At 39.2% G+C, this 57,166-nt stretch carries 35 protein-coding genes, 1 tRNA gene and 1 pseudogene (1 of these 37 running past the window's edge); 30 read left to right on the forward strand and 7 right to left on the reverse strand.

Annotated elements, in window-relative coordinates; translation table 11 throughout:
* Positions 1-871, forward strand: partial view of a Fic family protein gene (locus BUC21_RS03215; protein ID WP_073399090.1) — the 3' portion only. The gene continues 242 nt to the left of window position 1, outside the view; only the last 871 of its 1,113 coding nucleotides appear in the window; its start codon lies off the left edge, out of view; it ends in the stop codon at positions 869-871.
* A gap of 139 nt (positions 872-1,010) precedes the next feature.
* Here the strand turns inward: BUC21_RS03215 and BUC21_RS03220 are convergent, their stop codons facing one another.
* Positions 1,011-1,523, reverse strand: a complete 513-nt coding sequence (locus BUC21_RS03220) for a Fic family protein (protein WP_175550465.1) — start codon at positions 1,521-1,523, stop codon at positions 1,011-1,013.
* A 101-nt stretch (positions 1,524-1,624) separates the two neighbouring features.
* Here BUC21_RS03220 and BUC21_RS03225 point away from each other — a divergent pair, with 101 nt between their 5' ends.
* The 4 genes and pseudogenes from BUC21_RS03225 (at position 1,625) to BUC21_RS03235 (ending at position 9,007) form a co-directional block, all read left to right on the forward strand.
* Positions 1,625-3,037, forward strand: a complete 1,413-nt coding sequence (locus BUC21_RS03225; RefSeq protein ID WP_073399094.1) for a DUF1593 domain-containing protein — start codon at positions 1,625-1,627, stop codon at positions 3,035-3,037.
* A 127-nt stretch (positions 3,038-3,164) separates the two neighbouring features.
* Positions 3,165-5,255, forward strand: a complete 2,091-nt coding sequence (locus BUC21_RS03230) for a helix-turn-helix domain-containing protein (RefSeq protein WP_073399096.1) — start codon at positions 3,165-3,167, stop codon at positions 5,253-5,255.
* A gap of 224 nt (positions 5,256-5,479) precedes the next feature.
* A pseudogene (locus BUC21_RS16575) lies at positions 5,480-6,526 on the forward strand (glycoside hydrolase family 43 protein); the annotation flags it as partial.
* Positions 6,527-6,574: 48 nt separating this feature from the next.
* Positions 6,575-9,007 (forward strand): family 43 glycosylhydrolase, encoded by a 2,433-nt coding sequence (locus BUC21_RS03235; protein ID WP_262483228.1) that lies wholly within the window; start codon positions 6,575-6,577, stop codon positions 9,005-9,007.
* A 348-nt stretch (positions 9,008-9,355) separates the two neighbouring features.
* Here BUC21_RS03235 and BUC21_RS03240 read toward each other — a convergent pair whose 3' ends face one another.
* Both BUC21_RS03240 and BUC21_RS03245 read right to left on the reverse strand, forming a co-directional pair.
* Complete coding sequence (locus BUC21_RS03240) at positions 9,356-11,110, reverse strand: ABC transporter ATP-binding protein (protein ID WP_073399100.1); 1,755 nt, start codon at positions 11,108-11,110, stop codon at positions 9,356-9,358.
* Positions 11,100-12,827 (reverse strand): ABC transporter ATP-binding protein, encoded by a 1,728-nt coding sequence (locus BUC21_RS03245; protein WP_073399102.1) that lies wholly within the window; start codon positions 12,825-12,827, stop codon positions 11,100-11,102. The genes BUC21_RS03240 and BUC21_RS03245 overlap by 11 nt, the downstream gene beginning before the upstream one ends.
* A gap of 153 nt (positions 12,828-12,980) precedes the next feature.
* On the opposite strand from BUC21_RS03245, the gene BUC21_RS03250 reads away from it, so the two are divergent.
* Both BUC21_RS03250 and BUC21_RS03255 read left to right on the forward strand, forming a co-directional pair.
* A complete protein-coding gene (locus BUC21_RS03250) occupies positions 12,981-13,502 on the forward strand; it encodes a GNAT family N-acetyltransferase (protein WP_245797051.1) in 522 nt (173 codons plus the stop codon).
* A 12-nt stretch (positions 13,503-13,514) separates the two neighbouring features.
* The gene (locus BUC21_RS03255; protein ID WP_073399106.1) at positions 13,515-15,605 is read left to right on the forward strand and encodes a six-hairpin glycosidase; all 2,091 of its coding nucleotides are present in this window, start codon (positions 13,515-13,517) and stop codon (positions 15,603-15,605) included.
* A 25-nt stretch (positions 15,606-15,630) separates the two neighbouring features.
* On the opposite strand, the gene BUC21_RS03260 is transcribed toward BUC21_RS03255, so the two are convergent.
* Positions 15,631-19,677 (reverse strand): hybrid sensor histidine kinase/response regulator transcription factor, encoded by a 4,047-nt coding sequence (locus BUC21_RS03260; protein ID WP_073399108.1) that lies wholly within the window; start codon positions 19,675-19,677, stop codon positions 15,631-15,633.
* A 409-nt stretch (positions 19,678-20,086) separates the two neighbouring features.
* Between BUC21_RS03260 and BUC21_RS03265 the strand changes: the two genes are divergently transcribed.
* The 20 genes from BUC21_RS03265 to BUC21_RS03360 all read left to right on the forward strand — a co-directional run bounded on the left by BUC21_RS03265 (position 20,087) and on the right by BUC21_RS03360 (position 49,230).
* Positions 20,087-21,406: a DUF6055 domain-containing protein gene (locus tag BUC21_RS03265; RefSeq protein ID WP_073399110.1), complete on the forward strand. Its 1,320-nt coding sequence runs from the start codon at positions 20,087-20,089 to the stop codon at positions 21,404-21,406.
* On the forward strand, positions 21,403-24,144 hold the full coding sequence (locus BUC21_RS03270; RefSeq protein WP_073399113.1) for a glycoside hydrolase family 97 catalytic domain-containing protein: 2,742 nt from the start codon (positions 21,403-21,405) through the stop codon (positions 24,142-24,144). Before BUC21_RS03265 ends, BUC21_RS03270 begins: the two co-directional genes overlap by 4 nt.
* Positions 24,144-26,795, forward strand: a complete 2,652-nt coding sequence (locus BUC21_RS16285; RefSeq protein ID WP_073399115.1) for a family 43 glycosylhydrolase — start codon at positions 24,144-24,146, stop codon at positions 26,793-26,795. Before BUC21_RS03270 ends, BUC21_RS16285 begins: the two co-directional genes overlap by 1 nt.
* Positions 26,796-27,199: 404 nt before the next feature.
* Complete coding sequence (locus BUC21_RS03280) at positions 27,200-29,599, forward strand: glycoside hydrolase family 127 protein (protein WP_073399118.1); 2,400 nt, start codon at positions 27,200-27,202, stop codon at positions 29,597-29,599.
* Positions 29,600-29,603: 4 nt separating this feature from the next.
* A complete protein-coding gene (locus BUC21_RS03285; RefSeq protein ID WP_073399211.1) occupies positions 29,604-31,844 on the forward strand; it encodes a S9 family peptidase in 2,241 nt (746 codons plus the stop codon).
* Positions 31,845-32,129: 285 nt separating this feature from the next.
* Positions 32,130-32,657: a GNAT family N-acetyltransferase gene (locus BUC21_RS03290; protein ID WP_073399120.1), complete on the forward strand. Its 528-nt coding sequence runs from the start codon at positions 32,130-32,132 to the stop codon at positions 32,655-32,657.
* A 395-nt stretch (positions 32,658-33,052) separates the two neighbouring features.
* Positions 33,053-34,423, forward strand: coding sequence for a site-specific integrase (locus BUC21_RS03295; protein WP_073399125.1), 1,371 nt, complete (start codon positions 33,053-33,055; stop codon positions 34,421-34,423).
* Positions 34,424-34,426: 3 nt separating this feature from the next.
* Positions 34,427-35,149, forward strand: coding sequence for a hypothetical protein (locus BUC21_RS03300; protein WP_073399127.1), 723 nt, complete (start codon positions 34,427-34,429; stop codon positions 35,147-35,149).
* Positions 35,150-35,277: 128 nt separating this feature from the next.
* A complete protein-coding gene (locus BUC21_RS03305) occupies positions 35,278-35,571 on the forward strand; it encodes a helix-turn-helix domain-containing protein (RefSeq protein WP_073399138.1) in 294 nt (97 codons plus the stop codon).
* Between the two features lie 4 nt (positions 35,572-35,575).
* Positions 35,576-35,848 carry a helix-turn-helix domain-containing protein gene (locus BUC21_RS03310; protein ID WP_073399139.1) on the forward strand — a complete coding sequence of 91 codons (273 nt, stop codon included), beginning with the start codon at positions 35,576-35,578 and terminating at the stop codon, positions 35,846-35,848.
* A 76-nt stretch (positions 35,849-35,924) separates the two neighbouring features.
* The gene (locus BUC21_RS03315) at positions 35,925-36,869 is read left to right on the forward strand and encodes a hypothetical protein (protein ID WP_073399140.1); all 945 of its coding nucleotides are present in this window, start codon (positions 35,925-35,927) and stop codon (positions 36,867-36,869) included.
* Positions 36,870-37,437: 568 nt separating this feature from the next.
* On the forward strand, positions 37,438-37,653 hold the full coding sequence (locus BUC21_RS03320) for a hypothetical protein (protein ID WP_073399141.1): 216 nt from the start codon (positions 37,438-37,440) through the stop codon (positions 37,651-37,653).
* Positions 37,654-37,770: 117 nt separating this feature from the next.
* Entirely contained in the window at positions 37,771-38,028 is a 258-nt protein-coding gene (locus BUC21_RS03325) for a hypothetical protein (RefSeq protein ID WP_073399142.1), read from the forward strand.
* Between the two features lie 10 nt (positions 38,029-38,038).
* Positions 38,039-42,139, forward strand: coding sequence for a tape measure protein (locus BUC21_RS03330; protein ID WP_073399143.1), 4,101 nt, complete (start codon positions 38,039-38,041; stop codon positions 42,137-42,139).
* Positions 42,140-42,256: 117 nt separating this feature from the next.
* Positions 42,257-46,303 carry a phage tail protein gene (locus BUC21_RS03335; RefSeq protein WP_073399144.1) on the forward strand — a complete coding sequence of 1,349 codons (4,047 nt, stop codon included), beginning with the start codon at positions 42,257-42,259 and terminating at the stop codon, positions 46,301-46,303.
* 119 nt (positions 46,304-46,422) lie between these two features.
* Positions 46,423-47,037: a hypothetical protein gene (locus tag BUC21_RS03340; protein WP_073399145.1), complete on the forward strand. Its 615-nt coding sequence runs from the start codon at positions 46,423-46,425 to the stop codon at positions 47,035-47,037.
* Positions 47,038-47,258: 221 nt separating this feature from the next.
* Positions 47,259-47,546, forward strand: a complete 288-nt coding sequence (locus tag BUC21_RS03345; protein ID WP_073399146.1) for a hypothetical protein — start codon at positions 47,259-47,261, stop codon at positions 47,544-47,546.
* A 10-nt stretch (positions 47,547-47,556) separates the two neighbouring features.
* Positions 47,557-47,958, forward strand: a complete 402-nt coding sequence (locus tag BUC21_RS03350; protein WP_073399148.1) for a hypothetical protein — start codon at positions 47,557-47,559, stop codon at positions 47,956-47,958.
* A gap of 150 nt (positions 47,959-48,108) precedes the next feature.
* Complete coding sequence (locus tag BUC21_RS03355; RefSeq protein ID WP_139261213.1) at positions 48,109-48,945, forward strand: hypothetical protein; 837 nt, start codon at positions 48,109-48,111, stop codon at positions 48,943-48,945.
* 57 nt (positions 48,946-49,002) lie between these two features.
* On the forward strand, positions 49,003-49,230 hold the full coding sequence (locus tag BUC21_RS03360; protein WP_073399152.1) for a hypothetical protein: 228 nt from the start codon (positions 49,003-49,005) through the stop codon (positions 49,228-49,230).
* On the opposite strand, the gene BUC21_RS03365 is transcribed toward BUC21_RS03360, so the two are convergent.
* Both BUC21_RS03365 and BUC21_RS03370 read right to left on the reverse strand, forming a co-directional pair.
* Positions 49,223-49,504, reverse strand: a complete 282-nt coding sequence (locus tag BUC21_RS03365; RefSeq protein WP_139261216.1) for a hypothetical protein — start codon at positions 49,502-49,504, stop codon at positions 49,223-49,225. The two genes, BUC21_RS03360 and BUC21_RS03365, sit on opposite strands and share 8 nt — an antisense overlap.
* A gap of 325 nt (positions 49,505-49,829) precedes the next feature.
* Positions 49,830-49,905 (reverse strand) — tRNA-Lys (locus BUC21_RS03370).
* 115 nt (positions 49,906-50,020) lie between these two features.
* Between BUC21_RS03370 and ettA the strand changes: the two genes are divergently transcribed.
* From ettA to BUC21_RS03385, 3 genes are all read left to right on the forward strand, one after another.
* Positions 50,021-51,709 carry an energy-dependent translational throttle protein EttA gene (gene ettA, locus BUC21_RS03375; RefSeq protein ID WP_073399155.1) on the forward strand — a complete coding sequence of 563 codons (1,689 nt, stop codon included), beginning with the start codon at positions 50,021-50,023 and terminating at the stop codon, positions 51,707-51,709.
* Between the two features lie 201 nt (positions 51,710-51,910).
* Positions 51,911-54,637, forward strand: a complete 2,727-nt coding sequence (locus BUC21_RS03380; protein ID WP_073399157.1) for a TonB-dependent receptor — start codon at positions 51,911-51,913, stop codon at positions 54,635-54,637.
* 22 nt (positions 54,638-54,659) lie between these two features.
* The gene (locus BUC21_RS03385; RefSeq protein ID WP_073399159.1) at positions 54,660-56,588 is read left to right on the forward strand and encodes a choice-of-anchor J domain-containing protein; all 1,929 of its coding nucleotides are present in this window, start codon (positions 54,660-54,662) and stop codon (positions 56,586-56,588) included.
* Positions 56,589-56,910: 322 nt separating this feature from the next.
* On the opposite strand, the gene BUC21_RS16505 is transcribed toward BUC21_RS03385, so the two are convergent.
* On the reverse strand, positions 56,911-57,166 hold a 256-nt coding region (locus BUC21_RS16505), incomplete at its 5' end, for a hypothetical protein (protein ID WP_217653501.1).

Genomic DNA, 57,166 nt, shown 5'->3' on the forward strand with positions numbered 1-57,166 from the left:
GGCGGACAAGGTATCTGCCAGCATTGCAAGAATATTGAATGAACAGTCGTTTGCTTTCTCTGTTGCCGGTTTCATTTCCATTCATCGTAGATTGTTTGAAGGTATCTTTAAATTTGCTGGAAAAATTGGTGATTACGATATTACGAAAAAGGAATGGGTACTTCGTGGCGACACGGTGCTGTATGTTAATGCAGAAGACTTAAAAGAGGCCTTGGAATATGATTTGGAACAGGAAAAAAACTTTTCGTACAAAGGGCTTTCCATGGACGAAGTAGTCAACCACATTGCTAAGTTTGTCTCTGGCATTTGGCAAATCCATCCCTTTGGTGAAGGTAACACTCGCACCACGGCCGTTTTTACCATCAAGTACTTACGCAGCATTGGATTTGATGTGAACAATGATTTGTTTGCCAACAATTCTTGGTATTTCCGAAATGCGCTGGTTCGTGCCAATTACCGAAATGTACGCAAGGGCATTGAGCCGGATATGAGTTTCTTGATCAGTTTCTTCCGAAACTTAATGATGGGTGAACAGAATGAGCTAAAGAATCGTTATATGGTAATTGATGCTCCCAATGAATGGATTTCCGAACAACACCCGACAAGTACCCGACAAGTACCCGACAAGCTCCCGACAAGTTCACCTGCAATTCTAAGTCTGATTAAGACCTTAGGTAAACAGCAATTATCCATCAAAGAAATGCTGGCAGTTATGAACTTAAAGGACCGTGGAAATTTTATGGATAATTACTTATCGCCTGCCATGAATGAAGGATTTGTTGTGATGCTATATCCAAACAATCCAAAACACCCAAAACAAAAGTATTTGTTGACTGCAGAGGGATTAGCCATTTATAATTCTAAGTCATAACGATTCTGAACAATATGTTTTAGCTATCGTGCTTCTTGTAGCTTCAAGTCTAGAAAATCGTCATTGAAAACGAAAAGTACCTTCAAATTCTGTTCATGTTCAAAATAATTATATATTTATTTATGACTGTACTTATGCCTTATTTCTTTATTTTTTTACGATACTTTTGGTTGCTTGCATTCGGATTTTCCGGATTGGTCATTTCCAAGTAGCCGGCATTAACCAAAAAATTAATATATTTATCAATATTCTTAGTATGATAACTTACGCCAACTCTCTCTAATATTTCCTTACTACTACGAGGCACGCTACAGAAATTCACTACATCTTTTTGCTTATTGTTTAGTTTAATTCGTATTGAAGTGTCAGAGTCAGTGCCTAAGTCGCTGCTTTTAGTGTCAGAGTCTCTCGATAAAGTGTCAGAGTCAGTGTCTAAGTCGCTGCTTTTAGTGTCAGAGTTTCTCGATGAAGTGTCAGAGTCAGTGTCTAAGTCTGCCGAAAAAGTGTCGGAGCTAGTGTCTAAGTCGTGTACGCCATTCCTTGCAATAGTTATCACAAATTCACGCAATGACTCATTGTTAGAGAATGAAAGTCTTTTGTCTTCACTCAGTACATGCTTAATTCCGCCAATGGGTTGCAACAATATTAACAACTAAAAAATCATTCTGACAGTAAATATAATAAGTTTACAAAAATAACTTTATATCTTTGTCGCACTAACCCTACTGTATTGTATAAAATTAAATCTGTATTATGAAGAAACGAATCGTATTATCAATGCTTTCCTTTTTGTTTCTGCCGCTTATGGCGCAGCAAGCCAAGCAATGGAAGGAAAATCTGAAACCACGCCTTGTGGTTCTTACCGACATAGGAGATTGTAATGTTGAGCCTGATGATATGGAGTCCGTGGTAAGACTCTTGGCTTATGCTGATCGCTTCGAGATTGAGGCTATCATGACCACCATTGGCTGGAATTGTGATCCTTATCCGGAAGAGTGGGCGCAGAATCTCACGAAAGTGGTTGATGCTTATGCAAAGGATGTTCAAAATTTGAAGGCACGCTCATCGCAAACATCATTCCTTTCTATTGACAAGGAGAATAGCAAGCAGCAGTTAGGCTATTGGCCAAGTGTTGAGTATATTCGCAGTCGCGTAATGTCAGGAAGTCATCGTGCAGGTATCAAGGTAATTGGTAAGGACAATGATTCTCCTGGAAGCGAATTTCTTATAAAACTGGCTGATGAAGATGATGACCGGCCAATATGGGTTGCCACTTGGGGAGGTGGTAACACTCTTGCGCAAGCAATATGGCGAGTGCAGCAGACACGCACACCAGAACAACTGAAGGCATTCCTCCATAAGTTCCGCATTTACACAATTACCGATCAGGACATGAAATATGATATGCGCATGAACCGAGCCTACAGCTCCCACATGTGGATGCGTCGTGAATTTAAGGATGATCTAAAGTTTATTTGGGATGAAGGAACATGGCAACTGCAGTGCGACCTTGGGAAGAAGTATTGGGATAAGCATAAACAGTACATTCAAGGGCATGGTGCTATGGGCAGTATTTATCCTCATTATAAGTGGGGAGTGGAAGGTGATACACCATCTTTCCTCTATGTAATGCCTAACGGACTTTCTGATCCAGAAGATCCAACTCAGGCAGGGTGGGGTGGTTGTCATGCTTATGGCATTAGTCCCGACTCTATCACTTATGCATGGAACAGTTGGCAAGAGCCACAAAAGACAATCACCGAGAACTATAAATGCCGTTTCTATCCTGATGAGCTGAATGATTTCGCTGCTCGTATGCAGTGGGCGCATGAAGGCAAAGGAAATACCAATCCATATGTCATTATTAATGGAAAGAAGGGTATTACACCAATTCATATAAAGGCGAAGGCGGGTAAGACCATCCACCTTGATGCTTCAAAGTCAACAGACTCCGAGGGCGATAATCTTTCATTCCTTTGGTGGCAACAACCAGAAGCAGGCAGTTATAAATCTAATATAACAATCAGCAATAATAAATCCTCTTCAATCAATATTGCTATTCCTCAGGATGCTGCGGGAAAATCGATCCATTTCGTTTGCGAAGTGCATGATGATGGTGCCTTCAATCTTGTGTCTTATAGGAGAGTGATTTTTGATGTGAATTAATAAATTCAGGAAAATGTGAACATTCTTTGTATCTTCCTAGCTCTCTCTTTTATCTAATAACTCATTATGGATAGAGTTTTGTTATTTACTATTTTTTTTACCTTTGCAGCCAAAATGGTGACTAATCATGAAACGAATACTAATCCTTGCAATCTCAATTGTTATTGCCCTCGCAAGTATAGCACAGCACAATGCCATCAAATCATTACCAGGTTATGGACTTTTGCCAATGAAAGATGTATCCATGGTAATACGCGACTCTGAAGGCTACTTATGGTACGCTCTCTACGGAGGAGGACTCTGCCGCTACAACGGGTACCAAATGGACATGTTCCGCAGCGACTATAAAGGTGGCATGCTCATAGGAGAAAGTAACACTGTGGTGTGTGTGGTGGAGGACAAGAGTGGCAACATTATTTTCGGTACTCACCGTGGAGCGTATGTATTGAACAAAAGCGACTTTAGCGTCATTCCAATTGACACCGCCCTTGTACATAATCGTGTGCGAAACATACAGCTTGATAAATCTGGTGGCATAATCATAGAATCAGAACTTGGACTTTACTGTTATGATAAAAAATATCACCGTATTGCCATTAAGGACGGCAGTCTTCCTGCCGACACGACAAGGTTGAAGTTCACTCTTGCTGACTCCAATGTTGGCATAGTAAGGCATGATGCTGCGTACAATCCAACCACATTGACGTATCACGATGTGCCAGTGGATGTTGCCGACACTCTCAACCGCATATCCTGCGTGCTCGATGACGGCAAGGGACATCTCTATATTGGCGACCTCGATGGACTTGTGGTGTACAACAAGCTCAACGGCACAGCGCACCGCAATTCTCATATATACAATAATGTACGCATGATGGTTATCCGTCCGCAAGGAGGTGTGTACTTCATCTCCGGCAAGATGGGGCTCTGCGAGTGCGATGCCAAGGGAACAGTACGCGTACTGAATACGAATACAGGTTTCTATCAGCTTGCAATCAATAAGGATGGTAAACTATGGGTGAGTGACCTCTATGGCGGAGTATATTCATACGATCCTACTACAGCAGTACTCACCCTCGACTCTCACGTCAGTATAAAGGAAGGCGATATTGTAAAGGGAATAGTTTGCGACCATGATGGGCACATCTGGGTAGTGACAGAGAACTTCGTAAAGGAATATCTGCCAGAGACTGGCAAATATCGCATTCTCACTACCAACAACCATCACATCAAGTTGTCCAACTTTGATTATGCTTACATTAAAGGCGACAAGGTCTATCTCACCAGCGACAGTGCTTACATTGAGATTGGCAACTCCACGTCGCAAGGAAGGCGTCCAAGTGTCAGCAGCATCATTGTGGACGGTAAAAAGCATTACACGACAATGAACGTAAGCAAGTTCTCTATTCCTGCCAATACCTATAGCGTAGAGATGCAGTTCACCACCTTCGATTACCTCAATGCTGAAGATGTGCACTTCCGTTATAAGGTGAACGATGGGGAGTGGAACCTTCTTCCACGTGGAGTCAACATTCTCTCGTTTGTTAACCTAGCTAAAGGTACGTACCAACTTGAGGTTCAAGCTACAGATGAAGGTGGATGGATGGGGGAGTCGCTTTGTTTCACTCTGATAAAACAACCACACTGGTGGGAGACATGGTGGGCATACACCTTCTATGCGGTTTTTGTTATCACTATTGTTATCGCCATCCTTCGAAATCAGCGTCAAAAGGCAATGATGAGCCTGAAAATTCGTAACTTGATAGAGGAACTCAACAGCATCGACAGAATTGTCACACTTCCTACCAAATACGACTCTAATATAGAAGCCATTCAAGACACTTCTACTGACTCTCCGACAGAAATCACCCCATTTACGGCTGATGCGCCCCAATCATCTATTGCTCAGGATTTCCTTCAGAAAGCAACCTCACTTGTAGAACATAATCTCGACAACACAGGGTACGACATAGAACAATTTGCCAAAGATATGGGCACCAGCCGTGCAGGTCTTTATCGGAAGTTTGAAACAGCAGGTATTGACCTCCGACCTACCGAATTCATACGTTCAATCCGTCTCCATCATGCTTGTCAACTCCTTAAGACTCATGAGTACACCGTGGCCGAAATAGCATATAAGGTTGGTTTCTCCAGTGCCAGTTACTTCAATCGGCGATTCAAGGAAGTGTATGGCGTGCAACCATTGCAATACAAATAATAAGAAAACAATTAAGGGCAGGACTTAAAAATAAGAGTCCTGCTCTTTTTATGGTAATGTAGCATAATAATACTATTTCTGTGAGATAATAGTGTAATCCTGATAGTCGAAGTTCAATCATTTGATAAATATGTACAATACGTTGAGATAATAGTTCTATTTCTTAAATTAAAATATGTGTAATTTTGCAAACGAAAAAAAGGACTAATACCCAAACTAATAAAATGAATATCAAAAGAACATTATTATTGTTAGCGTTATCGCTATCGTTATCTTTATCGTTCGCTCAGAATCTGCAGAAGGGTGACTACGGTTATCTCTATTGCCACATGGCTGACAATGGCGAATGGACAGCTTACGCACTTAGTCGCGATGGCATTCACTATCATGACTTGCTTGATGGTAATGCTGTGATGGATCCCGCTGTTACGTCACCTATCGAGGGTGGTGCCCGCGATGCCTACATCTGTCGTAAGTCTGACGATGACAAGGGGTACCTGATGGTGACTACAGACATGTGTAATCGTATATCGAAGTGCTGGTGGAACTACGGCATCAATCTGATGAAGAGCGATGACCTGATTCACTGGACTACCACTACATTTGATTTTCGTAAGGGTCCGGAGATATTCTGCGACCCGGAAAGTCCGGATCCTGTTACTAAGTCCGGAGCGGCATGGGACTGGAAGAAGATCAACCGTGTGTGGGCTCCACAGGTTTTTTGGGACCCATCGTACAAGTGGAAGGATGGCACTAAGGGTGGATATTTTGTGTATTATTCCATTTGGAGCACAAATGAGGACGATGGGTATGACCGCATGGTGTATTCGTATGCTGATCGTTCGTTCACTAAACTTACCAAGCCCCGTGTACTCTTTGACTGGGGATATGCCACCATCGATGCTGACATCAACTATCTTGAGAGCGACCACAAGTATCATATGCTCATCAAGAAGGAAGGTGGTCATCCTGGTATCTTCCACACAAAGGCTAAGTCGTTGCTTGGTCCTTGGCCAGAGCCTGACGAAGGGGATTTTGTGAATTTCGAGGGCAACAAGAAGTGCGAGGGGGCAAGTGCCTTCCAGCTTATTGGCGATGACGAGTGGCGTGTGGCATACGTTCAGTATAGCGACCGTCCTCACAAGTATCGTATATGCAAGGCTGATAAATATCTAAAAAAATATTACGATACAGAGGACATCCAGGGTGTGAAGCATCCTCAGCACGGTTCGTTCATGCGACTGGCCAAGGAGGAGTACGACCGACTTGAGGCATGGGGCAATCGAAACCATCAGACATCTATTATCAACCATAATCCTGTGATCAACGGACTTTATGGTGATCCTTACATCATGTGGAGCGAGAAGAACCAGAAATATTATATTTATCCTACTACTGATGGCTTCAGAGGTTGGGACACACGAGATATGAATTGCTTCTCTTCAACCGATTTGCAGAATTGGAAGAGTGAAGGTAAGATCATTGAGAGCGGAAAGAACACTGCCAGTTTTGCAGAACATAATTTCTGGGCACCTACGTGTATTGAGAAAAAGATTGTGACAAAGAAGAAGGTTGGCAAGAAGACTGTTGAGGATGTTTCTTACAAATACTACTTTTATTATAGTGCTGACAAACAGATTGCTGTGGCTGTAGCAGACGATCCTGCAGGACCATTCATTACTATTGATACTCCAGTCGTTGGAGTTGAGCGCCCTTTGGGATTCAAGCGTGGTCAGAACATCGACCCTGATGTATTCCACGATCCTGTGAGTGGCAAGTATTACCTTTATTGGGGAAATTACTACATGGTTGGTGCAGAACTCTCAGACGACATGCTCTCTATTAAACCAGAGACTATGTTCACTCTGATCGACTCAAACGAATTCTACAGTGAAGGCACTCATGTGTTTTACCGCGATGGCAAATACTATTTTATGTGGTCGAAGAATGATGTGCGCACGCCTGACTATCAGGTGAGATATATTTCTTCCGATTCACCAACCAAAAAGCTTGATCCAAGCAAGTGTAAGATTATCCTGCAGAAGGATTCTGCACGTGGAATCTATTGCACAGGTCATCATAGCACTATATGCATTCCGGGTACAGATGAGTGGTACATCGTTTACCACCGTTTCCGCTATCCAGATGCAATAGAAAAAGGTAAGGATGCAGGTTGGACGCGTGAGGTATGCATCGACCGCATGCTCTTTGATGAGAATGGAGAGATATTACCTGTCCGTCCTACCCACGTCAATGAAGGTAGGGTACATAGAGTCAGTAATAATATTCCAAATTATTCACATTTCAACCTTCATTCCCCATTTCCTACGAAGGTAGCGATGGCGGGCGACTACGCCGATCCTTCAATCATGCGTGATGGCAAGGACTTCTACATGACTCACTCGCCAATGAACTATTCACCTGGATTGCTTATATGGCACTCTACCGACTTCGTAAACTGGGAGCCAATAGCTCGTCCTCTTATCCAGCCTAAGGATGCACTTTGGGCACCAGAGATACTGAAGCATGACGGCAAGTTCTATATCTATTATCCTTCCGCACGCAAGGAGAATTATGTGATTTGGGCCAATGATATTCGTGGCCCTTGGAGCGAGCCAATACTTACAGGTGTGAAAGGCATTGACCCGGGGCATGTGGTGACTGCTGATGGAACTCGCTACCTCTACACTGATAAGGGGGCTGTAACCAAACTTACAGATGATGGTTTTCATGCCGACGGTGTGGCTGACACTGTGTACGCTGGCTGGCAATTTCCTCGCACATGGAAGACTGAGGGCAGGAACATGTATCTTGAGTCTCCAAAGATTGTAAAACGAGGTGACTACTATTATTTGGTAAGTGCTGAGGGTGGTACTGCCGGTCCTGCAACCAGTCACATGGCTGTAGTGGCTCGCAGTAAGTCTGCTCTTGGTCCTTGGGAAAACTCACCATATAACCCTCTCGTACACACTTGGGACACTAACGACCAATGGTGGAGCCGTGGACATGGCACACTCATTGATGATGCAGAGAGCAACTGGTGGTTTGTCTATCATGCCTACCTGAAGGATATGCATACACTAGGACGCCACACGCTCGTTGATCCGATAGAATGGACAGAAGACGGATGGCCTGTCCTTGGGGAGTTAAGAGAGAAGGGTGAAAAGTCAAATGTTATGAATGCACCTAACCTGTCTTGCGATTTCACAACCTTTGATGTCAGCAAGAACGAAGCGTTCGGAGTGCTTCCATGGCAGTTTACTTTCTGGGCAGAATACACTCCTGATGCTATCGGCTATGGCAAACAAGGTATGACTGTTCTGGCAAAAGGAGATAGTATTCCTGCGGCTCGTCTCCTCCAGACTACAGCCATGGACAGTTGTTATGTGGTAGAAACTGAAATCACATCGGTGAAAAATGCTACTGCAGGATTGCTCCTCTACTACAAGCAAAACTCTTTTGCCGGTATCACCTTCGATGGCAAGCTACTCACCACTTACCGTTCTCCACCCGAATCTACCACAATAAAGGTTAAGCAAAAGAGTATCTGTCTCCGTATCACAAACCGCAAGAATATCTGCCTCTTGGAGTACAGCACCGATGGCAAAATATGGAACCAACTTGCCAGCAATGTTGATGTCTCATCCTTCAACCACAACAACTACCGTTCCTTCCTTGCTCTACGACCGACTCTTATTTCTTGGGGCAAAGGTGCAATAACCTATAAATATTTTAGGTATGAATCTAAATAATCAAAAGGGTTCACTTCGCATGTTAAGCGACTTTAAGTACAGCAGTTTTTACAAAGCCTTAAGGGCTTGTATATTTTCTATTAAGTGAAGTACGGCAACCTTCTACAGCAATCCAACCATATACACAGCAATCATCAGCGTCTGTTCGTCTTTGAGCAGATCCTTAGAGTACACAGGTAATGGTTATTGATGTGCTTGGAGAGTTTCTTGCAGAATTAGTCAAGTGAGTTGTGGGTGCTGTACCCTGCAGACTTCACTTCTATTGGACAGAGTTTGAATCCTCGTGATAGCAGGAAGCCAATCTTGTTTGGTGCTTTATACTCATTTATAATTCACTTATAGAGTATTTTAGCTCTCCCTCTTCCCATGCAGCAACAGATTAACAGCATCTTGCGGCGAACCGGCTTTGACTACAGTTCCCGAATTTACAAAGTAAATTTCATCAGCGTTTGCGATTGTATTCAATCGGTGAGCGATGATCACTTTTGTAGTGCTACTTGGTAACTGTTGCAGAATATCTTCAAGCAATTGTTCGCTTACAGTATCAATGTTAGCAGTGGCTTCGTCTAAAATAAGCAGTTTGGGCTTGCGAAGCACGGCTCTCATAAAGGCTATGAGTTGCTTTTGTCCTAAACTAATATCTTCGCTGTTCAGATTAATGGTTGTTTGTAGTCCGTTATCAAACTTATCTATTAATTCGTGCAGACCGGCTTCTTCTATTTTCTTAATTGATTCTTTTTCTGATAATTTGCTAAATTCGTCATTTCCATAGGTAATATTATCGAGTACTGTTCCTGAGAAGAGGAATGGATCTTGCAAGATGAATCCAATATTTCTGGCTCTTTCTTCCGATTTATAGCAACGTATATCTTTTCCTTCAAAGAAAATAGTTCCTTTTGTAGGGTCGTAAAGTCGGGCTATAAGTGAAGCTGTTGTTGTTTTTCCTCCACCGGTAGGTCCCACAAATGCATAAGTTTTACCTGCTTCCAGATTGAAACTGATATGCTTTAGCACTTCATTACCGTTGGGATAGGTGAATGTTACATCTTTGAATGATAGCAGATTGGACGGATCTTCAGTTTTTTTACACTCCATAACCGGAAGATTACTTTCCATGGAGAGTATATGTGATATACGATCCCAGGCTGCAAGAGCTATCTGGAAGCTTGTCCATAAAGTGGCTATACGTCTCAATGGATCATAAAAGTAATTGATATAAGTTAGAAAACTGATTAAGAACCCAACGGTGAAGCTTCCTTGCATGATAAGGTAAATACCAAAGGCCAGTACAATAAACTGTCCCACGTTTGAGCAAAAACTATATATTGGAAGGAAAACATTATTGGCCAGACCGGCTTTTACTGAAGCTTGATAATTCTTCTCATTACTTTCGTCGAATTTCTGTTTGAAATAATCGCGTCTGTTGAATGCTATGATAACTTTAAAGTTTGTCAGGTTCTCCTGAACTTCGGCACTGAGGTCGCCCATTGTTTTCATGCTTTTTTCATTCTTCTTTTTCACCCATCTGGAAGAAGCTTTGGTGAATCCCCAAAGGACGATGGCCGGAGCCAGAGCTGTGGCTCCAAGCCTGAAGTTTATACATAGTAAAGCGGTAGCTGCCCCTGCAATAAAGAACACACTATTCATAAACTGAATAAGTGATTGTGAGAAAAACAGATTCAGTTTATCGGTATCATTGTTTATCCTCGAAATTAGGTCGCCCGATTTATTCTGATAGAAGAAATCTACAGGCAATTCCTGAAGTTTCCAGAAAAGAAGATTGCGGATTTTAAAAAGCATTCTTTGTCCCACGCCACCCATCACTTTTCCCTGAATAGCTCCGGTTGCCAATACTCCCAGATAGATTAAAAGCAAGTAACAGGCAATAGTCAGCACACCACCGTACTGCTTGGTTTGCATGTACTGATTGACTGCAATACCAATCAGAAAAGGTGCTACCATATTAAGTACGGCATTAATAAGAATATTAATGGTACAGATAATGAGACTCTTTTTCTCATCTTTCAGTAATTCCCAGAACTTCTTGTAGTTAAGTTTTGTTATACTTTTCTGTTCTTCTGTATGTGATAATTTATAGTTCATAAAAATGGGTACTTTTCTGGGAGTTATATATTTGAATATACTCTGTGCAATTATTTATTAGTTCCTGGTGAGTGCCTTTCGCAATCATTTCACCTTCCATGATAAGCACTATCTGGTCGAAATTTTTAATGGACGAAACTTTCTGCGAGATAGATATAAGGGTAATTCCCGGATAATTTTCTTCGATGTTCTTTAATATTTTCTTCTCGGTTTTATTGTCTACTCTCGCAGTAAAATCATCGAGAAGAAGCACTTTGGGGTTAAGAGCCAAAGCACGAGCCAGCATAATTCGCTGCTTCTGTCCACCGGAAAGACTGGTCCCTCTTTCGCTAGCCATTGTATCAAGCTTGTTTGGGAGATTATTTACAAAGTCTCTCAGTTCGGCAGTATCAATGGCTTTCTCAAAAGATTCTTCTGTAACCTGATTGCTGAAAGCTATATTTTCTCGAATGCTCACATTAAAAATGATACTATCCTGAAAAACAAATCCTACCTGACTGTGAAATGTTTCCGCATTGTATTGGTTAACCTCGTTATCGTCGAACTTGATTGTTCCGAAATTAGGTGTAATTAGTCCGGTTAATGCATATAACAATTGACTTTTACCTGCAGCCGTAGGTCCGATAACTGCTATGCGACTACCAGCTTTGACAGAGAATGAAATATCTTTCAATGCTGGTTTACCATTATAGATAACAGAAACATTGTCTACTTCGATATTTCCGGTTATTTCTCCTGTGATTTTACCTTCTTCCACAGTTTCAGGAGCTTCGAGAACATCTTTAACTCTCTTATATGAAACACTGGCCTGAGAAATAATATTACTCATAAATCCTATCACCATAATCGGAAAAAACAGAATGGACAGGTAGCTGTTAAATGCTGCAAAATCTCCCAGAGTCATACTATCGCTTATTACAAAATGTCCTCCCAGCAATACTGTTATAAGTATGGATGCATCTGCAATGAATGATATTATCGGAATCAGGGTGGAGAAGAGTGCCACAATAGAAAGTCCTATATTCCGGGCTTCGATATTGGAATTGATAAACTTGTTGTATTCCTTTTGTTGAGCATTCATTATACGTATAAGCATTGACCCAAGAATACTTTCATTGATAACCAGATTCAGGTTGTCAATAGCTTCCCGGCTCTTTTTAAACTTAGGCTTAGCCTTTCGCATGGTGAAGTAAAATGCACCCGATATTGCTGGAATAATTATAAGAATGGCTGTAGTTAGCTGCCAGTTAATGCTGAACAGTAATATAATAACTCCGATAATTACAAATATGGACGAGATAATAGAAACTACTGCCTGTGAAACAAACTGCTTCACGGAATCTATGTCTGAAGTTAGATTCGTTAGTAGTTTTGACGGGTTGGCTTGCTGTATGTATGCAAAGCTTTGTCGCAAAATCTTGTCCGATAATTTATTGCGGGTATCTTTAGCAACCTTTTCTGCCGTGTAAGTCTGTACCACATTTTGTAATAATGTAAATACACTTATTAAGAATGAAGCTCCCAGAAAAAGAATGGCTATCAGCTTGAAATCTATTTCTCCTTTTGATAGTCCGTCTATTGTTTTTGATATGATTTTAGGGAGAATCAGATTGATTACATTACTCAATAATGCAAATGCCAGCATCATGCCGTTCATCTTTGCATAAGGTTTAAGTAAGGCAAACAAACTTGAATTACTATTTTTTCTTTCTTTCATTTTTTAAATTTTGCCCAAAATTAGGGTATTTGCAAGATATATATTGATTCGGAAGATATAAAAAATCTTTATTCATAGATAAATATATTGCAAACTTGGGGTTAATGTGGTTTTTTATAAACTTTCTTTTTTTATTTTTGTTCAAAAAAAGAAATGATGATAAGTTTAGAAACCAAACGTTTGCGTATTCAGCCTTTGACTCTCGACCAATTTGGGTTGCTAATTAAGGGGATCGATGAAATAGAGAGAGAACTGCTGTTAACTCCTTCACATGAACCACTTGATGAACATACTCAAAAGGCAATGGAGTGGCTATATAATGAAGCGCAAAAATATCCGGGAGAGTATTTGTGGTTAACCAACTGGCAGATTATTCTGAGATCGGAGAATAAATCTATAGGGAGTGCCGATTTTAAAAACTTGCCGGGAGATAATGGAGAGGTTGAAATAGGTTATGGTATAAATCACGATTACGAAGGAAAAGGATATATGACCGAAACTTTGGAAGCTATGTGTAAATGGGCTTTCGAACAGAAAGGAATTAAATGTGTGATAGCAGAAACTGAAAAAGATAATTATGCATCACAAAGAGTTTTACAGAAATGTGGAATGGAAAAATATAAGGAAACTGATACTGGATTATGGTGGAAACTGGAAAATAAATCTTGTTTTTAATAAATAGTACAAATGAACCTTAAATTGCTTGCTTTTGCATTAATCGCTACAGTCTCTTTATTTTCGTCGGCACAGAATATAGAATCGGTTATTGACGATGAAACGGGGGCTGTAAAACAACTATCTATAGCTAATGATGTGCGTAATATGAACTGGATTCTTTCAACGGATGGTTCTCAATACGCCTGGATTGGCAAACAGTATAGCTGGGGATTAGGTCGTTTTACTATAGAAACACCTGATAACATTTCTCTGTTTTCCTGGCAAAAGCCAATTGAGATTAAGAAAGAAGGTAATGTTACGGTTGTTATTTATATGGCCGGAAATATAAGAATCAGTGTTGAACGTAAACCGGTTAACGGTGATTTACTAGAAAAATATACTTTTACTAATATAGGGAAGAAGAAAGTTACATTGACGGATATCGCTATCAATACTCCTTTTAATGATAATTATCCTGATGCAAAGACCTGCTTTGATGCTCGCACCAATGCTCATATATGGACGGGTGGAAGTGCTGCTTATGTAAATGCTATGCACATGAGCGGACGTGCGCCTCACCTGGGATTAGTATTGACCTGTGGTTCTGTAACTGGTTATGAAATAAAGGAACGTCAGCGCGAGAAAGGAACGTCGAATACCAGAGGGGTGATTGTTCTTAATCCGGAATCAATAACTTTAAAACCTAAAAAAAGTTACGTACTTGCCTGGAGAATTTTTTCACATCAGGGAGAGGCTGATTTCTATGCAAAAGCTTTGAAACGTGGAATAGTATTAGGAAAAAGTAAACAATACATTTATCAGAAATATGAGATTCTTTCAGTTGAGTTCGAAAGTGAGGTAGCTTTGCAGCATCCTTATGTTACCATTAATGGAGATAAAATGGGAATTCAACGAAGTGGTAATAAGATTATCGCTCAAATACCTTCAATAAAGGAAGGGGAGATGAATTTTGAACTGAACTATAATAAAGGAAAACGAACACAGGTTTCTTGTCTTGTTATATCCGGCGAAGAAGAGCTTCTAAAAAAACGAGCTGATTTTATTATTAAGCATCAGCAGATGAATAATAAGAATGATGCCAGATATGGTGCCTATATGGTGTATGACAATGAAAAGAATGAGATATTTCTAAATAATGCTCCTTCTGTTAGTAGTAGTGACCGTGACGAAGGACGCGAACGCTTGGGAATGGGAGTGTTTCTTGCTTTGCAATATCAGCGGACTAAAGATCCGCAAATAAAGGAATCACTACTGAAATATGCCAGTTTTGTAAGGAAACTGCAGGATAAGGATGGGAATACCTGGTCGCGTATTGATCATTCAGGGCGTAATCGTGCATATAACTATCCGTGGGTAGCTAATTTTTATCTGGAAATGTTTAACATAACCGGAGAAAAGCAATTTCTTATGGATTCATATAAAACCATGCGGGCTATGTATCGTAACTTTGGTCATGGCTTTTATGCAATTGATATTCCGGTAAAAGCATATTCAATGCTAAAGAATAATCAGTTTACTTTGGAAGCGGATAGCCTGATGAATGATTACAGGCTTACTGCTGATAATTATCTGATGAATGGCTGCTTTTATCCGCGTAGTGAGGTTAATTATGAGCAGAGTATTGTTGCACCGGCAATAATTCATCTTCTTCGGATGTACGAAGTGACTAAAGAACTGAAATATCTGGATGGAGCCAAAGAACAGCTACCTTTACTGGAAGCTTTTGCCGGATTGCAGCCAAGCTATCATTTAAATGATATTGCGATACGGCACTGGGATGGTTACTGGTTTGGCAAACGTGAATTCTGGGGAGATGTATTTCCTCATTACTGGAGCACTTTGTCGGCTTTGGCATACAGTCTTTATGCTGAATGTACCGAAGATCTGTCTTATCAGAAACGTGCCGAAAATATTGTCCGTAATAATCTGTGCTTGTTTTTTGAAGATGGAAAGGCTTCATGCGCTTTTATCTATCCCAATAAAATAAACGGTAAAAAAGCGCACTTCTATGATCCTTTTGCTAATGATCAGGACTGGGCTTTGGTTTATTATTATCTTGTAAACAATAACAATTTAAATTTCAAACTTTCCCGACTATAAATTTATCAATAAGAAAAGAGATTGGTCAGCTCTCTTTCTTATTAATGAAATCTCCTGGACGAATACCGAATTGTTTCTGGAAACATTTGGAGAAATAGGATGGGTTATTGAATCCAACCATATAAGCAATTTCATTTATCCGGTATTTATTTTCAGTAAGTAACTCAGCAGCCTTCTTTAATCGAACAACCTGAATAAGCTCGTTAGGAGTGATTTCTGCCAACGTTTTTATTTTGGCGAAAAGTCCTGAACGGCTAATACATAACTGCTCTGCCAGTGAATCGATTGAGAAATCTACATTTGATATGTTCTTTTCAATAATAGTATTCATTCTGGTTAGAAATTCTTCGTCAGCATTATTCCCGGCAATACTTTTGAGTGGAACAAATGGCAGTTCTGAGAACTTTTGGCGCAGTTTCTTTCTGGATTCAATCAGGTTTTTAATCTGAGCTTTCAGGAAATTAATAGAGAATGGCTTTTCTATGTATGCATCCGCACCACAATTCATACCTTCAATCTTAGAACTAAGATCTGTTTTTGCTGTAAGCAATACCACAGGGATATGACTTAGTAGAATATTGTTTCTTAGGGCAGAACAGAATTGCAGACCATCCATACGCGGCATCATTAAGTCGCTGATAATAAGGCTCGCTTCACAGGTCTTAAGTTTCTCCAAACCATCTATACCATCTTCGGCAGTAATAATCTGATAATCTGCAGAGAAACTTTCTTGCAGGAAGTTGCGCATGTCGGCATTATCTTCAACAATTAGTAGTAATGGTTTTTCTTTATTGATAACTGGAGCTATTTCTATGTTTTGCTCAGAACTGTTAATGGTGCTTTTCAAATCGGGCATGGAAACAGGTTTTGCTGAACTGTTGTTATTTTCACCAGACAATGCGTTCTTAATTGGTAAATTAACAACAAACGAAACTCCTTTATCTTCAGCATCTTCAACAGAAATAGTTCCGTTATGGGCATCAACAAGAGTCTTTACCAATGAAAGACCGATTCCTGTTCCTGGCTTTGTATTGGATGATATCTGATAGAAAGGAAGGAAGATTTTCTCTTTCTCCTGATCGGAAATACCTGGTCCATTGTCGGTAACCTTTATTCTGAATGTATTGGCATCCGGATATGATACGCATGAAAGTTCAATTTGGCTTTCGGTGAATTTCATTGCGTTAGTAAGCAGATTGCTTACAATCTTAGTCAGTGCTTCCTGATCGATATCTGCTTCCAGCTTTTTATCAGGACAATTGAAGATAAATTCAACGCCTTTTTGTTCCAACATTGGTTTAAACCTATCGAATGTGTAAAGCAGCAGATCGTGAACATTCTGTTTGGTAAAAGAGATAGTAAGTGAACCTTGTTCAGCTTTACGGAAGTCGAGCAACTGATTTACCAATAACAGCAATCGCTGGCTGTTACGCTCTATTATATTCAGATCGTTAGAAATCTTTTCGGGAATATTAAAACCGGCATTCATTATTTTCTCAAGAGGTCCGATAATAAGCGAAACCGGGGTACGTATTTCGTGTGCTATCATTGTAAAGAAACTAATCTTGGCATCATATAGTTCCTTTTCTTTTTCCTGATTTAATTCTTTAATCTTCTCTTTGTGTTTCCTTTCGCTACGCTGATTAATGCTTCTTAATAAAAAGACAATACCTCCGGCTATAAGAATAATATATAGAATTTTAAAGCCGATAGTAAGCCAGAATGGAGGGTGGATTACGATTTTTACAGACGTTCCTTCATTATTCCAAAGTCCATCATTGTTGGAAGCTCTTACACGGAAAATGTATTCGCCTGCAGGTAAGTTTGTGTAAGTTGCTTTGTGTTGTCTGTTTACATGGTTCCATTCTTTGTCGAATCCTTCTAACTTATAGGCGTACATATTCTTCTCTGGAGTGCTGTAACTTAATGCCACGTAACTAAGGCTGAATACATTATCTTTATAGGATAAATCAATCTGATCCATTGAACTGATTGCTTTAGTCAGCGGTCCGTCTTCTCCTATTTCAACATCTTTGTTATATATCTCCAGGTTGGTAATAGCAACGGGAGGCAGACATTTATTAGCTACTACTTTTTTGGGACAAAAAGCATTAAAGCCATTGGCTGTTCCAATATAAATTTTACCTTTTGAACTTTTAAATCCTGAATTAAACATGAAAAGATCACTTAATAATCCATCGCTTTGAGTAAAAACCTGATAGACTCCGCTAATTGTATTATACCGGACTAGTCCTTTGGAAGTTGTCAACCAAAGATTGTTATTGTCTTCAATTATACAGCAAATAGTATTGCTTGGAATATTGAGAGGTATTATAGTGAAAATATCTTTAGCATAATCATATTTGCATAGACCGCAGGAGGTACCAAGCCATAGCTGTCCTTTATGATCAACGCGTAAACAGTTCATTTGACTACATGGCACTGATATTCCCTGCTCTGTTAGGGTACTGTAATTACGCCATTGATTAGTCTTGGGATTTAGTCTGAACAAACCTTTTCCCTGAGTGGCAAACCATAACAGTCCTTTATTATCTTGTGTTATGTCAATGGTAGTGGCATTAAAATGTTTTACGCGGGTAAAATTATCTGTTTTACGGTTATAAAGATTTGCTCCAGACATGCTGGCCACCCACATTCTTTTTTCTTTGTCTTTATAGATCGCATAGATACTTCCGCCATCAAGTGTCTTAGGATTAGCTTCTTCTGCATTATAATATTTAAAAATCCCGGTTTTGGTATCGAGCACATTCAGGCCTCCGGAATAAGTCCCAATCCATAGTTTATCATCATCCCAGCATAGAGCATGAGCATTATGGTAAGAAATGCTGTTTTTACCCTTTTGAGGCATATAAGCAGAGAAATATCCTGTTTGGGTGTTGAGAACATTTAGTCCGCCATCATCAGAAGCAATCCATATATTACCATTTCTATCCTCCGTAAATCGACTGATGACATTGCCATTTACTGAATTTACATATTTGGAGTGGGTATAACGTTCAAACAATCCGTTGTTTGGAGAAACATAATTCACTCCACCAAAATACGTTCCTATCCAGATACCTCCTTCACGATCTTTGAAGATGGGATAAACAAAGTTATCGGAAATGGATGAAGGATTTGTTTCGCTTGAGGTAAGCAACTGATGTTGCAGAGTCTTTATGTTGAAAAGGCTTAATCCATCATCAGAACCTATAAGCAATAAGTTGGGCTTATATTCATTTATTTCGTGAATATGTATAATTCCTCCGGGAGATTGTGGAGATAAGTAGCTAGTTACTTTCTTACTTTTTATGTCAAGTTTACACAATCCTTTATCCCATGTTCCTAACCAAAAGTTATTCTGTGAATCTTCGAAAATCTTATAGACGGAAAATGTATTCTTTTTCGTACTGTTTAACTTTAAAGGGACTATTTGAAATTGTTTTTTTGGACGATTAAAGAAGATTAGAGGACTGCTGGGTGTTTTGGGGGCAGCCCATACAAGATTGTTGTGATCAACATAAATGTAGTTGATGAAATTGTAGTTGCTTTTTGCAGAACCTTCATTTATTACATTAAATTGTTCTAATTCCCCGGAATTCAGGTTATAACAGAAAATTCCCTGACCATAAGTCGATAGCCATATATTTTTTAGCTTGTCTTCCACAATATTATTAATGGAAGACGAACAGATAACACCTTTGTTGGTTTTGGTTTCTAACCGGATAAACTTTTCGGTTGTGGGATGATAGATATAAACTCCATTATCAGTTCCTATCCATATATCCCCATTACTATCTTCAAGCAGTGTACCGACATAGTTACTGCCAATCGAATTTTTGCTGTTTGCTTTACTCCGGAATTCTTTAAATGTGTATCCATCGAAACGATTAAGACCATCTTCTGTGCCAATCCACATAAAGCCTCTTCGGTCCTGAATAATACTTCTTACTGTATTGAAAGCTAATCCATCTTCGACTTTATAATGACGAAAACTAAAAGTGTTAGCTTTAAGTTGGAACGGGATTAGTAAAATAGATATTGCGAAAATTAAGATATGTCGTTTCTTCATGGATATAGCCAAAAAATGTGAATTTAAGAGTTGTGCAATATTACTACAATTATTTTGTTTTGGACGATAATATGATCCACAAAAATGAAAAAATAGTCTAAATTAAATACAGAAATGCTCTTATATAGGGCATTCCTGTATTTAATTCTCGAAAAATCATTTTGGATTATTATTCTATTCTAATAGATTATATTTCCATTTCTCTAAGGGAATATCAATTTAATTTGTAATCAGAAATAAACCAAAAAACGTAAACCATAAACTAATCGAATTATGAAAACCAAGCTGTGTATTATATTCTTTCACAAGAAACTTATTCAACTCATAGATATAAATTGAGATATCATTTTTTAGAGTTTTGAGAATGTTATTGTAAGTGTTACTAATCTGATACCTTAATTTATTATTTATGAAACAAAATCTTCTATTTTCAATGTTGTTGTGTTTAAGTTTCCAGCTGCATGCACAGAAGAACATCTATATACCAAAAGATCTGGTGAATAATGATTTTAATAATCCCGATAGCAAATATGCTTATGCACGTATGGCTTCTACGGACAATCTCGTTATCTTTTGGGAGAAACCTTTTGGTACTAATCCTGCTGAGGCTCCTCTATTGGATGGAAAACCAATGACATGGGATGCCAATAACTTACTGCAGCGTACAGAAAGTTTCTATAAATTCTTTAGTGATACGCTGAAATTTGTAAAACCGGGTTCAAAGGCTGAACAATATAAAATGATGATCATGGTTAATTATTCGCTCGAAGGTACAGCCTATGGAGGTGATTATGATCAGCAGATTGGATCATTGTGGGTAACTCCCAATCGTATTCAGGATAAAAAATTGAATTGTATTGCTCATGAACTAGGTCATAGTTTTCAGTCTCAGATAACTTCTGATGGTCAAGGAGAGGCTTGGGGAGGAAGTGGCTTCTTCGAAATGACTTCGCAGTGGATGCTTTGGCAAGTGAATCCTTTATGGATGACCGACGAGGAGTATCATTGGAAAGCTTTTATGGATCAAACGCATCTGGCTTTTTTAAGTCTCGGCAATATTTATCATTCTCCATATGTTCTTGAATATTGGAGTGAGAAGCGAGGATTACCGTTTATTGCAGAGATGTTTCGTCAGGGTAAAAAAGGAGAGGATCCCGTGATGACTTATCAACGAATGACCGGACTAAGTCAGCTGCAATTCAATGATGAAATGTTTGATGCATACAGACACCTGATAACCTATGATATGGATCGGGTACGTGAGGTTGCCAAGCCTTATGCTAATCGTTTTACCTGCAAGCTCGATACGTTAGATAACGGATGGATGCAGATAAACAAAGAACGCTGTCCTCAGAATTACGGATTTAATGCTATCCGTTTGAATATTCCTTCACCTGGAAAGAAAGTAACTGTTTCATTTAAAGGTATTGCCGGAGCTGAAGGTTTCAATAAGGTTAATATAGATAAAGCCGGCTGGCGTTATGGCTTTGTTGGTTTGAAAAAGGATGGGACAACAATTTATGGTGCTGCCGGCAATCAGGCAAAAAGGCAGATTTTATTTAAAGCTCCCAAAGGAGAACCTTTGGCTTACCTTTGGTTGGTTGTGATGGGAGCTCCTACAGAACATTGGATGAATCCTGATGCTATTCCTAATATGAGCGAAAACGAACACGAAAAAACAGCTACTCAAGCTGATGCTGAGTGGCCTTACCAAATAAAAATACAATGAACAATATTATCTCTTTTATAAAAAGTGGAATAAAAGCAGGAACATTAACTGCCTGCTTATTTATTTCGCCTGCAATTGCACATGCTGCAGAAAGTATATCACTTTTATCGCCGGATAAACATATTCAGGTAAGTATACAACTCGGTGATACGCTTAGCTTTAGTATTATTCGAGATAGAGCTTTGGTGTTGGCTAAATCAACGGCTTTTCTGGAATTTGCTAATAATAAGAATGCTTCTTTAGGATTAGCTCCACGCCTTAAAAGCAAGGAGTATAAAAAGATTGAGGAACAGATAGATGCTCCTTTTTATCGTTGCAGCCAGTTCGTTTCTGCATGCAATGAACTAAATTTAAAATTTCAGAATGGTGGAATTATCTTCCGTGCCTATAACGAGGGAGTTGCTTATCGTTTTTATACAAATTCCAAAGAGGAAGTTATTATAAAGAATGAAGGAGCTGATTATCATTTTCCGAAAGATTATACAGCCTATCTTCCTTATTCAACAAATGACAGGAAACCAATGGCTATGGCTTACCAAAACACCTATGATGTTGCACCTTTATCTAAAGTTCAGCAGAAACTGGCTTTTCTTCCTGTAACAGTTGATGAAGGTAACGGCCTGAAAGTTACATTACTTGAATCGGATTTGGAGAATTATCCAGGAATGTTTGTAAAGTCGGATACTTTAAAGACTAATCTGAAAGGTGTGTTTGCTCCTTATCCTGCCAAAACAGACTTTTATCCATGGCGCAAGCAGGAATATGTCACTGAAACCTATGATTATATTGCGCGTTCTAAAGGTAATCGTGTGTACCCGTGGAGAGTATTTGCCATTACAACTAATGACACAGATATGCCTGTCAATAATCTGGTTTATGCATTGGCTTCACCTAATCGTATTGGAGATACTTCATGGATAAAGAGTGGTAAAGTGGCTTGGGACTGGTGGAACGACTGGGGATTGAAAAATGTTCCTTTTAAGGCTGGAATTAATACTGAAACATACAAATATTATATTGATTTTGCTTCTAACCATGGATTGGAATATATAGTTCTTGATGAAGGATGGTATGCTCCAAAGAGTGGAGACATGCTTACTGTAGTGAAGGATATTGATTTGCCGGAATTGATTAGTTATGGTAAAAAGAAAGGTGTGAATATTGTACTTTGGACAGTTTTCAATGTGCTGGATAATCAGTTGGAAGCAGCTTGCAAAAAGTATTCGGAAATGGGAGTTAAAGGTTTCAAGGTCGACTTCCTTGATCGGGATGATCGGACTGCCGTTCAAATGATTTATCGGATTGCCGAAACTGCAGCTAAGTATCATCTTATACTCGATTATCATGGAATTTATAAACCCACCGGCATGAACCGCACTTATCCTAATGTGATTAACTTCGAAGCTGTTTTTGGAATGGAAGAAGCTAAGTGGAGCACTCTTGAAAAGAATATGCCGCTTTACGATGTTACCTTCCCTTATATTCGTATGATGGCTGGATATGTAGACTTTACGCCGGGAGCTATGCGTAATGCTACTAAAAATGATTTCCAACCTGTATATTATAACCCGATGTCAATGGGAACACGCTGTCATCAGTTGGCAATGTATCTTGTTTATGATTCTCCTTTTACCATGCTGGCCGACTCTCCAAGTAGTTATTTGGCAGATGAACCATGTACTGATTTCATTTCTTCGTTGCCAACAGAAGTCGATGAAACCCGTGTGCTGAGTGGTGAGATGGGTAAATACATTGTTACTGCCCGCAAAAAGGATATAAACTGGTACATAGGTGGTATGACTAATTGGGATGAGCGTGATGTTATCTTAGATTTCTCTTTCCTTGGAAAGGGAGAAGTTTATCGTGCCACTCTTTATAAAGATGGTGTGAATGCAAACAAAGATGCTTCCGATTATCAGGTAGATACTTTGATGATTAAAAAAGGAGATGTACTAAATCTACATTTGGCTTCCGGAGGTGGTTTTGCTTTAACTTTGGAACGCGACTATGCTTGCCGGATGAAACCAATTGTTCCACCTGCTGGCAAATTCGATCCGTTTTATAAGAAATACTTGAATGCGAATGGCTTTCCCGTTATTTCTTCAGAAAAAGTAAGTGATGAGGCTCTTGCCAAGGCTAGTGAAATTGTTTCTTTGATGCTTTCCAAATGTACCAAAGCGCGTGAATATATGATTAAAAAGGGTTGCCATGTGATGGTTATCGGTGCTACTGAAGAGACATGTGATATCCCTGAATTCAAACATATCTGTAATTGCAAGGACAGCATTAAATACTGGAATTGGCGTGCCCGTGGATTTGGTGGAACACCTGAAGATGAGTTTTCGTCAAGCTGTGGAGAAGAGAACCTTCTTTGTCTGCCACGTGATAAATATACCGGCGAAAATATTCTTATTCACGAATTTGCTCATCTTATTGATTTTGTAGGTCTTCGGGGTACTGATCCGGAATTTTTTAATAAGCTGAATCAGACTTACAATCATGCAAAAGAGACAGGACTTTGGAAGGATACTTATGCCATTTCAAATGTGGAAGAATATTGGGCTGAGTGCGTTCAGAGTTTTTTCAACTGTAATCGCTGGAGCGAAGAAGCCGACGGAGTTCACGGGAATGTTAACCGCCGCATAAAATTGAAGGATTATGATCCAGAAATGTATAATCTGATCAAACAGTACTTCTACGAGATTAATATTCCGATTAATAATAAAATACATCGATAATGAGAATAAAGCATCTTCTTTTACTGACTCTTTTGGTTTGCCTGAACGTGCAGGCCAAGACGAAAGGTCAGCAAACGGCCTGGAACTCTCCACAAGCCGGGAACCCTATTATACCGGGATACTTTGCAGACCCAACCGTTAGAAAGTTTGGCGATACTTATTATATTTATGCCACAACAGACGGAAATGGCGGTGGCCTTGGACCTTCTCAGGTATGGGTTTCCAAAGATTTTGTAAACTGGACCATTATGCCGATGAACTGGCCAACTACCTATCATATCTGGGCTCCGGATGTAATGAAAGGTAAGGATGGCAAGTTTTATATTTATTATTGCGAACCGTGTAAGGTTTATACCGGTGTGTCTGAAACGCCGCGCGGACCGTGGAAGAACTATCTTGGCAATGATACTACCGTTTTTGTGCCTGACAGGTTTGTAAAAAACGTAATCACTCTCGACGGACAATCTTTTGTTGACGATGATGGCTCTACTTACCTTTATTGGGGAACATGGGGCATCTACAAAGATTTTGGATGTGGGGTTGGCAAACTGACTCCCGATTTGAAAGGTTTCTCCGACAAAAGGATTATTCCTAATACTCAGGTTACGGACTTTTTTGAAGCTCCGTTTATGATTAAAAAGGATGGAATCTATTATTTTACTTATTCATCAGGGCATTGCGAAGATCATACTTACAGAGTGCAGTATGCAACAAGTAAAACCGGACCGATGGGGCCTTTTGTCTATGCTAAGAATAATCCAATTCTGGCAACAAATGCTGATAGTACCATTCATGGACCGGGGCATCACAGTATTCTTCAGGAAGGAGATAATTATTATATTGTCTATCACCGCCACAATATTCCTTGCTCTACAAGAGGTATGCACAGACAGATTGCTGTCGATAAACTGATCTTTACGAAAGACGGACAGATAGAAAAAGTAGCAGCCGGGCACAGTGGTATTGGTTATCTGCAACCTTCAACCAATCCATTCCCAAATGTAGCTCTAGGCAAAAAGGTTAAAGCATCTTCTTATTATGGAGAATCGTTTAAACCCGAATATGCTGTCGATGATAATAACGCAACTCTTTGGCGTCCAAGAACCAGTGGCAAGGAATGGATTGAGATTGATTTGGAAAGAGAATATGATATCCGTAGGATATGGACGCAGTTTGAGTATCCTACTTCTTATTATCAATACATGATTGAAACGTCTGTTGATGGAAAGCAATGGAGTATATTTTCTGATAAACGTAACAATAAACTTGCCGGAAGTCCAATGACTGATTTCGGTGAGGCTCGTGCCCGCTATGTCAGGTTAACTGTTACTGGAAGTGAAAAGACCGGAATGATAGGAGCTATCTGGAATATTAAAATATTTGAGGGAAGCAAGATGGACCCTCCTCAGAAGTTGGTACAGGTTACACCGTCATCTTTCGTAAAAAAGGTTTGTGACAAAACGAATAAAGAGTATAACTGTTGGGAAAATAACAACGGAATGTTGGCTGGAAGCTTTATCGCAAACGGAAATATTTCAATGATTGAAAAAGAGAGTAGGGGAGCTATTCATATTCCTGCAAATGCTTGGTTGGAGTCTATGTTTACCATGCCTCAAAGCTTCTATACATCACAACCATACACCGTTTCTTATCATGTTTACGGAACGATGAAAGAGGTGCTGAATAAGATTGTAAGCTGGGATTCTAAACAATCAAAGAGTCTGGCATCCCTCAAGAATAAAGAAACAAAAGCCTCAGCATGGCATTATGTATCTCTTACTTCTGATGGGAAAAAGGAATCTGTTTATATGGATAATGTACTTGTTTCTTTGGGCAAAGCAGCGAAGACGAGTAAGAAATGCCAGAAGCTAGTGATTGAAGGAGGAGAAAATGGAGTTATTATCTCCGATCTCAGGATTTACAACTGGCAGTTGGCTGTGCCAGAGATTATGTTCGACGCATCATTGCAGGATGAGGCTCCGGTTAAACCAGTCTCAATAAATAAAGAAATGCTTGTCGATATCAATGCTGATAATTATATGCCCGGAGTTTCACTTCGACAGATAGAAAACAGACAAGGTACCAAGGGAGGATTCAGATCACTTGCTTCTCCAATTTCCGTTGAACGGAAAAATAACCGTTTGGCATTTGCTTTTAATGGTGCACAAGAGTTCCAGTCAAGCTTTCAGTTACCAGAGTCTTTCTCGGACAATTCACCATATTCCATTACGGCATGGGTGCTGAATCCGGAAGTTGAAGTCAACGAATGTATTATCGATCTGATTCCTGCGCAAGGCGAACTGGAAAAAATTGCTTTCGGATGGGGAGCAGAACCTCGTAACGGAGTAATCTGTCACAATGGTTGGTTCGAAGATTCGGGTATTCCAGAATTGAAAGGCTCGGGAGAATGGAAACATATTGCCATTACTTACGATGGTTATATGGAGAAGATTTTTATTGATGGCAAGCTGGTTAAACAGAAAGATATTGTGTTGCGATTGCCACGAAGCCCGTATGTTACACTTGGACGAACTGCTGAACATGAATGGCCGTTTGCCGGATGGCTTCACTCACTGAAAGTATATAACTATACTTTGAATGAAACAGATATTACAACCGAATTTACTTCGGATAAGCGTAAAGTGGATTAAATTGAGCTATAATTAGAATAATATTATTCTGATACGCGAAAATATTTGATTACTTTTATGCCTTTTAAAAGTAGAGGTTATAATGATATAGAGTATTCTTCTTGAATGAAAATAATTAGATTAAGATGATGATAGTGAACAAAGAGTATGCTGCTTTGAGCTCTTGTTAAAATGGAACTCAAAGCTAGCTTACCCCAAAACCGGGATTAAGTAAAAAGAACTTTTCAGTTAAATTCTCTATAGAAGTTGTTTTTGGAAAAAGGTGTACGCCTATTAAAATTATACTCTACTCTAAACAGATATAAGGTGTACACCTTTATGATAAAACAACGCCAGTAGATTACTTAACTAACAAGATAAAGCACATTAGATAACGATTGATAATAAACAAATACTGAAGAACCATGAAAAAACAATTAGCCGTAGCACTATTAAGTCTGAGCATAGCAATGCAGGCACAGATTAAACAAAGTGGCGGATATCCAATTACTCCAGTACCTTTTACATCGGTTAAGGTAACAGATTCCTTTTGGGGACAGCGTCTTAAGGCGAGCCGTGAAGTGACTATTCCTTTGGCATTCAAGAAATGCGAAGAAACAGGGCGGTATGAAAACTTTGTAAAGGCTGCTCATCCTAGTGAATCTTATAAGGTGGAAGGTTTCTCTTTCGATGATACCGACGTCTATAAAACGATAGAAGGAGCAAGTTACTCCATGCAGACTTTTCCCAATAAAAAGTTGGCTAAATATATTGATAGTGTATTGGTTATTGTTGCAGCAGCACAGGAACCGGATGGTTATCTTTACACCTCACGCACTATGAACCCTAAGCATCCTCACGAATGGGCTGGTAGCAAACGTTGGGAAAAGGAAGAAGTACTTAGTCATGAATTATACAATCTTGGACACATGATTGAGGGTGCCATTGCTCACTATCAGGCTACAGGAAAAAGAAACTTCCTTGATATTGCCATAAAATACGCGGATTGTGCGGAAAGATCCATTGGAGATAAACCGGGACAGGTTACTGTTGTGCCGGGACATCAGATTGCAGAAATGGCGCTTGCCAAACTTTATGTGCTAACCGGACAAAAGAAATATATAAATCTGGCTAAGTTCTTACTGGATAAACGTGGATATACAGAAAATAAAGAAGTGTACAATCAGGCATATAAACCAGTACTGCAACAGGATGAGGCTGTAGGCCATGCTGTTCGTGCGGCTTACATGTACTCCGGTATGGCAGATGTTGCAGCTCTAACAGGAGATAAAGGTTACATTGATGCCATCGATAAAATATGGGATAACATTGTAAACAAGAAACTATATATAACTGGCGGAATTGGAGCGACCAGTAATGGTGAAGCTTTCGGCGAAAATTATGAATTACCTAATATGTCTGCCTATTGTGAAACCTGTGCAGCTATCGGGAACGTTTATCTAAACTATCGTTTATTTCTGTTACACGGTGAAGCTAAATATTACGATATTCTGGAACGTACTCTATATAATGGCTTAATCTCCGGCGTATCTTTAGATGGCGGTGGTTTCTTCTATCCAAATCCATTGGAATCCATCGGTCAGCATCAACGTCAGCCTTGGTTTGGTTGCGCTTGTTGTCCGTCAAATATATGCCGTTTCATTCCTTCTATACCGGGATATATCTATGCGGTTCATAACAACGATGTGTATGTAAACCTTTTCATGGCCAATAGTTCTGATTTGAAAGTGAACGGTAAGAATGTAACTCTGAAACAAAGCACTAGTTATCCTTGGAATGGTGATATCAAACTGGAAGTATCTCCTAAAGGCAAACAGAATTTTGCAATGAAGATTCGTGTTCCGGGATGGGTTCAAGGCTCTGTTGTTCCTGGAAATCTTTATAGTTATACAGATAAAAAGACACTTGGATATACAGTAAAAGTAAATGGTAAAGTTGTAGAAAGCAATATAGAAAAAGGATACTTCACTATTCCCCGCACATGGAAAAAGGGAGATGTAGTAGAGGTTCATTTCGATATGGAGGTACGTACAGTAAAAGCTAATCAGCAAGTGGAAGCCGATAGAGGAAAGATTTCAGTAGAACGCGGACCGCTGGTTTATTGTGCTGAATGGCCTGATAATGATTTTAGTATTCAAAGTGTTATAATGAATAAGAAGCCTGTATTCACAGTTGAAAAGAAGTCTGATCTACTTTATGGAATTGACATGATTCAGACAGATGCTCAGGCTTTAAATTATGATGATAAAGGAAAACTTATTGCTAAAGACGTAAAACTTAACCTGATTCCTTATTATGCATGGGCACACCGTGGAAGTGGGGATATGGCTGTTTGGTTGCCAATAGACCTGAACGCAACTCGTCCTGCCATGCCTCCAACCATTGCTTCCGAAAGCAAAGTTTCTGCATCACACAATGTAAAATCAATATCAGCAATCAACGACAGACTTCTTCCGAAAGATGGGAATGACAAATCAGTACCTTATTATCATTGGTGGCCGAAAGAAGGATCTACTGAATGGATTGCTTACGATTTCGGCGCAGAAAAAACTGTATCCAGATCTTCTGTATTCTGGTATGATGATGCTCCCTGGGGCGGATGCCGAGTTCCAAAAACATGGAAACTATATTATAAAAATTCTGCTGGTGAATGGACTCCTGTAGAAAACTCTTCGGCTTATGGTATTGAAAAAGGAATTAGTAATGAAGTTATATTTAAACCGGTAACGACCAAAGAACTAAAACTCGAGATTAATCTTCCGGAAAAGAATTCTGCCGGTATTTTTGAATGGGAAGTAGAATAGCATGATGAAAAGAATTTATTTATTAGCAATTGGCGCATTACTTTCGGGTAATGCGCTTTATGCACAAGGCACGCTGAATGATTATCAACGTGCTTTTTCTCTGAGTAGTAATTTCAAGGACAAGGTATTTTACTCGGACGTAAATCCTCAATGGATTGGAAATACAAATCAGTTTTGGTATGTGCGTAACACTCCTCAGGGGAAAGTGTACGTAGTAACAGACGCAGTAAAGAAAACACGAAAAGAACTGTTCGACCATCAGAAGTTAGCTAAGTTACTAGCCTCATCTGCAGGTCAGACTATTGATGCCACAAAACTTCCTCTTCAGGAACTACAAGTTAACCCTACGCTGGATACGCTCCGTTTTATGTATAATAATTATAAATGGATGTATTTGAGTAAAAAGAGTAACCTTGTAAATGAAGGGAGAGTAGTTAAGCCGGAATACAAGTATTGGAACGAATGGGACGATGAACGCGTTGGAGATCCCGTGGTTTCTCCGGATGGGAAACTGATTGCCTTTATTAAAAATCAGAATGTATATATAAAAGATAACCTTTTTGGTAAAGAAAAAGCGTTGAGCTTCGATGGATCACCGGGAGAATATTACTCGGCTTACATCCATTGGTCGCCCGATTCAAAGAAAGTAGCTGTGATGAAATTCCGTCCGGCTGAAAAGAGATATATCTATTTCGTGGAATCATCACCCGCAGGTCAGATACAGCCAAGGCTTCATAAACGTGAATATGCCAAACCAGGTGATGCTCTTCCTATAAAATGTCCGTGTATTTTTGATGTAGCTACGGGAGAAGCCAAAATTCCTTCAATGGAACTATTCAATAGTCAGTTTGAACTAAGAGGACCGGAGTGGAGTTCTGATAGTAAGTCTGTTTTGTTTGAGTACAACCAAAGAGGACATCAAGTTTTTCGTGTATTAGAGCTATCGGCCGAAACAGGAAAGGTTAGAACTGTGATTAATGAAACCAGTAAGACTTTTGTGAACTACAATCGTTATTTCCGCAGAGACCTGGCTAATGGTAACGAAATAATCTGGATGAGCGAGCGCGATAACTGGAATCATCTTTATCTGTATGATCGTAAAACAGGAGAGGTGAAGAATCAAATAACAAAAGGAGAGTGGTACGTGCGCGATGTTGTTCAGGTAGATGAGGCTAACCGGGTTATTTATTTCTCAGCCAACGGAATGGTGGCTAATGAAGATCCCTATCTTGTTCGTTATTATCGAATCAATTTTGATGGTTCCGGACTTACTTGTCTTACCCCCGAAGAAGGAATGCATCAGGCTTGGTTCTCAAAGGATATGAAATACATGGTAGATGTTTACTCTATGGTAAATAAAGCACCAATTGCATTACTCCGAAATGCTACCAATGGAAAAGAAATTATGCCACTTGAAAAAGCAGACATCACTGAACTACTAAAAGCCGGATGGATTGCTCCTGAACCTTTCTGTGCCAAAGGACGTGATGGAAAAACTGATATATGGGGCGTAATTATCCGACCAACGAACTTTGATCCGAATAAGAAATATCCTGTTTTGGAATATATTTATGCCGGACCGGGCAGCCAATATACTCCTAAATCATTTTTTCCGCTCCTTAGATATCATTCAACCATTGCAGAGTTAGGTTTTATCGTTATTCAGATGGATGGTATGGGAACTTCTTTCCGTTCGAAAGCATTTGAAGAAATAATATATAAGAACCTTAAAGATGCCGGATTCCCGGATCGTATTGCCTGGACCAAAGCAGCTGCGAAAAAATATCCATATATGGATATAGACAGACTTGGGATTTTTGGCGGTTCGGCCGGTGGACAGGAAGCAATGATGGCTACGCTCTTTTATCCGGAGCATTACAAAGCTGCTTATGCCGGTTGCGGATGCCATGATAACCGGATGGATAAAATATGGTGGAATGAACAATGGATGGGTTATCCTATTGGAAAAGAATATGCAGAATGTTCTAATGTGGAAAATGCGCATTTGCTAAAAACTCCTCTTATGCTGGTTGTTGGTGAAATGGACGATAATGTAGACCCGGCTTCAACTATGCAAGTGGTAAATGCACTGGAAAAAGCAAATAAAGAATTTGAACTGGTTGTAATTCCTGGTAGCAATCACACATTAGGTGGTGATTATGGTGACCATAAAAGATATGATTTCTTCGTAAAACATCTTATGGGGGTTAATCCTCCGGCATGGGATGCTATTAAGTATAAATAAGTTCAATAGGTTAGGTTTACAGCTTATTTTGCAAGGGGCGGTTTCATATTGGAATCGCCTCTTTAGTTTTTTGATCTTTTATTCATATTCAATTTTTTTCTGAATTTATGAGTTTATGAGTTTGATATAAAGCTTAAACTTAGACTATGTAATAGCTCTGAATCGTGAAATTGTGACAATGAAGTATATTAATCAGAATTGGTTGGTATACAGTTGCCAGGAGTATGGATGGGTATCTTTTATTTAGTTTAAATTTATACCTTTGTAACTTAAATAGTTATAATTATGAATTTAGTAATAGAATCTGGTCTTTTAGCAGATATTGACGAATTAGAAAGACTATATGATAATCTGAATGATTATTTATCCTCTACCACTAATTATCCCGGATGGATAAAAGGTATATATCCGATTCGTGAAAATGCGGTTACTGGTATCCAGAATAATAATCTTTTTATTGCAAAATATAATGGAGAAATTGTTGGTTCTATAATTCTCGATCATCAGCCTGAAGAAGCCTATCATGGCGTTAAATGGAAATTAGATGTAGATTACAGCTATATTTTTGTAGTACGTACTTTTGTAGTGCATCCTTCATTCCTGAAAATAGGGGTTGGTAGTGCTTTGATGGATTTCTCGTTTGAACTGGCTCAAAAATCAAGTATGAAATCTATTCGTTTGGATGTTTACGAAAAGAATATTCCAGCTATTTTTTTGTATGAGAAATGCGGTTTTGAATATATTGATACCGTAGATTTGGGTCTGGGTAATTATGGGCTGGATTGGTTCAAACTATACGAGAAAGTTATTTGAGGTTTGAGTTTAATCAGACTGAAAGCAATTTATTCTCTTCCAATCTTGGAAATTATGTGTCTCGTCGTTTATCTACCGATAAAATGATAGAACTACTGTTTTTTGCATAAAATAAGTACCAACTGGGGTTTAGGAGTGATCCGTTCTTCTCTAGTTTACAGAAAAAATAAATCCCCGATAATTAATAATTATCAGGGATTTTCTTGAATTGTTTTGTTGCTTCAGTGATCCGCTTGGGATCACTAAAATAGTTATATGTTACATCCTTAAATACTATAACACTCGTATAAAGCCCAATAAATAAAGGTTTTAATAATCTGTAATTTTATGTCGTTTACTCTCGTTATTACAAATAATGTGCGTATATTTGTGCGAAGAATAAAATTACACACAATATGAGAGCAAGTAAATGCAATGTAAATTTTGTCCTCGACAGACGTCGAGATAAGGAAAGTAAAGCTCCGATCGTCGAAAATGTTCCTATCAATATGGATTTTACTTTTAAGGGAAAGCGTCTCCGTTTTTTTACGGGTTATAGGATTGATGTCTCAAAATGGATTGATGCAAAAAAAGAGGATCCAACGACTGGGGTTATTATCCATGTTCAGCAAGTTAAAAAGAATGCCGTTAATAGATCCGGAGAAACGTCCTCCGAAATAAATAGGCGTTTGGTTAAGTTGAAAGAAACTATAACTCAAATATATGAAGAGGCCAAAATATTATTCAAAGAGGTTACAATCGATTATCTCCGTGATGAGCTCCGAAATAGACTTGCAGAGGTTAAAAGGGAAGATACTCCCAAAGGGCCTACATTGTTTGATATTTACGAAAAATATATAAACGAGGTGAAAGTCTCTCCTGGGAGAAAAAAGTCTCTAAATTCAACAAAGAATCATTTTGAGAGGTTTTCAGAAACATTAAAAGATCCTATTACTTTCGAGAACCTTTCTCCGTCGCTTATAGATCAGTTCTTTAATTATTTAATCAATGATGCTAAAAATCCGGATATTTATAAAGATCTCCCGGCGAATAAAAGGCCGAGAGAAAAATCTCTTAATACTATTGCCGGAAATCTAAAGAGGTTAAGAGCATTTCTCGAATGGTGTACTTTGTCTCAAAATGGGGGCTATCTGATCGTTTCGCCATTTAAAGAATATAAAATACCATCGGAAGAATACGGACGGCCTATATACCTTAAGAAAGAAGAAAGAGACTTATTATTTAATGCAATTATTAACGACGAACGCCTTTCTCGAGTTCGAGATATTTTTGTTTTCCAATGTTTAATAGGTTGTCGCTTTGGCGATCTTGTGAAATTAACAAAAGGGAATATTGTAAACGGAGCGATAGAATATATTCCACGAAAAACTAAGGACGAGAGACCGGTTAGTGTTAGAGTTCCTTTGTCCCCAAAAGCCAAAGAATTGATCGGTCGTTATAATCTCCCGGATGGATCCTTGTTCCCATACATAACGGATCAGCGATACAATGATTATATTAAAGAACTGTTTCAAGTTGTGGAACTTGATCGGGTTGTTACTCGATTAAACCCATTAACGAGAGAGGAGGAGAAAGTCCCTCTTTATGAGATAGCCTCCTCACATATGGCTCGACGTACATTTGTTGGCACTCTTCATAAGAGTAATGTAAAAAACGAAATTATTGCCTCTATGAGCGGACACACAAAGGACTCTAAGGCATTTGCCCGTTATTATGATATTGACGAGGAAACGCAGGACGAAATAATTAATACTTACCTCGATTAAAATATGAAGAAAGAGACTATCAAAAGTATGATAAATGAGTCTGCTCGCTCGGGAGTTATTATTCGAAAAATGAATGATATTATAAAGACTCGATCCCTCCTTGGTAAAGAGGATCTCTTACGCCAATTAATTCTACTTAGAGATGATTTTGCTCTATTGCTAGAAGAATTTACCAAAATAAAGAACCTCCCATTTGTAATGAGTGATACGGGAAAGGAGATATTTTGGGATGGGACTCCTTACCAAGGAACGTATGAGGAGACAGATTTTCTTATTCTTTGTAAGTATTTACCGGAAAAAGCAAAATTCGACAATGAAATAAAATTGTTAACTCGTAAGGACGACTCGGAGGATCCGCCCGCTATTACGAGCAAATACGCGGTTGATGTTTTAAAGAATATTTATAAAGATCTTTTAGATCTTAGTTTCATTGATAAAGAACTCTCCGGCAACGATCCCAAAACGTGGCTCTATATTTTTGGCAAAGAGCTATTCCCGGGAAAACCTATAAAATGGGGGACGGGAGTGTCATTGCATGATAAGGCTTATATTTTTATGAAGATCCGAGCCCTCGACTCTTTTAATAATTGGGAACGAGCTGAAAAATACACAGGAATAAAACGAGGCCAATTAAGCACAGGAAAAACAAGAACAGAACAAGGCGGTCAAAAATATGAAAAGAAGCAAAAAGATATTGATCGGTTGATATTTAATAAATACGATTAACTATAAAGATTAGCCCTCCCCAATGACGGAGGGCTTTTTTGTGTCCTTATGTGTAGTACTACAGAAACATACAAACTACGTTCTTTCACCTCGTTACTTTCGTACCATAAATGATAATTAATTAAAATATGGGCGAACAAGTTTTACTTATCAAACGAGATGAACTCTCGTTTTTAATAAACGAAGCTGTTGAGGCTGCTTTTAAAAGGAACGAAAATGCAACTCCCAATAAAGAGGAGGGAGCTCTTAAATTTTTGAGGGGTAATGAAGAATTAGCAAAGTACTTAAAATGCAGTGTCGGGACTATAATACGATGGAAGAATATGGGCCTTATTCCTTTCTCTCAAAAGGGGAGAATGATCCTCTTTGATATTGAAAAGGTAAACGAGGCTTTAAGTAATAAATCATTTAAAAGAAAGTAGAAGTATGGAAGAAAAAGAAAGGGCGGCCGGAGCCGCCACAGTTGGACAAGACAAAGATAGTGAAAAATGGCTATTACCCGAATCTCGAAAGAGATTATTATCTCTCTTTTTATCGGGCGAACATCTTTCGTCTGTTGATATTGTCCGAAAATGCAGGATTGCAGATCCTCGATCAGAAATCCGACACTTAAGGAATGCCGGTTATGAGATAAAGGATCGATGGATGAAATCCTCGAAATCAAGGTATAAGATTTATTTCATGGAAACACAAGTATAGCCTTAAGGCCCGAACGAAAAACCGTGCTTTGCCTACAAATCGCAACAACAAATGATTAATAAGCATAAAAAAGGTAATGGAAAAAATAACGGGCTATTCACTAAGTCGAAATTATTTCGAATGGGTTTTTAATAACCCAGATAAAGGAGATGCGGCTATGACAGCCCTTTATTTCTTTATCATTGACGAGTTTAATCGTTCCGGATGGAAAGATAAAATCGCAATAACTTCTCATCGATGTATGGCGGCGATTGGTTGCCATTCTTATAATACGTATAAGAGGGCTCTCAATCTATTAATCACAAATGGATTTATAACGCTTATACAAAAATCACAGAATAGATATACTGCAAATATTGTTTCCCTATCAAATTTTGATAGGCTAAACCATTATGTCGATAAATCTACTCTATCAAAAAATGACGAGGTAAAATTTACCATATCAAAAGATGATGAGGTAAACACATCTACTCTATCAGTTACCCCATCAAATAATGATGAACTAACTGAAACAATCTTAAATAATAAAACTATAAAACCTAATAATATAAATAATATAGAGGAGTATAGCTCTGATTCTGTTTTTGAAGATGATTGTTTAAAGGTTGAAGATGTTGAGGTTTGCGATCCTTATAAAGAGTTTACGGAATGGATAAAAGAAAACGCTCCTAAAGTCGCTAAGATGAAAGAGCCTTTTACAGAGGTTCAATATTACAAACTGTTTTCTGAATACAATGCCGACGATGTATATAACATTCTCGAGGCGATGCACAATTACGAGCCACTCTTAAAAAAGAGCGTCTCGGCTTATCTTACGGCTCGTAATTGGCTTAATAGAGACAAGAAAAAAAGTAATACTAATAGCAGGTTCTCAACAGCTCAAAAGCCAACAGCCGGGAAATTTGGATCTATATTGAAAAGCCTTGAGGGGGCGCTAAATATGACAGACGTAAACTCCGGTTTTGATAAAAGTAAATATGGCAATATGGCAAGTGTTATCGAATCGGCCTTAATGCATTAAAATAAATATGGATAAAATAATCGGAAAGCGGATCATTATCCCGGATGGTAGAAAGGCAATAGTCGAAAGTGTCAGATATGAGAAAGACGGGGTAAGATACTATTTCTGTAATATTCTAAGATCTGTATTTGACTATGACGGGAGATACCGAGGATGCAAACCAACTTATATCTATGCGACGTTGTCTTTCGATCAGATAAAAACAAAGTGAACACTATAGAAGTGAACACTCGAAAAATAAAATAACGGTCGCCGGAGCCGTAAAAGCCTATAAATAAAGCTCTCCGGCAAAATAGAGATAAGTAATGGGATGAAAAAAGAAACAATTTTATCGATTTTCTATTTGATAATCGTAGAATCAGCCTTAAAAATCCCAAGTGAATAACTTTTTATGCAGCCGAGTAAGTAAGGTAACTAACTGACTCGAGCGAATGGATCCAAAAAAAGAGAGCGAGATATTTGCTCCTTAAAATCTCGAGATCTTTAGTATGGACAAAATTGGAGGGTTGTTACGCTAAAATAGGAGTCGGCCCTCCGATCTTAATTAACTCCTTGAAATTATAAAGATATGGAAACTTTAAATATAGGTGCTTTAGTTATTGGCTATAGAGATGATCCTCATAAAGCCGTGATCGGGATAATCGATGCAATCGTCGGAGAATCGGTCAGTTTTCAAAATGTGAGATTAAATAACGGCTCATGGGTTGGCTATGTTGTTCCCTTTGAATCTCTCGAGCAATATAGAGCGATAACTGAGGGCTCTTTTGAAATCCCGGTATTATAATTGTTATCTGTGATCCGATTCGGATTACTACTTATGTATTTAAAATATTATTAATAAGCGGTTAAAAGTGTGTAGGTATAAATATTCGCACTTAAATACGCACAATAAACAAAAAAGATGGATGCATTAGAGTTTTATAAAAGCCTCAACGCCGAAGAAAGAAAAGCTTACGCAAAGATTAAGAATGGGCTTTCTTCACTTGATAAAGAGGAGATGGTCGCTTTTGAATGTGCTATTAATATGGGGCACTCTATAAACCCGGATAATGGTTCTCAAAGAAATCCCGAGACCGGAGTTTCCGTTGCCGTGGAAAGTTATATAAAAGGTAAAACAGAGGAGGGCAAAGGGGCTCTCGGAGGAAAACAACTTAAGTAAAACTGAAAGTATGGATTCAAACAACGGGGCGTTATCATTTGACGCCTATATAAATAATACTGACTTTAAGAAACAGATGGATGAAATGGAGCGTCGGATAATCGGGCTTACCGATTCGACCGTCGACCAAGCCGACAAGATGGATTCCGCCTTTAAAAAGGTTGGAATGGCTATCGGGGCTTATTTCTCTTTTCAGTCTCTTAAAGGATTCGGATCGGAGATCCTAAAAGTCCGGGGAGAGTTCGAGGATCTCGAAGTTTCGTTTAATACATTACTTGGATCTAAAGAAAAGGCTACCGACTTAATGGCTCAAATCGTCGATGTTGCTGCAAAAACCCCGTATAACCTTACCGAGGTTGCCCGTGGAGCAAATCAATTGACAGCCTATGGAATGGCCTCCGAGAATGTTACGTCTACTCTTACCAAATTGGGAAACATCGCCTCCGGTATAAATGTTCCTCTAGGCGATATTGTTTATCTCTATGGTACGACAATGACGCAAGGACGACTCTATTCGCAGGATCTTAACCAATTTACGGGCCGAGGCATCCCAATGATTAAAGAGCTCGCCAAACAGTTTAACGTCGCCGAAAGTGATGTTAAGGGGCTTGTCGAGGCCGGTAAAGTCGGTTTCCCGGAAGTCGAAAAAGTAATCGATTCTCTTACGGGTAGCGGAGGAATGTTCTACAACCTTATGGAGAATAAGTCCAAGACTCTTAACGGCCAAATCGCCAACTTAGAGGACTCCTGGGCTTCTATGCTTAACGAGATCGGAAAGCAAAGCGAGGGCGTCGCAACCGGTACGATTGAGGTCTTAAGTAGTCTCGTGTCAAATTACGACAAGGTTCTCGATGTTCTTAAAATTCTTGTTGCTACTTATGGCGCCTATAAGGCCGCCATTATTGCCGTGAATGTAGCAAAGACTGTTTCAATTGCCACAACATCCGGAATGACAGCCGCCGAGATTCTTCATTACGGAGCTATTGTCTTATCGGAAAAGGCGCAAGCCTTGTTAAACAAGACAATGCTTGCCAATCCTTATGTTTTGGCCGCTACATTACTTACGGGGCTAATTACCTCCGTTGCTTTATTCTCCTCGGGAGTTTCAACCGCCGAAAAGACACAAAAAAGCCTTAACGAGGCAATGGGACGGGCCGAGGATGCAATTACTTCTGAGCGAGCTAAGATTGAGACTCTGACAACGATTATAAGAAGTGAGACGGTCTCTCGACGTGATAAGGAAAAAGCCCTTAAAGATTTGATAGATCTTAACCCGGATATGCTTTCCGGATTAACGGAGGAGGCTATCAGAACCGGGAAAGCGACGGCCGCAATTGATAAATATATCGAGAGCCGTCGTAAACAAGTCCAAGTCGACGAGATAAAGAAAGAGCTCGATTCCTCTTTTAAACGTGAAAACGAAGCAAAGGCCGGAAAAAACGAGATCGGATTTTGGAAAAAGTTGTTTTTGTCCGCCGGATCTACTGATCCAATGGGAGGAGTTAATTACGACTATATGGATGCGGTTAAGCAGGCCAACAAACAAAAAAACGCAGACGCTTTAAAAGATGAAAAAGCGATCCAAGGGAGCCTCAAAAAGAAACTCGACGAAATAATGAAAGACAACTCCAAGTCGACAGCAAAGGAGACCGTCCGTAATTATCAGACCGTCGGAGATAAGGTCGATGAAATTACTCGTAAAATCTCCAAGCTTGAAAAGGAGAGAACAAACCTAAACGCATCGGACGCAAAAGGGCTTAATAAGATAAACAAAGAGATCGCGGCCCTTGATAAGCAAAAGAACGCCCTCGAGGGAAAAGGATCCTCCGGGAGTAAATCCAAGAAAGAAAAGACGCCGGTTAAGGATTCTCTCGATTATTGGGAAAAGATTAAGGAAGATGCCACAAAGTCCCTTAACTCTTTATCCACAAAAGACGCCTCCTTTGCCACTAAGCAAGCAAATCTCCTCGGAAAGATAAAGACGGCCGAGGATCATATCTCGGCGATCGAGCGGGGACAAATGAACTTTAACGAGCAACTCGACTATAAGAAAAAGCAATACGAGCTTTATTACAAATGGGTTGAGCAAATCGGAAAGAAAGCCGCCGACGAACAGTTTGCAAGTCTTATCTCCGGGGGACAATCTTACGTCGATTATCTGAATAACGAGATCGCAAAACTTGAAGCTAAAAAGAGTGTCGGTACTTTGACGAAAGGAGATGCAAATAATCTTATCTCTCTAAATGAGCAGAAAGACGATGCAACCGGGGTAAAATCTCCGATCGAATCGTTTAAAGAGGAACTCGCAAAAGCCAAAGAGGAGGCCGGATCTCTTATCGAGTATCTCGATATCCTTAAGAAAAAGAAAGAGGCCCTCGCCTCGGATAATTCCGAAACCGGTATCGCCAAGAAAGCAGAGCTCCAAACCGAGGAAAATTCGACAACCGGAGCGATCAAGGATAATGTTAAACAGCTTGTCGATAATTACCAATCTTACGCCGGGAAAGTACGATCGATAGAGAAGTCGCTTACCGACGATCTTAAGACTCTCTATAAAGGGCTAATCAACGCCAAAACAGACGAGGAGAAAAAGCAGATCCAAGAAGCGATCGAAACCCGTACAAAGGCGGCAAAGGATGAAACGGATAAAGTTAAAGCTTCCACTTTCGAGGAGTCGGACGCTTATAAGACGCTCGCCGAATTTATGCAGGGCCAAAGCCGTAAGATGTTGGTTTCTCGCCTTAAGGATATTGAGAAGTCGCTTAAAGCAGCTAAAGCCGCGTATGGAGAGGATTCCAAGGAATACAAGAAACTTGTAAAGGATATCAATAACGCCAAGATAAAGGCCGTTTCTGATGATCTTAAAGATGTCTCTAATATTCTGCAAGGAGCGTCCGAGCTTGCCGGGCAATTTGATTCAGAACTCGGAGATGCACTTTCCACGGCTGCAAGTATGGCAGATGCGGCCGCCGATATTGGTATGTCCGTCGCTCAATTCGCAAGTGGGGATATCCTCGGAGGTATTCAATCCGCTATTTCCGGGATCTCAAAGATTGTAACTCTTGCCAAGTCGGTAAAAGAGGAAAACGCCAAGGCCCGGGCCGAAGTTAAGAAGTTTAACGATGAGGTTTATCTCGGTGGGCTTAAGTATAACCAACTCCTCCGGGAACGGCTCGACCTCGAGCAGCAAATCGGAGAAACTTCTCTCGACTATTACAAGCGAAAACAAGAAGCCATCGCCAAGGAAAAAGCCGATATACAAAAGGAATATGACGAACTCTTTGCAAAGATACAAGGAGAGGATTATATCGACAGTAAAGGCTATAAACATGGAACCTTATTCCGCAAAGCTAAGACGTGGAATAACATGGCGACTTTATCCGGGAAATCTTACGAGGATATCGAAAAGCTTTACGAGGAGGGCCGTCTCGAGGACGATGTTAAAACAATGTTCGAGCAACTCAAAGAGTTAAAGGACGAGGGCGCCGACGTTGCCGATCTTTGGCTCGAGAGTATCGAAGCAATGAAAGAGGCCTTTACCGGGACGACTTACGACTCGCTTGTCGATAGTATATTATCCGCTTTTGAATCCGGAAAGATAGGGGCCGAGGATCTCGCCTCCACTTTTGGCGATCTGATGAAAAAGAGTTTGCTCGAAACCTTTAAAATGCAGTATCTCGAGGAACCCCTCCGTAACTGGTATAATCAATTTGCCGAATATGCTCAAAGCGACAACTCCTTATCAAAAGACGAAATCGAAGCTTTGCGGTCTTATTATAATTCGATTATGCAGACGGCAAACGATCAGTACGAAGCGATAAAAGAGGCCTCCGGTCTCGATTGGACGGCGACGTCAACCGATCCTCTTACCGGATCCGTGCAATCATTAACAGAGGAAACCGGATCGGCCGTCGCCGGGCAAGTTACAATGTTAAGGATCACCACATCGGAACATCTAGACGTTGCAAGACAACAACTTTTGCAAATGGCTGAAATTGCCTATAATACGGCTGTTTGCGGTAAAAACCTTGCCGATATTAAGACGATTATTCAAAATATTAAGCTTAGTGATGAGAGTAATACTTTAAGAACGGCGGGTTATACTGATTAGTATGTGTAATCCATATAGAATCACATATTAAATATATAATTAGTTTAAAATCAGTTTATTAAATAATATGTGTGATGTTTCGCATACAGATATACGTACAAAAATAGTATTTTAATAATGGAACATATTATAGTTAAGACAGCAAATAACGAGACGAGGATCCGACTTTATGGATCCTCCTCTCCCGTCAAGGTCTCCAAGGGAGAGCAACGGAAAAAATTACTCGGGGAGGACGTTGTCGATCTTTCGATCGAAACCTCTAAACCGATCCCTTTTGTTGTAGGCGATTGGTTGGAAGTATTCGGCGAAAAGTATTGGTTAAACCTAATGCCAAAAGCAAAGAAAGCAGGCCGGAAAAGCTTTACTTACGACTTGACTTTCGAGGGGGTGCAATATCTTTTGTCAAAGGTCGTTTTTCTCGACGAGGATAAAAGCGGGAAATCAACCTCCGGAACGTTCACTCTAAGAGCCAATCTCGAGGAGATCGCCGGTATCGTGATAAACAACCTCGTCCGCGTCTATGGAACCGGATCGTGGATAATTGGAACATTACCGGCCCAAACGACCGACGTCCGGGATTTTTCATTTACAGATAACAATTGCCTTGCAGTTGTTCAGCAGATCTGCAATGAATACGGGATCGAGTTTAACATTGCTAAGAGTGGGAACGCTTATGCCTTAAACTTTAAGAAATTAGGGCAAATAATCCCCTATACGCTTAAATACGGCCGGGGGAATGGTCTTTATACTCTCGATCGTGAAAATGTCTCCTCGAGTAATATAATAACCCGCTTGTATGCGTATGGATCAGATAAGAACCTCCCGAGTAATTATCGCAACTATTCAACACGGTTAAGGCTTGCGGCAAACGCTCAATCTTATATCGAGAATGCGAAAGCCGTTACAGCCTTTGGCATAATCGAGGGATCCAAGACTTTCGACGAGGTTTATCCACATAGAACCGGAACCGTTTCGGCGATCGTAATGGGGAACATTCTTTCTTTTATTGATAGCTCCATCGATTACAACCTTAATAGTTATTTGATATCCGGGACGTCGGCGAAAGTTACGTTTAACTCCGGAGGACTATCCGGATATACATTTGAGTTATCCTCATTCGATTTTGCATCTAAGACGTTTAAGATCCTTTCATATACCGACGATCGGAATAATGTTTTCCCGAGCTCGAGCGCTGCAACGTTTCAAATCGGAGTCGGGGATACTTATGTAATTACCGATGTTTATCCGACACAATCACAGATCGACACAGCCGAGGCCGAACTCGCAACCAAAGCGCAAGAATATCTCTCCCAAAATTGCGCCCCAAAGGTTAAGTACGGAGCGACCATCTCGGAGGATTTTCTTTCTAAGTTGGCCGGATCCGGAGCAACGGTTAATATATTTAGCCTTGGCGACGCTCTCGGAATCATTGACGACGATGTTAATGTATCAAGAACCGGAGCCGACTCGATCCGGATCACATCTTTAACAAGATCTTTAATCGCCAAAACGTCTTATTCCTATACACTTGACGTTTCCGATACGGTCGAAATGCAATTGATAAATAGAATCCTTGCAGATCAACAACAGACAAATAAGATTATTCGGATCAATAATCTTACGGACGTATCCCGGCTAAAAAGATCATGGAGGACAACGCAAGAACTTCTCACAATGATTTTCGATCAAGACGGGTATTTCAAAGACGGAAATATCCGGCCGAACTCGATCGAAACGCAAATGTTATCCGTTGGGGCCAAAGCTCAACAATTCGTATTAAAGAACCTCGTTATCGAGCCCAATTATAACGGAAATCCAAACTCGATCAATGTATCGAGCGGTGTTCTCGTTCATTATGGGATATCCTCCGGTATAAATACTTGGAACTTAAGCGCCGCCTCTCAAACGTTGGCTAATACCGGGGCTTATTATATCTATTGCAGGGCTAATAAGGCAGACTCCGGAGCGATTATCCTTTTCGATCAGACTCAACACAGCGTCGAGGAGGGATCTTATTATTATTTTATGATCGGAGTTTTACACTCGGTCGATACAAATAATACTCGTTGGATCTCCTTAACCTATGGAGCGAGCTCGGTAAACGGACGATTCATTAAAACCGGCCGAATTATTTCCGCCGACGGGAACACTTGGTTTGACCTCGATACGGGAGAGATCCACGGTAAAATAACGTTTGGATCCAATAATACGACACTCGAGGAGGTCGACCAAAAAGCAAGCGACGCAAACAATTACGTTACTAATACTTTGCCCGGGATCCTCGAGGGTATCCAAGCGCAACTCGACGGACAAATAGAGCAGTTCTTTTATACTTATGATCCGACGACTACAAACGTACCGGCGAGCGATTGGACGACGACAGCATTACAAGAAGCTCACCTGGGAGACTTGTTTTACAATACGACAACCGGAAAGGTTTTTCGTTGGATAAAAAACGGAACGGTTTACAGTTGGCAGGAACTACAAGACTCGGAAGTCGCCCAAGCTTTGGCCCTTGCAAATGACGCTTTGGCCCTTGCCAAAACAAAACGCCGGGTTTTTACAGTTCAACCGACAACACCTTACGAGGTCGCCGATCTTTGGGTACAAGGATCAACCGGCGATATTATGAAGTGTACCACGGCCCGGACTTCCGGCTCTTATGTTGCCTCCGATTGGGAAAAGGCAAGTAAGTACACCGACGATTCAGCCTTAACGACTTTTGTAAATGGATTATTTTCGACAACCGTTTCAGATCTTACGACTCAAATCGACGGAAAGATCGAGAATTACTTTACAGCTTCAGATCCGGCGACCGCTTGGGCGGATGATACCACAAAGGCAAAACACGTCGGGGACTTTTGGTATAACACAACGGGAAAACAGCTTAAGCGTTACACCTTTGCAAATAGCGCCTATACTTGGGAGCTGATCGAGGACGCTGCCGCAATTGCAGCCGCCGAGGCAGCCTCTAAGGCGCAAGATACAGCAGACGGCAAACGTACTGTTTTCTTGGTACAGCCGACGACGCCTTATTACGCCGGGGATCTTTGGACGGATGGATCTTTCCTTAAACGTTGTATCACAACCCGGGAAAGCGGCTCTTATGTTGCTTCTGATTGGGGCCTCGCTACCAATTACGATAATACAAAGACTACGATCGACGGAGGGATAGTAACCTCCGGGACGGTTCAGCTTGCCGGAGACTCGGGATCGGTACTTGCCGGTATTACAGGCCAAGGAACGGCCGAAACGTCCGTCCGTATTTGGGCCGGAGCGACTTTTGACTCGAGAGCGTCCGCTCCTTTTAGGGTTTTACAGAGCGGGGAGGCTTTCGCTAGGTATCGTATCGAGTTACAAGATGCAAATCTTAACGGACTTGCCGGAATTTGCGGTCAAGGAACCGACGGAACAGATAACGGTATCCGTTTTTGGGCGGGATCTACTTACGCAAATAGGGCGTCCGCTCCTTTTAGAGTAGATAAGGACGGAGCTTGCGTAATGGAAAAAGTAGAAATACGATCCGGAGCAAAGATCGGCGCCTGGCAAGTTGGCGGAGATGTTGACGGAGGGCTTTTTAATGATTCCGGAGAGGCTTATCTTATCGCCCGCAAATCTTTCGGTGATGGGAATTATTGCGAGGCCCGTATCGGTACAGCTGTTTTTCCATCGAGTTCCGGTATTCGTGGGGCAGCTTATTTTGAGAATACGGAAAATAACACATACGGTACAAATATAGGCTTTGCGGTTGATGTAAGAAACGCCGATTCGAATATCGCTTGCGCTATGTATGGGGGCCACGTCTCGGGGCTCGCTGTTAGGCCTTTAAACGTATCGAGTACTCAATCTATACCGAGGGGCGTTAATGCAGTCTTTTGCCTCAATACAGCAGAGATAACTATTACTTTGCCGGCGTTGGATCAAAAGGACGACGGTTATATTATGTGGATTAAGAATATTAACGGATCGAATGTCTTAATTAAACCGGGATCCTATTATCAACCCATTCACGCCGATAGAGGGACGTTATATACGACATCTAATCCAAACTCCCTACAAAGTATCGGGGACGCAACGGCTTATATCTTTAAATGGGGATTAAAACGATCCGGATATTCAGATACCGGATTTTGGGTACAATTTAAGAACCCTCGCGATTGGTAAATGGCGTTTGTGATCCTGAACAGATCTAATGTAATTATTATATATTACTGATATACAGATGATAAAATATATCGTTTTAAAGTTTACACTCATTATTACACACAAAAAATAAAAAAAGTATGGAAAAGATTTTGATTTCAAGAGATGAATATAAAATTAATGAAGATCTCGAAAGAATAGAAAAAGAGTTAATACCTGCTATTCAATTAATAATTGATGCTTATTTAACTCTTGAAATAGGGAGCTTTAGCGACAAAGTTTTTAAAGATGTAACAAATAGGACAGAGCCACTATACAATACGATCGAAAAGTATATAGGACAACAAGAAAAGGCTCTTAAAAAAGCCGGGATAAAAGGCGCCGTTCTCGACGAACTTACAACAAAGGCCCTCGAGGATCTGAATCCTCTTAAAAAAGCCGTAGAGAGATATTTCGACCTTGATCGTTATGTGTTCCCTCTTATTGGCTATATTTCTTTTGAAGATAATAAACCTATCTTTTCATTAGAAAATAGAGAGAATATTATCGAAAAACACAGTCGTTATATAACCACCGAGGAGGAAAGAGAGCTTTTTGAAAAACATAAAGCTGCCATCGAGGGTATAAATGCGCTACTTGAACATCTTGAAAAAACGACCGGTTTAAGGACAACGATTTCCAATTACATTAAATCGTTTATTATTTGTGATGAGGGAAACAATAGAGTCTGTATGCCGTCGATGGATTACAAATAGTATTGTTTAATTAGGTTCCCTTTCTTGCAATCAATTAGTTTAAATATTTATCATTAACTAAATTTAACGCAAGCAAGGGGAGCCTCTCTATTTTCTTATTATTTGATTAAATATTTGTGTCTATTGGACGCAAAATGGCTGTAAACCAATTGGTTTAACCTGTTTTTTATGTAGAAAAATTCACTTTACTTTGTTGTACAAACAGTAAAAAATCAATTATTATGCAATTTGAATTATTTGAATTAAAAAACTTATTGTCAGACGCCGCCGAGATTGCCTCGGTCAAAATACTTGTAGAACTCGGGCATTTACCCGCCACACTGTCAAAGAGAGAGGCTTATCGAAAATATGGAGAGGGCGTCGTAAAAAGGTGGATATCCGAGGGCCTTATCAAAGTCAGAAAAGACGGAAATAGTACCTCTAAGTGTCGCCTCAACCGAATGGAACTTGAAACTCTTTCTAAAGCTAACAATAGATTAACATATAAATCAACCGCCGAAAGGCAATAAAATTTTCATTATGAATAATACAATTTCTTATGATCTTGCAGAGGTTTTATCCATGATTCCACAAAAGGAGTTAATTAAATATCTTAAAGAATCTTTCGAGTATTATATACAAGAAGGTCAAGACTCCGGAAAGTCTCTCTCTCTTAAATATTATGTTATGGAACAACTTTCCAAAGTTTTTAGCCGAACTTATGAAGTGATCGACAAAAACGAAATGCAGTCGCTTAATGATGTGAATATACAGAAAATGGAAGAGCGTATTAAAGAGCTGACTATAGCTAATAAAGAATTAGCAGAGAGACATAATAAATCAAATATTCCGAATGAAGTCTTAAGAGAAAAACTTGCAGAGCGATTTTCTGAAATTTCAAAAAGAGTAATTGCACAAGTAACAGAAGAAATGGCCCAATAGCCCAACGAAACCGAATCGTAACAACATAAAGTCATGATAAACCTTAAATAAGGTTGTGAATACGGGGGCCCGGGAGGGTCTCCGTATTTATTTCTTTATTTTTGTACTCGTATTATAAATAACATAAAAATGAAAAATGTATTATTAGGTGTGTTCGTTGCATTCTTAATGTTTTCTTGCAACGATAAAGAAGATCCCGGACTTACTCCGGATCTTGTTAGTGTCAGATTTAATGTGTCTCTCCCGCTTGAAGTTAAAGAGCAGCAAATTACGACGAGAGCCTTAACCGAAAACCCTCTTTCCGATAAACTATCTAAAATTGAGTATTTAATTATAAGAAAGGATCCTCTCGCTTTGGCAGCTCGTGGATCGCAGTTATCGACTGATGCAAATTTCGGAACTCTGTTAATCAATATTCCCGCCGGCCTTTATAAAGTTTATTTGGTTGGCATAAGTAGTCTTAATAATGGATCTTTTTCGATGTTGGATAACGGATCTGTATTTATGAATAATCAAGAATTTTACATAGGCTTACTTGATGATCTTTCGGTATCTGCAACTCAAACAACATTTTCAAATACTTTAAAAAGGCCCGTTGGTTGCGTGAAAATTGATATAACAGATCCGATTCCTACAGATGTTTCTTATGTTACAGTTTATATGTCGAGCAATGTAATTGGTATGAGTATGGGAGGAGGATATATTTCGGAAACCCCTGGGAATAAGATCGACGAACGATTTACGGTAAGTAATGGGTATTTAAATAGTAAAAGCCTTTATTTTGTTCCTCAAACTATATCGTCGATACATATTAGGGCTTATGATGCATCCGGAACGCTTCTTGCTGATAAATCGGTATCAAATCTTACAGTTGAGGCCAACAAAAGATATATAGTCACGGGTACTTTATTCGAGTCGGTGGGAAATAAAGATTTTACAATTACGATCGATGATTCGTGGGATTCCGAAACAACAATTCCATTATAATAATAAAAGGGAGGCTGATTTAGCCTCCTTTATTACTTTTATTTTCAATAATTTAGTATGTTTGCAAAAAGCAATAATTCTTATGATATGATCTATAAAGAGCCTATTTGTAGCAATTGCGAACATCGTATTTACGATAAACCGGGAGCCTATTGTAAAGCTTTCCCGGACGGAGACGGAATACCGGACGAAATTCTCGTCGGTGCGAAATCTCATTTCCGTTTATTTAAAGGACAAAAGGGGAGCCTTATTTATAGTCCTCAAAAGAAAATCTTATTTAATTAAATTCTTTTGCTAATTCTTTACCGTATGCAGCTCCTTGTTCAAAGGTTGCGTCCGAAGCATCGAGGAGTTTAACTCCTTTAATATCGACTCCGTACTCTTTTGCCATTCGGAGGTACATTTTTGCCATCGGTGTTTTATCCATACCGTTATCAACTACAGAAACAGCAAGCATACCAACATCTGTAATAATTGCGTTTCCTACAGATTGATTTTCTTTTATTGCATCCAATAAAGCAGATGTTCCGGAAGTTGTAGAGCTTGTCGAGTTGGCCATAATACTGTCGACAACCGCATTTGTTTGCTGCCTAGCGATAGCGTCGGCTTTTGGATCTGATGTTTTTTTGCTTGTGCATCCACAAAGGGCAAGGCCTATGAGGAGCGGTAAAACGTATTTCTTCATATTAAATTTATATTAGATATCGGCAAATAAACAAATTAAATGCTAAATATCAAATAAATAGAGACTTTAAAATACTTGTTACAGAAAAACAATTTAAAAGTATGGTTTTATGATCCTTTCTTGAATAGTGCGTAAAAGTGTGCGTAAAATAAAAAGCCCATCTGTAATTGTTTGATTTACAGATGGGTTTTGTTTTGCTTGGTGATCCGCTTGGGGCTCGAACCCAAGACCCCAACATTAAAAGTGTTGTGCTCTACCAGCTGAGCTAGCGAATCAGATCGTTTGTTTCTCAATTGCGAGTGCAAAGGTACAACTATTTTCTAAAATACCAAACAATTCCAAGCTTTTTCTTATCTTTGTCTTCGAAATTCAACTCTATACATTATATATATGGCTGACGATAAAAAGATAATTTTCTCAATGGTAGGAGTTAGCAAAGCTTTCCAACCAAACAAACAAGTATTGAAAAACATCTATCTTTCTTTCTTTTATGGAGCAAAGATTGGTATTATTGGTCTTAACGGATCTGGAAAATCTACTTTACTTAAGATTATTGCCGGACTTGAAAAGTCTTATCAGGGAGAGGTGGTCTTTTCTCCGGGATATTCTGTAGGATACCTGGCACAGGAACCTCATTTGGATGATACTAAAACTGTGAAGGAAGTCGTGATGGAAGGTGTGCAAAGCATTGTCGACACTTTAGCTGAATACGAAGCTATCAATCTGAAATTCGGAGAGCCTGAATATTATGAGGATCAGGATAAAATGGATGCTCTTTTTGCTCGCCAGGCAGAACTTCAGGATATAATTGATGCAACCGATGCGTGGAATTTGGACAGTAAACTAGAGAGAGCGATGGACGCCCTTCGTTGTCCACCGGAAGATCAGCCGGTTAAGAATCTTTCAGGAGGTGAACGCAGACGAGTTGCTTTATGCCGATTATTGCTTCAACAACCAGATATCTTGTTGCTTGATGAACCTACTAACCACCTGGATGCCGAATCTATTGACTGGTTGGAACAGCATCTTCAACAATATGCAGGTACTGTTATTGCGGTTACTCACGACCGTTACTTCCTTGATCATGTTGCCGGATGGATTCTGGAACTAGACCGTGGCGAAGGTATTCCATGGAAAGGTAACTACTCTTCCTGGTTGGAACAGAAAACCAAACGTATGGAGATGGAAGAAAAAACAGCTAGCAAACGTAGAAAAACTTTGGAACGAGAATTGGATTGGGTGCGCATGGCACCAAAGGCTCGTCAGGCTAAAGGTAAAGCTCGTTTGAATTCATACGATAAATTATTGAATGAAGATCAAAAGGAAAAAGAAGAAAGACTAGAGATCTTTATTCCTAATGGACCACGTTTAGGTAATAAAGTTATAGAAGTGAAAGGTGTTACAAAAGCTTATGGAGATAAGTTGTTGTTTGATAACCTTGAGTTTAATCTTCCACCTAATGGCATAGTAGGAGTGATTGGTCCTAACGGTGCCGGTAAAACAACTCTTTTCCGTTTGATTATGGGATTGGAGCATGTTGATAAAGGTACATTTGAAGTAGGTGAAACTGTTAAGTTAGCTTATGTTGACCAACAGCATAAAGACATTGATCCTGAGAAGAGTGTTTATCAGGTGATTTCCGGAGGAAATGAATTAATGCGCATTGGCGGAAGAGATATTAATTCACGAGCATATCTTTCACGTTTTAACTTTTCAGGTGGTGACCAGGAAAAATTATGTGGAATGCTTTCCGGTGGTGAACGTAACCGACTTCATTTGGCAATGGCTTTGAAAGAAGAAGGAAATGTATTGTTACTTGATGAACCAACTAATGATATCGACGTAAATACACTCCGTGCACTCGAAGAAGGTTTGGATGATTTTGCAGGTTGTGCTGTTGTTATTTCACACGACCGTTGGTTTCTTGATCGAATTTGTACACACATTCTTGCTTTTGAAGGAAATTCAGAAGTCTTTTTCTTTGAAGGTTCATATTCGGAATACGAAGAAAATAAGATGAAGCGCCTGGGAAATGAAGAACCAAAGCGTGTAAGATATCGTAAATTAATGGCAGATTAATATTATTTTATAAAACAGGACGAAAAGCTTCGAAATTAGTTTCGAAGCTTTTCTTTTGCTTATAAATTTAATATTGCTTTCTAAATATAAAAAAATGGTACAGAATGTAATATTAATGTAATTTTTATTAATTATATTTGTTGCTTGAAATTTATAGCGTTAAATATTTTCATTTTAATCATATAATTAACAAGCAGAATTATGAGAAAACATTTTGTTCATTTTCTATTGGTAACTTTGCTTACAACTTTTTGCACTGTAGCTGCAGTCGCTCAAACTGTTGTTAAGGGTAAGTTGGTGGATGCGGAGACTAATGAAGGATTAATTGGTGCATCTGTAACGGTTGAAGGTACTTCCCAAGGTGCTGTTACAGATCTGGATGGTTCTTTTACTTTGTCGGTAAAATCAGGAACTGGTACTTTAATCTTTAAGTACATTGGTTACAAAGACCAAAAAATGAAAGTTACAAAAAAAGGTACAGTCGATGTAGGTACAATTAAAATGGAACCGGATGCTGTAGCTTTATCCGATGTTACAATTACTTCTTCCATCGCTATTCAGCGTAAAACTCCAGTAGCGGTATCAACTATTGACCCGGTATTTATCGAAGAAAAGTTAGGAACACAGGAATTTCCTGAAATATTGAAATCTACTCCTGGCGTTTATGCTACTAAAAATGGTGGTGGATATGGTGATTCAAAAATCAATATGCGTGGTTTCCAGTCTGCCAACGTTGCTGTTATGGTAAATGGTATTCCAATGAACGATATGGAATGGGGTGGTCTTTACTGGAGTAACTGGGCTGGTCTTTCTGATGTTACAAGATCTATGCAGACACAAAGAGGTCTTGGTGCTTCTAAAGTTTCTGCTCCTTCAGTGGGTGGATCTATTAACATTGTAACTCGTACTATTGATGCAAAGAAAGGTGGATCTGTTTCTTACGCAATGGGTAACGATGGTTTTAACAAACTTTTATTCAATGTTTCTTCTGGACTAACCAAAGATGGATGGGCTATGACTCTTCTTGGGGGCAAAAGCTGGGGAGATGGTTATATACAAGGTACAGAATTTGAAGCCTACAACTATTTCGTTAATATAGCTAAAAGAATAAATGATAATCATCAGATTTCTTTAACTGCTTTTGGTGCACCTCAATGGCATAACCAAAGAAGTAATTATGATGGTTTGACAATTGAAGGATGGCAGCAGGTTAAAAATTATATGAAAGGCGATAGTCCTTATAAATATAATCCTACATTTGGTTACGGATTAAATGGTGAACGCAAAACTTCTGCTCATAATGAATATCACAAACCTCAGATTTCTTTAAATCATTTATGGCAGGTTAATGAAAAGACTAGCTTAAGTACTACTCTTTATACTTCTATTGGTAGAGGTAGCGGTTATAGCGGTCAAGGTTATACAAGTGCTTTGTCTAATACATGGTATGGATCATCTGACGGCGTTTTAAATACAACTTATCGTAATTCTGATGGAACTTTTGCTTATGATCAGATTTATGCTATAAATGAAGCTAGTCAAAATGGCTCTCAAATGGCAATGTCTAAATCAATCAATAATCATAACTGGTACGGATTACTTTCTACATTTACATCTTCTTTAACTAAAGAGATTAATTATTATGTAGGCCTTGACTTAAGATATTATGTAGGACAGCATACTAACGAACTTATTGATCTTTATGGTGGTGATTTTTATATTGACCGCTATCGTAAGGATGTAAAAGCTGAAAATAATAGTGCTGCTGCATTAGGTACAGATTTTACAAACAAAAAATTAAAAGTTGGCGATGTGGTTTATCGTGACTATAATGGTTATGTAATGCAAGAAGGGGTATTTGGACAAATTGAGTACAATAAAGATAAATTAAGCTCATTTATTGCAGGGTCAGTTTCAAACACTGGTTATTGGAGAAAAGACCATTTCTATTATGATGATAAACATGCAAAATCAGAAACATTAAACTTTATTGGTTTTACAGTTAAAGGTGGTGCTAACTATAACCTAACTGAAAATCATAATGTCTTTGCTAATGTTGGTTATATATCTCGTGCACCTTTCTTCTCTGGTGGTGCATTCCTTTCATCAACTGTAAGTAATGCTACTAATCCTGATGCTATTAATGAAAAAATATTTTCTGTTGAATTAGGATACGGTTATCGATCTAAATATTTCACTGCAAATGTTAACGCATATAGTACTGCATGGATGGATAAAACTACAACCAGAACTCTTACTTTGAAGGACGGCGACCGTGCTCAAATCAATATGTCTGGAGTAGATGCTCTTCACCAAGGTATTGAAGTGGATCTTGCAGCTCATCCATACTATTGGTTAGATATTACTGGTATGTTTTCAATAGGAAACTGGAGATGGAACAGCAATGCTACAGGTTATTTCTATAACTCAGCTGGTCAGCCATTGACAGGTGAATATGAAGCTGATGGTATTACTCCAAAGATTGCATCAGGTATTCAGGCAGCTGATCACGCAAAAATGACTGTTTATCAAAAAGGTGTTAAGGTGGGTGGATCTGCTCAGACAACAGCTGCTCTAGGTGCTAAATTCAGACTTAGCAATAATTTTCGTGTAGGAGCAGATTATAGCTTATTTGCACGTAATTATGCAGATTTTGCATTGGCATCAAATGATATTATAATGAATGGTGAAAAAACATTTGGTAGCCCATGGCGTATCCCTGCAGCTAATCTAGTTGACTTGAATGCTAGCTATTCATTCCCAATTGGAAGTGTAAAAGCTGTTTTATATGGTAATGTTGAGAACTTATTCAACCAGGAATATATTGCTGATGCTTATGATGGTGGTGGTCACAACTGGCAATCTGCATATCGTGTATTTTATGGATTTGGACGTACATACTCGATAAGACTTAAACTTAACTTTTAATCCTTTATAGAGATAATTAATTATGAAAAAGTATATAATATTAAGTTTTGTAGGTGCATTGTCGTTATTGTCAAGTTGTGATTATAACGATAAATATTTTGATGGACTGGATGATCTGGTTACGCCTACTAATAAATTAGCATTGGATTATACTCTGACAGGTGACGATTACGCTACTATTTCTACGTTATCTGCTAATAAAACCCTTGCCACAACTAATAATGTATCTTCTGCTTTAGCTGCAATAAAAACCAATCAATGTTTATCTGCTGCTATTCCGGCAGCTGATTATGTTCCTGCGTTTCTTGCATCTAAATGGTATTCAGCTAGTGAAGGTGCTGCAATAAAGGTTACTTATAAGAAAAGTGTTAATCTTCCTGATTATGTAGCAAAATTAAGTGTTGCTCCAAACTATTCAGTTTCTGCAGCAAATTATAAAACTATTTGGGGAGCAAATTCATCTGTGAACTTCTTTACTCCTGCAAAGCCTGCATCAACAAATCTTCCTGTTATTTTGGCATCAGCTTATCCTGCTGCTGTTAGTGGTGATGTAGTTGCTGTAAATTATAATGAGTCTGCTAGTGAACCTACTATTCAAAGCGCTTTAAGTGAAGATTTTGAAGCTGGTACTGTTGGTAATGTTGCTTCAATAGCAGGTTGGGCAAATGTAACAACAGTTGGAACATATAGCTGGAGTGAAAAGACTTTTAGCAGTAACAAATATATTCAGGCAACTGCATATAACCATGCTGCTGGTGCTCTTGAAATGTATATGATTTCTCCTTCATTCTCAGTTACAGCTGGTCAGGTTTTCTCTTTTGATGCTTGTTTGGGAAATTATAAGCCTGCAGGTGGAACACTTACAGTTCTTATATCTTCAAACCTTGCTGGTACTACTGCTAGTGATATCGCAGCTGCAACATGGGATGATGTAACATCTAATTTTACTATTCCTGTTCCAACAGGTACTTATGGAACACTTGGTAAGGTTGGAGAATTACTTCTTTCTAAATATGTAGGAAAGAAAGTAAACATAGCTTTCCGTTATAATGGTGATAACTCAACAGGAGCAACTACAACTGTTCAGGTTGATAATGTTTCTGTAGCATTAGCTGGAGGTTCTTATACTACTAATGGTACATTGTATACTTTCAATGGAACTAAATGGGTTACTTATACAGGCAATGGTTACTTCCTTACAAAGGCTGACTTTGCAACAATGGGTAGCAAATATGATAACTTTAGTTCAACAATGCCAGCTGATAATTATATTCCTCAATTCCTGAAATTGAAATATCCATATGCTCAAGAAGGAAACACAATGGCAGTGGTTTATAAGTATTACACAGGATCAGCTACTGGATTACGTACCGATGAATATGTTTTCACCGCTGGAAGCTGGGTTAAGAATGACAATGTAGAGCAATTTACAGATCAATTTGTTTATACTAACGGAAAATGGGTATATGATCCAAGTGTGGTATTAAATTTAAAACCAGCTAAAGGTCTTGCTGATGTAACTGCATTCTACCAAAAAATAACAGATTATGTTTGGACTAAGATAGATCAACCTGCAGGCGTAACAGTTAAAGGTACAGGTTATACAACAAGTTATGGTAATAATGAATATTATTATGGTAGCTCGGCATATAACAATAACTTTGATTTCCGTCCATCTGCATGGAAAGCTCAGAATGCAACTGCATATTCTAGTATGACAGATGATCAACTAAAAGCAGAAATGTTTAAACGCTTACCTGCTGCATTTATCCCTGCGTTGGAAGCAACTTATCCAACAGCTACTACAGTTGCTGGTGTAAATGTAACTTATACTATTAATTTTGGAGTTTATACTGGAAGTTCTATTTCGGCACCAAATTATACTATAGTATATAAAGTAACAGGTACTGGTAAGTTTGAATATGTAGCAAACTCTTTGAAAGCATTATAAGAATTTACTCAATTCATATCAGAATGCCATCCTTAGAAAATAGGGATGGCATTTTTTTTCTGCACCATTCAATAAAAATAAATTTCATCCCTCACTCCCTTACTTTTTTATCTAACCAATTAAATAGCAGTTTATTACAAGGCGATGGATTGATTTCTATCATCACCAAACCATCACCAAAAGGCATGAACCCTCACCTTTGTGAGCGCAATCTGCAAATTTCAGACTTAATACGTCTTGAGCAATAATATAAGTTGAGTTTGATCATTTTTTTAATAAAAATAGCTCGAAATGGTGAGGGATGACCCAAAAAGTGATGGTTTTAGTTTTTCAATAAGATGGTGTAGAAATACAAAGTCAAAACATCTCGCCTGTCTTTTTTAAAACGTAACCGGATATTGAACAAACTCCCGCCAACTTTCAAAAAAAGCTGGCGGGAGTTTACACATATAGATTGTTTGGAATAACCTTTCCTGGATTGGGTGGTTCTTTTGCAATTTAGTTGAAAAGAAGAGTTCCCAGAACTAGTTTTCTTTTCAGTAGCATGAGCTTTGCCTTTCCATACATCATTCGTTTTA

The organism is Bacteroides luti, assembly GCF_900128905.1.
GTDB lineage: Bacteria > Bacteroidota > Bacteroidia > Bacteroidales > Bacteroidaceae > Bacteroides > Bacteroides luti.

Bases quoted from the DNA above. Each gene is read 5' to 3' on its own strand.
- BUC21_RS03230 (WP_073399096.1), top strand. From the start codon at position 3,165: ATGAAACGAATACTAATCCTTGCAATCTCAATTGTTATTGCCCTCGCA.
- BUC21_RS03330 (WP_073399143.1), top strand. From the start codon at position 38,039: ATGGATTCAAACAACGGGGCGTTATCATTTGACGCCTATATAAATAAT.
- BUC21_RS03320 (WP_073399141.1), top strand. From the start codon at position 37,438: ATGGAAACTTTAAATATAGGTGCTTTAGTTATTGGCTATAGAGATGAT.
- BUC21_RS03305 (WP_073399138.1), top strand. From the start codon at position 35,278: ATGGGCGAACAAGTTTTACTTATCAAACGAGATGAACTCTCGTTTTTA.
- BUC21_RS03270 (WP_073399113.1), top strand. From the start codon at position 21,403: ATGAACAATATTATCTCTTTTATAAAAAGTGGAATAAAAGCAGGAACA.
- BUC21_RS03285 (WP_073399211.1), top strand. From the start codon at position 29,604: ATGAAAAGAATTTATTTATTAGCAATTGGCGCATTACTTTCGGGTAAT.
- BUC21_RS03290 (WP_073399120.1), top strand. From the start codon at position 32,130: ATGAATTTAGTAATAGAATCTGGTCTTTTAGCAGATATTGACGAATTA.
- BUC21_RS03255 (WP_073399106.1), top strand. From the start codon at position 13,515: ATGAACCTTAAATTGCTTGCTTTTGCATTAATCGCTACAGTCTCTTTA.
- BUC21_RS03365 (WP_139261216.1), bottom strand. From the start codon at position 49,504: ATGGCCAACTCGACAAGCTCTACAACTTCCGGAACATCTGCTTTATTG.
- BUC21_RS03295 (WP_073399125.1), top strand. From the start codon at position 33,053: ATGAGAGCAAGTAAATGCAATGTAAATTTTGTCCTCGACAGACGTCGA.
- BUC21_RS03345 (WP_073399146.1), top strand. From the start codon at position 47,259: ATGCAATTTGAATTATTTGAATTAAAAAACTTATTGTCAGACGCCGCC.
- BUC21_RS03325 (WP_073399142.1), top strand. From the start codon at position 37,771: ATGGATGCATTAGAGTTTTATAAAAGCCTCAACGCCGAAGAAAGAAAA.
- BUC21_RS03265 (WP_073399110.1), top strand. From the start codon at position 20,087: ATGAAACAAAATCTTCTATTTTCAATGTTGTTGTGTTTAAGTTTCCAG.
- BUC21_RS03260 (WP_073399108.1), bottom strand. From the start codon at position 19,677: ATGAAGAAACGACATATCTTAATTTTCGCAATATCTATTTTACTAATC.
- BUC21_RS16285 (WP_073399115.1), top strand. From the start codon at position 24,144: ATGAGAATAAAGCATCTTCTTTTACTGACTCTTTTGGTTTGCCTGAAC.
- BUC21_RS03225 (WP_073399094.1), top strand. From the start codon at position 1,625: ATGAAGAAACGAATCGTATTATCAATGCTTTCCTTTTTGTTTCTGCCG.
- BUC21_RS03335 (WP_073399144.1), top strand. From the start codon at position 42,257: ATGGAACATATTATAGTTAAGACAGCAAATAACGAGACGAGGATCCGA.
- ettA (WP_073399155.1), top strand. From the start codon at position 50,021: ATGGCTGACGATAAAAAGATAATTTTCTCAATGGTAGGAGTTAGCAAA.
- BUC21_RS03340 (WP_073399145.1), top strand. From the start codon at position 46,423: ATGGAAAAGATTTTGATTTCAAGAGATGAATATAAAATTAATGAAGAT.
- BUC21_RS03385 (WP_073399159.1), top strand. From the start codon at position 54,660: ATGAAAAAGTATATAATATTAAGTTTTGTAGGTGCATTGTCGTTATTG.
- BUC21_RS03245 (WP_073399102.1), bottom strand. From the start codon at position 12,827: ATGAAAGAAAGAAAAAATAGTAATTCAAGTTTGTTTGCCTTACTTAAA.
- BUC21_RS03240 (WP_073399100.1), bottom strand. From the start codon at position 11,110: ATGAACTATAAATTATCACATACAGAAGAACAGAAAAGTATAACAAAA.
- BUC21_RS03350 (WP_073399148.1), top strand. From the start codon at position 47,557: ATGAATAATACAATTTCTTATGATCTTGCAGAGGTTTTATCCATGATT.
- BUC21_RS03310 (WP_073399139.1), top strand. From the start codon at position 35,576: ATGGAAGAAAAAGAAAGGGCGGCCGGAGCCGCCACAGTTGGACAAGAC.
- BUC21_RS03280 (WP_073399118.1), top strand. From the start codon at position 27,200: ATGAAAAAACAATTAGCCGTAGCACTATTAAGTCTGAGCATAGCAATG.
- BUC21_RS03300 (WP_073399127.1), top strand. From the start codon at position 34,427: ATGAAGAAAGAGACTATCAAAAGTATGATAAATGAGTCTGCTCGCTCG.
- BUC21_RS03315 (WP_073399140.1), top strand. From the start codon at position 35,925: ATGGAAAAAATAACGGGCTATTCACTAAGTCGAAATTATTTCGAATGG.
- BUC21_RS03250 (WP_245797051.1), top strand. From the start codon at position 12,981: ATGATGATAAGTTTAGAAACCAAACGTTTGCGTATTCAGCCTTTGACT.
- BUC21_RS03380 (WP_073399157.1), top strand. From the start codon at position 51,911: ATGAGAAAACATTTTGTTCATTTTCTATTGGTAACTTTGCTTACAACT.
- BUC21_RS03360 (WP_073399152.1), top strand. From the start codon at position 49,003: ATGTTTGCAAAAAGCAATAATTCTTATGATATGATCTATAAAGAGCCT.